Raw genomic sequence first — 54,208 nt, 5'->3', positions numbered from 1 at the left:
CCGCGCTGGCGGCCGGCGCCCGCCGGGTGGTGCGCGCCGCGGGTGCGGGGCGGCGGGGCTCGGGGATCAACGCCGGCTCACCCTCGGCGCCCTCGCGCGACCCCTCCTCCGACTCTGACTCGGGCTCCGGTTCGGGCTGGGGGTCGGCGCCCGGCTCGTCGGCGAGCACGCCGTGCGGGCCCAGGGCGCCGGCGACGAACTCCTTGAACGCCGCCGCCTGCCGCTGGGCGAGGCTGCGCTGGTCGTCCGGGCCGGCGGGGGCGGCACCGAGCTCGAACCCGGCCCGCAGCATCGCCGCGTCCACCGCATCCCGGAACGCGGCGCGGATGGTCATCGTCCCGTCCCGACGGCTGGTGATCAGCAGCTCGTCCCACCTGTCCTCGTCGTCATCCGGCGCGGTGCCGTCGGGATCGAGGCGGGCGAGCAGGTCGTTCGCCAGCTGCTGGAGCCCCCACGGGCCGTGGGTGGTGGCCTCGGTGGCCAGGAACTCCTCGGCCCACACCAGCTGATCCACCGCCAGCTCGGGCACCCGCTCCAGCCGCCGCAGCGTCCGGCGGATGATCGCCACCTGCGCCGCCCCGACCCGACCCTCGCGGTAGACGCGGGCGGTGCTCGGGTAGCGCGCCGGCAGCGGCTCGCCGGCCAGCGAGGTCCGCGCGGTGAGGTCCGCGGCCTCAGCGCACAGCCGGGTCGCCTCGGCCCGCGACACCCGCCCGATCTCCATCACCAACCGCCCGGTCGACCGGTTCCCGGTCTCGGCCGCGACCCCGAGGCGCTCCAGCTCAGCGATGTCGCACAGCAGCCGGTGCTGCTGGGCGTACAGCGCGACGAGGTGCTCACGGGTGCGCTCCAGCGCCTCCCGCGCCGCCGCGCCCACACCATCACCGTCGTCGAACACGTGTTCGAGTGTACCGGGCACCCCCGACACCGACGGGCAGACACCGGCCACCCCTCGGAAGTCTTTGCGATCGCGACAAGGGGCCTGCTCCCTGGCCGAGGTCGGCACCACGGCCGACGTGCACGACGCCACCGCACGGCGCGAGCCGGCGGACAGGTCGTCACTCGACCAGCTCCGCGACGTCCCGGTCCGGCCGCAGACCCCGCCACGACGCGTGGCGCAGCACGCCCTCGTCGGTCCACGACCGGAACCGGGCCTCGGCGACGAGCGTCGGCGCCGTCCACCGTGCGGCGCGCTCCTCGGGCACCGGGCCGTCGAACGGGCTCGCCGACGTCTCGGCCGCGGCCAGCACGGCGTGCAGGCGCTCGCGCTCGGCGTCCCGGAACCCCGTGCCGACGTGGCCGAGGTAGCGCAGCCGGCCGTCGGGCAACGGGCGGCCGAGCAGGACGGCCCCGAGCACGCCGGTGTGCCGCCCGCGGCCACCGGCCCACCCGCCGACGACGGCCTCGACCGTGCGCCAGAGCGGCGTCTTCACCCACGCCGCCGAGCGCCCCGGGCGGTAGGGCCCGTCGCGGCGCTTGGCGACGATCCCCTCCATCCCGTGCCGGTCGGCCACGGCGAGCGCGGTGTCCGGGTCGAGGCCGGTGAGCCGCGGGGACAGCACGACGCCGCGGTGGCCGTCGAGCCCGAGCGCCTCGAGCCGGGCGCGGCGGGCGTCGAGGGGCTCGTCGAGCAGGGACGCCCGGTCGACCCACAGCAGGTCGAACGCCACGAACGTCGCCGGCGCCTCCGCGACGAGCTGCGCTGACGGTCGCTGCACGCCCATGCGGCGCTGCAGCCGGTCGAAGCTGGGCCGGGCCGGCGCGCCTGGCGCCGGGGTGGAGAGCACGACGATCTCGCCGTCGAGCACGACGCGCCGCTCCCCCAGCGCGGTGCCGAGCGCGGCCGTGACGTCGGGGTACGAGCGGTCGACCCGCCGGCCCGCCCGCGAGACCACCACGACGTCCCCGGGCCCCTCGACGTAGGCGACGGCCCGCATCCCGTCCCACTTGAGCTCCAGCGCCCACTCCGGGCCCGCGGGCACGCCCCCGGCCGTGGCCAGCATCGGGGCCGTGCGCGGCAGCGGGTCGGCGGGCACCCCTCCGGTCTACCCGCCGCGGTCAGGCCAGGCGGGTGACGAGGGGGCGGGTCGACGGATCGGGCGTCACACCCTCGGGGTCGTGGCCCGGCACGACCAGGCCGTCCTCCCCGGCGAGCTCGACGAGGCGATCGAACGCGGCGTGGACGTCGGGCACCGCGTGCAGGATCGGCGCCGGCCGGTCGGCGGTGAGGTTCTCGCGGAAGTGCGCGGCGTCGGACGCCAGCACCACCGGCCCGGACGCCGTCGCCACCCGCACCACCTGCATGCCGGCCGTGTGCCCGCCGACGTGGTGCACCTCCAGTCCCGGCACGACCTCCGCCGACCCGTCGACGAGGTCGAGCCGGTCGCGGGCGGGGCCGGTGAGGTGGGCCAGGTCGTCCCGGCTGACCAGCCACTGCTCGCGACGGATCCGCGCGGCGACGGGGCCCGTCCAGTAGTCGAGCTCCGCGCGCTGCACGACGTAGCGGGCCCGGGGGAAGGCCGCGACGGTGCCGGTGTGGTCGTAGTGCAGGTGGGACAGGACGACGAGGTCGACGTCGCCGGGCGCCACGCCGAGGGCGGCCAGCCCGTCGAGCGGGGAGCCGTGGAACTCCAGCCCGTCGATGGGCACGTACCCGTCCGGGTCGATGCCGGCGTCGACCAGGACGGTGTGCTCCCCGCTCGTCACGAGCCACACGTGGTACGCGGTCGGGTGCGGCTCCTGGGCACGGTCGTCGTACCCGAGGAAGTGCTGGCCGCGCACGCCGGCCCGGCTCGCGAACCGGATCGCGTGTACCGCGACGTCGCTCACGAGGTGGCGGCCGCCGTCCGCCGCTCGCCCGTCACCGGCAGGCCCAGGTCCTCGGTCGGGGTGCGGTAGTAGTCGCGCCCGGTGGCGACGGCGATGACGTTGACCAGGCAGACCACCGCGACGAAGCCCGCGACCGCCGGCCAGTTGCCGCCGTCCTCGCCCGCCAGCGCCGCCGCGATCGACGGCGCGAAGCCGGCGACGGCGAACCCGATCTGCGTGCCGATGGCGACGCCGGACAGCCGCACCCGGGCCGGGAACATCTCGCCGTAGAAGGCGGGCCAGACGCCGCCGGTCGCGCTGTTGCCGAGGCCGAACACGAGGATGCCGAAGACGAAGATCCAGACGTAGCTGCCGGCCGAGATCGCGTACAGGTAGCCGACCATCGTCACGGCCATCCCGATCGAGCCCGCGAGGAACACCGGCTTGCGCCCGATGCGGTCGCCCAGCGCCCCGAAGGCCGGGATGACGAGGATGGCGACGAGGTTGGCGACGACGCCGACCCACAGCATCGCGGTGCGCGAGAGCCCGACGTCGTTCACGGCGTAGGACAGCGCGTAGACGGTGAAGATCGTGCTGACGGTGGCGATCATGGCGGCGAAGACCACCCGGACCACCGAGCCCAGGTGCTCGCGCAGCAGCACCGCCACGGGGGCGCGGGCGATCTCCCCGCGCTGCTCCTGGTCGGTGAAGACCGGCGTCTCGTCGAGCGTGCGGCGGATCAGCAGGCCGGCGACGACGACGATCGCGCTGAGCCAGAACGGCAGCCGCCAGCCCCAGGACAGCAGGTCGGCCTCGGGCAGCGCGGCGACGGGCAGGAAGATGGCCGTGGCGAGGACCTGACCGAACTGGGTGCCGCCGAGGGTCCAGCTGGTGAAGTACGCGCGCCGGTGCGGCGGGGCGTGCTCGAGGCTGGTCGAGGACGCCCCGGCCTGCTCGCCGCCCGCCGAGAAGCCCTGCAGGAGGCGCAGCGACACGAGGATGATCGGCGCGGCGACGCCGATCGACGCGTAGGTCGGCAGGCAGCCCACGGCGAAGGTCGCCGCGCCCATGAGCAGCACCGTCGAGACGAGGATGCGCTTGCGGCCGAAGCGGTCGCCGAGGTGGCCGAGCACGAACGCCCCGAGCGGGCGGGCGAGGTAGCCGGCGCCGAAGGTCGCGAGCGCGAGCAGCGTGCCCGTCGCCGGCTCGGAGCCGGGGAAGAACAGCTTGTTGAACACGAGCGCGGCGGCCGTGCCGTAGATGAAGAAGTCGTAGTACTCGAGCGCGCTCCCGATCCACGCCGCCAACGCGGCCTTGCGGGGCTGGGCAGGTGGTGCTGCCTGCGGTGCGGTCACGGCCACTCCCTGAGCACGGCTATGTACCATCTGGTTACGTACCGGATGGTGAGTTGCGCCGTGGGCGTGTGTCAAGCGCCCGTCAGGTCCGGCCGACGTGGGCCGTCAGGTACTCGACGACGAGGTCGCCGACCATCCGGCGGTAGTGCGCCCGCCGGGCGGGGTCGAGCAGGTCGCGGTCGAAGACGGCCGCGAACGTGTGCCGGTTGGCCGTGCGGAAGATGCAGAACGCGCTGATGACCATGTGGACGTCGAGGGCGTCGACGTCGTCGCGGAAGAGCCCGGCCGCCCGCCCGCGCGCGAGGATCCCGCCGAGCACGTCGACGGCCGGGGCCGCGAGGCCAGCCAGCGCGGAGGACTCCCGCAGGTGCTCCGCGCGGTGGATGTTCTCGATCGCGACCAGGCGGATGAAGTCGGGGTGCGACTCGTGGTGGTCGAACGTGAGCTCGGCGAGGGCGCGCATCGCGCGGGCCGGGTCGAGGTGGTCGACCTCCAGCTGCGCCTCGAGGGCCCGGATGCCGGCGTAGGCGTGCTCGAGCACCGCGAGGTACAGCCCGCGCTTGCTGCCGAAGTAGTAGTAGATCATCCGCTTCGTCGTGCGGGTGCGCGCCGCGATCTCGTCGACGCGGGCGCCGGAGAACCCGTGGTCGGCGAACTCGGTGGTGGCGACGGCCAGCAGGTCCGCCCGCGTGCGGGCCGCGTCCCGGCGGCGCTCGGCGACCTCGTCCGTCGCCGGCACCGTCTCCGGCAGCTCGCTCACCGTGCTGACCCTAGGCGATCCCACGATGGCGGTGGCTAGTGAACCATCTGGTACGTACGCTGACGCCCCGTGAGACTCGTCGCCGACCCCGACACGGTGCAGGTGGGCCTGATCGGGACGGGCATCGGCCCGTCCCTCTCCCCCGCGCTGCACGAGCGCGAGGCGGCCGCCCTGGGCCTCGACTACCGCTACACGCGCTTCGACCTCGACGCGCTCGGCGTCCCGCCCGACGACGTCGGCGACCTCCTCGCCCGCCTCCGCGACGCCGGCCTGCGCGGGGTCAACGTCACGCACCCGGTCAAGCAACGCATCCTGGCCCACCTCGACGCCCTCACCGCCGACGCCGCGGCGATCGGCGCCGTCAACACCGTCGTGTTCGACGAGGGGCGCGCGGTCGGGCACAACACCGACTGGTCGGGCTTCGCCGCGGCCCGCCGCGACGGCCTGCCCGGCGCGGGGCTCGCGCAGGTCGCGGTGCTGGGTGCCGGCGGCGCGGGCGCGGCCGCGGCCCACGCCCTGCTCACCGACGGCGCCGCGACGGTGACGGTGCTCGACGTCGACGGCACCCGGGCCGGGGACCTCGCCGCCCGCCTCGCCGCGACGTTCGGCGCCGGGCGGTCCGCCGCGGCGCCGACCACCGAGCTCCCCGACGTCCTGGCCGGCGCCGACGGCCTCGTGCACGCCACCCCGACCGGCATGGCCGAGCACCCGGGCCTGCCCGTCGCGCCCGTGCTCCTGCGGCCCGGGCTCTGGGTGGCGGAGATCGTCTACCGGCCGCTGCGGACCGCGCTGCTCGACGCCGCCGATGCCGCCGGCTGCCCGACGCTCGACGGCGGGCTGATGGCCGTGCACCAGGCCGCCGACGCCCTGGCGCTGTTCACCGGCCGGCGCCCCGACGCCGCCCGCATGCGCCGCCACCTGCAGGAGCTCGTCACCGAACCCGGGGAGGACCACCGTGCCGGCTGACCCGCGCACCGCCGTCGCGACCGTCTGCCTCTCGGGCGCGCTCGAGGACAAGCTCGCGGCCGCCGCCACCGCGGGCTTCGGCGGCGTCGAGATCTTCGAGCCCGACCTGGTCGCCTCGCCGATGTCGCCCGGCGAGATCCGCCTGCGCTGCGCGGACCTGGGCCTGTCGATCGACCTCTACCAGCCGTTCCGCGACTTCGACTCCACCGACGACGACCGCCTCGCGGCGAGCTACCGGCGCGCCGAGCACAAGTTCGGCGTGATGCGGGCGCTCGGCACCGACACCGTGCTCGTGTGCTCCTCGGTGGCCCCCGACGCGGTCGCCGACCCCGACCGCCTGGCAGGCCAGCTGCACGGCCTGGCCGAGCGCGCCGCCGACCACGGCCTGCGGCTGGCCTACGAGGCGCTCGCCTGGGGGCGGCACGTCGACACGTGGGAGGCGTCGTGGGACGTGGTACGCCGCGCCGACCACCCGGCCCTCGGGCTCTGCCTCGACAGCTTCCACGTGCTCTCCCGCACCCCCTCCCACACCACCGAGGTCGACGGCATCGCCGACGTCCCCGGCGACAAGATCTTCTTCCTGCAGCTCGCCGACGCGCCCGTGCTGGCCATGGACGTCCTGCAGTGGAGCCGCCACCACCGGCTCTTCCCCGGCCAGGGCGGCTTCGACCTGCCCCGCTTCCTCGCCGCCGTGCTGCGCGCGGGGTACGGCGGGCCGCTGTCGCTCGAGGTGTTCAACGACGTCTTCCGCCAGGCCGACCCGGTGCGCACCGCGGCCGACGGTCACCGCTCGCTGCTCGCCCTCGCCGAGGCGACGGCCGCCGGGGGCCCGGGCAGGGGTGTCGGCGTCGACCCGGTCGGCGGGCCGGCCCCGGACGTCGCGGGGACGGCGTTCGTCGAGATCGCGACGTCCGGCGACGAGCCCGCGCTCGACGACACGCTCACCGCGCTCGGCTTCGCCCGGACCGGCCGGCACCTGACCAAGCCGGTCGACCGCTGGGAGCAGGGCCGCGCCCGCATCCTGGTCAACCGCTCCGGCGAGCACGCGACGGGCATCGGCGCCCTCGCGGTCGAGTCCGCGGACCCGCCGGCGGCGGCCCGCCGCGCGGCGCGGCTCGGTGCGCCCGCCCTGAGCCGGTCGCGCGGCCCCGCCGAGGCCGACCTGCCCGCCGTCGCCGCCCCCGACGGGACGGCGCTGTTCTTCTGCCGCCCGGGCACGGACGCCGAGTGGACCGGGGACTTCCGGGCCACCGGCGAGACCGCGGAGGGGATCGGGGTGAGCGCCGTCGACCACGTCGGGCTCGCGCAGCCCTTCGACCACTTCGACGAGGCGACGCTGTTCTACCGCGCGGTGCTCGGCCTGCAGCCGGGCGGCGTCGGCGAGTTCGCCGCCCCGTTCGGCCTGGTCCGCAGCCGGGCCCTCGCCGACCCGGCGCGCCGCGTCCGCCTCGCGCTGACGGTGTCGCTGCTGCGCCGCGGCGAGTGGGCCCCGGGGGTGCCCGAGCCGCAGTACGTCGCGCTCGCGGTCGACGACGTCGTGGTCGCGGCCCGCGCCGCCCGGGACGCCGGCGCGCCGCTGCTGGCCGTCCCGGACAACTACTACGACGACCTCGCGGCCCGCGTCGACCTGCCGCCCGACCGGCTCGCCGCGTACCGGGAGCTGGGGGTGCTGCACGAGCAGGGCCCCGACGGCGCCTACCGGCAGGTGTGCACCGAGGTCCTCGCCGGGCGCCTGTTCCTCGCCCTCGTCGAGCGCGTCGGCGGCGAGGACGGGTACGGGTGGGCCGACACCCCGGTGCGCATGGCCGCGCACCGGCGCCGGCGCCTGGCGCGGCGGCGGCTCGCCCCGGCCTGAGACCCGGCCCGAGACCCGGCCCGAGGTTGCCCGCCCCGGTCCGGGCCGGGTGGGATCACCGGCGTGGGCCGCTCCAGCACCGCTCCCGGCCTCGCGATCGCCCTGCTCTCCGGGTTCTCGTTCGGCCTGGCCGGGCCCTTCGCGGCGTCGCTGCTGGCCGCCGGGTGGTCGCCGCCCGCGGTGGCGCTGGGCCGGCTCGCCGGGGCGGCGGTCCTGCTCGCGGTGCCGCTCGGCGTCGTGCTGGCCCGCGGGTGGCGGCCGCGCGCCGGGCACCGGCGCGCCGTCGTGGTCTACGGGCTGGTGCCCCTGGCCGGGGCGCAGGTCTGCTACTTCAGCGCCGTCGGCCACCTCTCGGTGGGCGTCGCGCTGCTCATCGAGTACACCGCGCCGGTGCTGCTGCTGGGCTGGACGTGGGCCCGGACCCGCGCCCGCCCCCGCCCGGCCACGCTGGCGGGCGCAGCGCTGGCCGCAGCCGGCCTCGTGCTCGTCCTCGACGTCGCGCGCGGCGCGGCCGTCGACGTCGTCGGGGTGCTGTGGGGCCTCGGCGCGGCGGTGTGCCTGGCGGCCTACTTCCGGCTCTCCGCGCTCGTCGGCGGCGACGGCCCGCCCGCCCTCGTGCTCACCGCGGGCGGCGCGGTGGTCGGCAGCGCCGTGGTCGCGCTCGTGGGCGTCGCCGGCCTGCTGCCGCTCACGGCGACGACCGCGCCGATCGACCTGGCCGGGTGGACCGCACCGTGGTGGGTCGGCGTCGTGGGAGTCGCCGCGCTGTCGACGGCGCTGGCCTACCTCACCGGCATCGCGGCCGTGCGGCGGCTGGGCTCGCGGCTGGCGTCGTTCGTCGGGCTGTCCGAGGTGCTCTTCGCCGTCCTCGGCGCGTGGTGGCTCGTGGCCCAGCGACCGACGGCGACGCAGGTCGCGGGCGGGGTGCTCGTCGTCGCGGCCATCGCGCTGATCCGGTGGGCGGAGCCGCCGGAGACCGTCGCGTGAGCGCTCACTGCAATACCGCGCGGATCACGAGCAGCGCGGTGTCGTCGAGGGCGGCGCCCGCGGCGTGGGTGTCGACCGCGGCGAGCACCGCGTCGGCGGTGGCGTGCCCGTCGACCTCCGGGCCGAGGCCCGCGAGGACGCCGAGGAGCCCCTCCATCTCGAACTCCGCGCCACCGGCCGGGCGGGCCTCCGTGACGCCGTCGGTGTAGAGGACCAGCCGGTCGCCGAGGTCCAGCGTGATCTGCTCGAGCGCGATCCGCGGCTCGGGGCGGACGCCGAGCGCGCGGCCGCCGGCCTCGAGCACGGTGAGCGACCCGTCGCGGCGCTGCAGCACCGCCTCGGTGTGCCCCGCGCTGGCCAGGCGGACGTCGAGGCCGGGGGCGTCCGCGCGCGGGGAGAGGCCGGCGTAGGCCGCGGTGACGAAGCTGGCGCGCTGGTCGAACCACACGTGCAGCACCCCGTGGAGGGCCGCGAGCACCGAGGCCGGGTCGTCGTCGGTGTGGCCCAACGCCCGCACGGTCGAGCGCGCCAGCGCGGTGGTGCGGGCCGCCTGCGGGCCCTTGCCGCAGACGTCGCCGATCACCGCGCCCCAGCCGGCCGGGGTGGGGAAGAGGTCGTAGAAGTCGCCGAGCACCGATCCGCCGGTGCCGGGCCGGTAACGGGCGGCGACCTCGACGCCGGGGAAGGCCGGGAGGCGCGCGGGCAGCAGGCTCTCGCGCAGCGTCGCCGCCAGCTCCTCCGCCTCGGCGGCGTGCTCCTCGGCGAGCTGCGCCAGCCGCTGGGCGTCGACCGCGAGCTGCTCCGACGTCGCGGCCTGCATGCTCGCCGACCGCGCCTGCTCGCGGTAGTAGCGGGCGGCGGCGCCGGCCTCCTGCGCCTGCTCGCCGGCCTCGCGGGCGAGGCGACCGGCCTCCTGTGCCTCGTGGCCCGACATCGCCGCACGCCGGTCGGCGTCGCGGCGGCCCGCCCGTGAGTCCGCGAGCGCCGAACGCAGCGCGACCTCCCCGGTGGCCGCCTGGGCCAGGGTGGCCAGCACGTCGCGGTCGTGGCTCGACCAGGAGCGGACGTCCACGTCGATGGCCCCGAGCACGCCGATCACGTCGCCGGCCGGATCCAGCACGGGGCACCCGGCCCAGGCCCGGCCCTCCGCGCCAACCGGCTCGGCGGGCAGGCGCACGCGCGGGTCGGCGCGGACGTCGTCGACCCAGATCGGCGCCTCCTCGGCGACGACCACCGCGCACCAGGAGCGCCCGAGCGGGGTGCGTTGCTCGCCGGGACCCGTCCCGCCGACGCCCGCGGAGCCCGGGTCGCCCGCGTCGTCGACGCTACGGCGCACCACGTGGTCGTCCTCGATGAGCCAGACGCCGCCGACGTGCGCGCCGGTGAGGGAGCGGGCGAGGCGCGCCAAGCGGTCGAACGCGCTGTCCGCATCGACGTCGAACAGCCGCGCGCGCGACGCCGACCACACCGACGTCTGCGTGCCCGCCTCGATCCCCATGCACCCGCTCCCCCTCGGTCGCCACCGTTGCGCCCCCATGATGGTGCCCAACCGGAGTTCCCGACATCACCGGTCGTACCGGATCGCGCTGCGCGGAGCGCCGAAGGGGAGGATGGTTGTAGGAACAACCATCCACGACGGAGGAGCACCATGACCGAGGCCGGTCGCCTTCCCCTGCTGCAGATCATCGTCGCGAGCACCCGCCCCGGACGCGTCGGCGAACCGATCGCGCGGTGGTTCGCCGGGTACGCCCGCGAGCACGGGGCGTTCGACGTCGAGATCGTCGACCTCGCGGACGTCGACCTGCCGATGTTCGCCGAGCCCGAGCACCCCCGCTTCGGCCGGTACACGCTCGACTCGACCAAGGCGTTCAGCGCCACGATCGCCCGCGCCGACGCGTTCGTGATCGTCCATCCGGAGTACAACCACAGCTACAGCGCGGCGCTGAAGAACGCCCTGGACCACCTCAACCAGGAATGGGCCGGCAAGCCCGTCGCGCTCGTCGGCTACGGCGGGGTCGCCGCGGGCGCCCGCGCGACCGAGGCCCTCTGGCCGGTGCTGGTGGCCCTGCGGATGGTGCCGGTCGCGGCCAGCGTGCCGATCCCGTTCGCGGGCCAGCGCGTGACCGGGGAGGGCGCCGAGCGGGTCTTCGACGCGGCGCCGGAGACCGAGACCGGGGCGAAGGCCGCCCTCGACGGCATCCGCGAGTGGCTCGGCGACCTGGGACTGCGCGGGACCGGAGCCCGCTAGGGTCGGATCCCCGCGACGGGGAGGGCCGACCACGTGATCTTCATCGTCATCAGCATCGACGTCCGACCGGACAGGCGCGACGACTTCCTCGAGGGCGTCACGCGCTACAGCGCCCAGGTGCGCGACGAGCCGGGGAACCTGCACTTCACCTGCTACGAGAGCGTCGAGCAGCGCGACGAATTCGTCGTGGTGGCCAACTACGTCGACCAGGCCGCGGGCGAGGCCCACGTCGGGTCGGCGCACGCGCAGTGGTTCTTCGGGTGGCTGCCGTCGGTCGTCTCGCGGGTGCCGACGATCGTGTACCAGGAGCTGGGCGAGGGCGTCGGCTGGACCGAGATGGGCGAGGTCGCCGCGCACATGTGATCCCCGGCCGGGAGGATCGCCCCGTGCAGGACCGGCAGCAGCGGGGACGGGTCGGGCGCTGGGCGCGCCGCGCCGGGGTCGCCCTGCTGGTGCTCGTCGGGCTGGTGCTCGCGGCCTCGGGGGCCTATCTCGGGTGGGACCGCCTCGACCCGGTGCGGCTCGACGTCCCCCGGCCCGGGTTCGACGTCGACGCCGCCGGCGTGCGCACCCACGTCGAGCACTGGCCGGCGGCGCGCCCCTCGGGCCGCCCGCCGCTCGTGCTCGTGCCCGGGTTCGCCGAGTCGACCTACGTCTGGTCGCGGGTCGCGCCGCTGCTGGCCGCGGACCGCGACGTCTACGCCTACGACGTGCGCGGCTACGGGTTCACCGACCGCGTCCCGCCCTACGACCTCGCCGCGGACACCGACCAGCTCGCCGGCCTGATCGCGGCGCTGCGGCTCGACCGGCCCGTGGTCGTCGGGCACTCGTCCGGTGTCGCGATCGCCCTGTCCCAGGCGCTGCGGGACCCGGCCTCGGTGGCGGGCGTCGTCGCGGCCAACGGTGACGGCACGCCGTACTTCGGCGACGACCGCACGAGCAGCGGCGGCGGGGCCCGGTGGCTGCTCCTGCCCCCGGTCGCGCCGGCGATCGTCACCGCGGTGGTGCGGCACCGCGCGCCCATCCGCGCGATCGTGGCCCGGCAGTGCGGCCCCGGCTGCCCCACCGACGACGCCGCGATCGACCGGTGGCGCGCGCCGTTCCTCGAGCCCGGCGGCGTCGACGCGCTGGTCGCCATCGGCCGCCGCCCGCTGATCGGCCTCACCGACGCGCAGGAGACGCAGGTCGCCGTGCCCACCGCCGTCCTGTTCAGCAGCGAGGACGGGAGCTTCACCCGGCCGCAGGCGCAGGCCACGGCCGCGCGCCTGCGCACCGACCGCGTCGCCGAGCTCAGCGGCGCCCGCCACCTCGCGCTGCTCGGCGAGCCGGAGCGCTTCGCCGCCGCCCTGGTCCCGCTGCTCGACGGGATCGCCCCCACCGTCCCGTGATCCCCGCGATCCCCGCCACGCAGGGTGTTCGCCGCGGCGTCCGGAGCTGGCAGGCTGGACCGGTGCTGTCGGCGGCCGGGGACCAGGCGCCGGCGGGCCCCCCGGGCGGGGGGCCCGCCGGCGGTGCCCGCGTGCGCCCGGAACCGTCGCCCGACGAGCCCCGGCCCGTGGCGTGGGCCCGCGGCCTCGGGGCCATCCAGGAGGCCGAGCGGCTCGGGTCGTGGCGCGTCGGCAGCGAGCACCTGCTGCTCGCGACGCTGCTCGATCCGGTGGTGCGGCGGCTGCTGTTCGAGGCCGGTGTCGACGTCGGGCTGCAGCGCCGCATCGGCCGCCCCCTGCGCACGGGCATCGGCGCCCCGCCGGGCATCCTGCCGCGCACCGCCGAGATGGCGCTGAGCGACGGCGCCGTGCGCCTGCTCGCGACGCTCGAAGAGCGGACGCGCACCGACGCCGCGCTGGCCGGATGGGTCCGGCCCGACCACACCACCGACCCGCAGGGGCGCAGCATCGTGCGCCGTCACCTGCTGGTGACGCTGCTGGACGACGCGGAGCCCGGCGCGGCCCGGACCCTGCTCGACGAGCACGGCGTCGACACGCACGCGGGCTGGCTGGCCGAGCGTCTCGTGGGGCGGGCCTGATGTCCGACGAGGAGCTGATCGTCGAGTTCGCCCTGACGCGCCTGGACCACCCCGGGCTGGACCTCGAGGAGATCGCGGCGCTCGTGGTCCGGCGGATGGGGCCGGACCGGATGCTGACGTTCGCCGAGCAGAACCTGGCCGACCGCGGCGAGCTGCGCGGCACGGCCTTCGCGTCGGCCGTCGAGCGCGTCGTGCGCGTGGTGCTGGCACTGCGCGACGCGAGCGATTGACCCTTACCGCACCAGCGACCGCAGCTCGGCCAGCACCGCCCGCTGCACCTCGGCCAGCGAGCGCTCCTCGCCCTCGGCGATCCAGGTCGCGAAAGCCACCCGGAACACCGCGACCCCGCTCTCGGCGGCCAGGGCCGCGGCCGTGGGGTCGACGCCGCGCTCGCGCAGGCCGCGCGTCATGGTCACCGCGAGGCCCGAGAGCTTGAGCAGCTCGCGCTCCTGCAAGCCCGGGTCGGCGTCGATGACGCCCTGCCGGGCGCGCGACCAGGCGCGGCGCTCGTCGGGGAAGAACCCGGTGGCCGCCTCGAGCGCGGCGGCGACGATGGCCATGGGGTCGGTCTCCGCCGACCCGGCGATGCCCGTGACGAACAGGCGCTCGAACTCGTCCTGGCCGGAGAAGAGCACCTCGCGCTTGTCGGCGAAGTGCCGGAAGAACGTCCGCTCGGTGAGCCCGGCGGTGGCCGCGATCTCGGCGACGGTGGTGCCGTCGAAGCCCTGCGCCGCGAAGCGCTCCAGCGCGGCGGCCTGCAACCGCTCCCGCGCCCCGGGCTGCCATCGGACCATGCGCACAGCGTACTGATGGCAGTGCCTGACATCAGGAGCTACAGTGATGTCAGTACCTGACATGAGCGCCGGTGAGGGCAGAGGAGGCCACGCGCCATGCGTGTTTTCGTCACCGGAGCCAGCGGCTGGATCGGCTCCGCCACCGTCGACGAGCTGCTCGCCGCGGGTCACGACGTCGTCGGGCTCGCCCGGTCCGACGCGTCGGCGTCCGCGCTCGGGGCCAGGGGCGCCACCGTGCTGCGCGGCGACCTCGACGACCTCGAGAGCCTGCGCCGCGGCGCCGCCGAGGCCGAGGGCGTCGTCCACCTGGCCAACAAGCACGACTGGGCGAACCCGGCCGAGTCGAACCGCGCCGAGCGCGTCGCCGTCGAGACGCTCACCGGCGTGCTCGCGGGGTCCGACCGGCCCTTCGTCCTCGCCGGCGGGGTCGCGGGGCTCGCGGCGGGGCGGCCGGGCACCGAGGCCGACCCGTCGCCGGCGATCGGGCCGCAGTCGCCCCGTGGCGGCACCGAGAACCTGGCGCTGGCCTCGGTCGACCGCGGCGTGCGCGCGGTGACCGTGCGCTTCGCGCCCACCACCCACGGCGACGGCGACCACGGGTTCGTCGCGATCATCACCGCCGCCGCCCGCCGCCACGGCGTCTCGGGCCACGTCGACGACGGGACGACGCGCTGGTCGGCGGTCCACGTGTCCGACGCGGCGCGCCTGGTCCGGCTCGGGCTCGAGCGGGCGCCGGCCGGGTCGCGGCTGCACGCCGTCGCCGAGGAGGCGATCCCGAGCCGCGACATCGCCGCGGCCATCGGCGACGCCCTCGGCGTGCCCGTGACGTCGGTGCCGCGCGCGCAGGCCGTCGAGCACTTCGGCTTCATCGGCACGTTCTTCGGGATGGAGATGGCCGCGTCGAGCGACTGGACCCGCCGGACGTTCGACTGGACGCCCACCGGCCCGGGCCTGCTCGCCGACATCAAGGCCGGCGCCTACCGTCACGCCTGAGGCCGCTCCCGGTCGAGGAAGCGCCGCATCGCGGTGCGCGGCGCGTCGGTGGTGAACGCGTCGGCGAACTCGGCGACGCTGGCCCGCGCGGCGTCGGCGACCGGCACGCCCTCCCACGCGCGCAGCAGCCGCTTCTGCTGCACGAGCACCGCGCGCCCGAGACCGGCGAAGTGCCGGGCGTGCCCCTCAACGCGCTCGTCCAGCGCGCCGAGGGGCACGACGTCGTCGACGAGGCCCCAGGCCAGGGCCGTGCCGGCGTCGACCGGCGTGCCGGTGAGCAGCATCCGCGACGCCCGGCCGTGCCCGACCAGGCGCGGCAGGAGCGCCGCGTGGATCACCGACGGGATGCCGACGGCGACCTCGGGCATCCCGAGGCGCGCGTCGTCGGCGGCGACGCGCAGGTCCGCGCACATCGCGAGCTCCAGCCCGGCGCCCAGGGTCCAGCCGGGCAGGCGGGCGACCACGGGCACCGGGAAGAGCCGCACCGCCTCGCACAGCCGCCGGAGCCGGTCGATGAACACCGCGGCCGTCCCCGGGTCCAGCTCCGCCATCTCGCCGACGTCCGCGCCGGCGACGAACGCCGCGTCGCCGGTGCCGCGCAGCACGAGGGCGCGCAGGTCGTCGCGGTCGGCCCACCGCCGCACCACGTGCAGGAGGTCGGCGACCACCGGCGACGAGAGGACGTTGGCGGACTTCGCCCCGGTGATCGTGAGCGTGGCGACGCCGGCGTCGTCGACGTCGGTCGCGGCGAACGGCCCGAGCCCGCGGGTCATGCGGGACTCGGTCACCGACGGGTCGCTCGGCAACGGCTGGCGCTCGCCGGTGGGCGTGAAGCCGCGGCGCTCGTAGCACCGGCGGGCCCGCGGGTTCCCGTCGACGACCCACAGCGCGATCCGCACCGCACCGTCGTCGCGGGCCCAGCCCAGCACGGCGTCGACCAGGTCGTCCGCGACACCGTGGCCGCGCTCCGCGGGCTCGACCCACATGCCCACGAGGTGGCGGCCCGCCGGGTCGTCCGGCTCCGGGATCCCGCAGGCCAGCCCGACCGCGCGGCCGTCCCGCTCGGCGACGAACCACGCACCGGCCAGCCGCGCCCGCCACGCGTCCTCGTCGAGCTCCTGCTCCCGGGCCGGGGTCGACGCGAACGCGCCCGGCGCGTCGGCCAGCGCGCGCAGCCGCAGCGCGCGCGCCCGCCGCCACTCCCCGGGGCGCAGCCGGCGGACGGTGGTCACGGCATCGATCACGCCGCCGGCGACACGATCTGCACGAGGTTGCCGCAGGTGTCGTCGAAGACGGCCATGACCACCGGGCCGGCGTCGGTCGGGGGCTGCGTGAACACCACGCCCCGCGCGGTCAGCCGCTCGTGCTCGGCCGCGACGTCGTCGACCGCGAACTGCACCAGCGGGATGCCGTCCTCGGCCAGCGCGTCGCGGTAGGGCTTGACCGCCGGGTGGCCGCCCGCCGGCTCGAGCAGCAGCTCGGGCCCGTCGGGCGCCTCCGGGGAGACGACCGTGAGCCACGCGGCCTCGCCGAGGGGGATGTCGTGGCGCTTCGTGAAGCCCAGGACGTCGGTGTAGAACGCCAGCGCGGCGCGCTGGTCGTCGACGAAGATGCTGGTCAGCTCGATCCTCACGAGGTGTCCCTCCCGCTGGCGGGCCAGCGCGCGGTGATGGCGGCGAGCGGCTCGCCGCGGAAGTAGTGGAACTTGGAGCGGCCGCGGCGCTCGGTCACCACCAGCCCGGCGTCCTCCAGCACGGCGAGGTGCTGGGAGATCGCCTGGCGGGTGGAGCCGAGGCCGTGGCGGGTGACGAGCAGGCCGCAGATCTCGAAGAGCGTCTGCCCGTCACGGGCGACCAGCTCGTCGAGGATCCGGCGCCGGGTCTCGTCGTCGAGAGCCCGGAACACGTCGGCCACGGCGGCAGGATAGGCAAGCAACGGCTTGCCTATCAAGCGGCCTCAGCCGGTGACCGGGTGCGACCCGTCAGCGGCCTTCGGCACGAGCACCTCGCCCTCCAGACCGTCCGGGTCGCGGTAGAACATGCTGAACGCCGCCCCGAAGTCGTTCACGGTGCCGTCGGAGGCGCCGTGGGCGACCAGCCGCTCGCGGATCGTCGCGAACGCGGCGTACGACGACGCGTGCAGCCCGACGTGGTCCAGGCGCCCGCGGTGCCACATCGGCGTCTGCCGGTCGGCCTCGTCGCTGCTCGGGACGGTGAACACGTTGAGCTCGGTGTACGGGCCGATGCGCACCACCGTCATCGTCTCCTCGCCCTGCTGGCCGTGCGGGCGGGTCGGGCCGACCTCGGCGTCGAACACCGCCGCGTAGAACGCCCCGAGCCGGGCGGGGTCGCGGGTCAGGACGGCGATGTGGTCCACGCCGGTGAGCAGCACCGGACGACGGTAGCGCGATGCCCTAGCGTCAGGCGGCGTGTACGACCCCACGGGGCTCACCGTCCTCGTCCTGTTCGGCGTCGTGATCCTCGCGCTCGCGATCATCGCCGCCCGCACCGGCGCCAACACCCCGGTGCTGCTCACCCTCGGCGGCGTGGGGCTGGCGTTCGTGCCGGTCACCGCGGGCCTGCGCGTGCCGCCCGAGCTGGTGGTCCTGCTGTTCCTGCCGGCGCTGCTCTACTGGGAGGCGCTGACGACGTCCCTTCAGGAACTGCGCCACGACCTGCGCACGCTCGTGCTCTCGTCGGTGTTCCTCGTGCTCGCGACGGCCGGTGCGGTGGCCGTGGTGGCCCACTACGGGCTGGGGCTGGGCTGGCCGGTCGCGTTCGTGCTCGGGGCGATCGTTGCGCCCACCGACGCCACCGCGGTGACCGCCGTCGCGCGCTCGCTGCCCCGCCGCCCGCTGACGATGCTGCGCGCCGAGAGCCTGGTGAACGACGGGACGGCGCTGGTCGTCTTCTCGGTGGCGGTGGCCGTCGCGATGGGCCAGGAGGAGTTCCGCCCGCTCGACGCCCTCGGGGACTTCGCGATCTCCTACCTCGGCGGCATCGTCGTCGGGCTCGTCGTCGCGGGGCTCGCGATCCTCGCTCGGCGGGCCGCCGACGACTCGCTGCTCTCCAGCGTCATCAGCGTCCTCACGCCGTTCGTGGCGTTCCTGCTCGCCGAGGAGATCCACGCGTCCGGGGTGCTCGCGGTCGTGGTCTGCGGTCTGGCCGTCAGCCGCGTCGGCCCGCGGATCATCAGCGCCCGCACGCGCGTTCAGTCCCACTCGTTCTGGCAGGTCACGACGTTCCTGCTGAACGCCGCGCTGTTCGTGCTCGTCGGGCTGCAGCTGCCGCGGGCGCTGACCGGCGTCTCCTCGCGGTCGCTCGCCGCGGCGCTCGGGGCCGCGGTGCTCGTCGCCGCGGTCGTCGTCGGCACGCGGATGGCGTGGTACTACACGATCCCGTACGTCATCCGGACGCTCGACCGCCGCGTCGCCCAGCGCGCGCGCCGCATGGGGGCGCGGGCGCGCCTGCCGCTGGGCTGGTCGGGGTTCCGCGGGGCGGTGTCGCTGGCGATCGCCCTGGCCGTCCCGCTGACCACCGTCGACGGCGCCCCCTTCCCGGACCGCGACCTGCTCATCGTCGTGGCCTGCGGTGTCATCCTCGTGACGCTCGTCGGGCAGGGCCTCACGCTGCCGTGGGTGATCCGCGTCGCCCGCTACCCGCCCGACACGCGGTTCGACGAGGAGCTGGCCCTGGCCCGGCGCCGCACGCTGGACGCCGCCCTCGAGGTGCTGCCCCGCCTCGCCGCCGAGCAGGACGTCCCGGACGCCCTCGCGCGCCGGGTCCGCGTCGAGCACGAGCACCGCCGCCACGTCCTCGACCCCACCCACGGCGGCGACGACGACGCGCTCGACGACGCGATCGAGGACGTCGCGGTCGAGAACGCGCTGCGCATCGCGATGCTGGACGAGCGGCGCCGCCAGCTGTTGCACCTGCGCGACCAGGCCGTGATCGACGACAGCGTCGTGCTGCGCGTGCAGGCGGAGCTCGACAACGAGGAGCTCGGCCTGCGCGGCGCCCCCGGTCCGGAGTGAGACCGGGCAGGATCACCGGGGCACACACGGGAGGTCTGGCATGGGTCCGTCGATGGTGGTCGTCGGCGCGGTCGACGGCGGGGGCGGCGACGCGGCGGTCGCCGCGGCCCGGATCGGTGTCGACGTCCGGCTCGTCGGCGCCGTCGGCGCGGACGCCGGCGGGCTGCTCGACGGGCTGCGGCGCGAGGGCGTCACCGTCGACGACGTCGTGGTCACCGAGAGCGGGCACCTCGAGGCCCCGCACGTCCGCGCCGTGGTCAACGGCGTCGCCGAGCTCGGCGCGGTGCTCGTGACGTGCGAGGTCCCCGCCGCGGCGATCGCGGCCGGGGTCGGCACGGCGACCGGGCTGCGCGTGCCGGTCGTCCTCGACCCGGCGCCGGTGGTGCACACCGTCGTCGGCCTGTTCGACCTGCACCCGGTGCTGACGCCGAACGCCGGCGAGCTCACCGAGCTGCTGCGCCTCGGCGGCGGCGAGCGCGCCGCGGCGCCGGCGTCGACCGCGGCGGGGGCGGCGACGCTGCACTCCTGGACCGGCGCGCCGGTGGTCGTGACCCTGGGCGCGGAGGGCGCGCTGCTGGCCGCCGAGGGCCGCGTGCGGCGCCTGCCCGCGCACGACGCGCCCGTCCGCGACGCCACCGGTGCCGGCCACACCCTCACCGGGGTGCTCACGGCCGGCCTCGCCGCCGGGCAGGAGGTCGAGGACGCGCTCGTCGTCGCCACCGTCGCGGCGGGGCTCACGGCCGCCGCTCCGGGCGGGCGCGACGCGATGCCGACCGGGGACGCCCTGGCCGCGGCACTCGACGAGTAGTGCAACTCTCTGGTTGCACCAATTCCCCCGATGTGCAACTGTCATGTTGCACACCACGGGACGGGAGAACGCCATGGGCACCGACGTCATCGAGCGCGAGATCGTCATCGCGGCCGCCCCGGAGCGGGTCTGGCCGCTCGTCGCCGAGCCCGGGTTCTGGGCCACCGACGACGAGGACGCCCGCGGCCGGCAGGCGGTGGCGGGCGAGTCGCTGGTGGTCCGCCACTCCGAGCACGGGGGCTTCCCGGTGTCGGTCGAGAAGGTCGACCCGCCCCACTACATCGCCTACCGCTGGGTCAGCGCCTTCCCCGGCGAGCCCCTGCGCGAGGACACCGCGACCCTGGTGGAGTTCACGCTGACCCCCGAGGGCGACGGCACCCGCCTGCGCGTCGTCGAGAGCGGGTTCGGCGCCCTCGCGACCACCGACGAGAACCGGGAGAACGTGATCACCGACCACACGGGAGGGTGGGAGCACTGCCTCACCGTGCTGGCCGAGCGGGCGGCGTGACCACGACGGACCGCCCGGACGCCGACCTCGTCGACGGTGTGCTCGCCGCCCTGGCCGACCCGACCCGCCGCGAGCTGCTCGACGTGCTGTCCGGCCGCGGGCAGGCCACCGCCACCACGATCGCCGCGGAGCTGCCGGTGTCGCGGCAGGCCGTCGTCAAGCACCTCGCCGTGCTGGACACCGCCGGTCTCGTCGAGAGCACCAAGGTCGGGCGCGAGGTCCGCTTCTCGGTGCGCCCCGAGGCGCTCGACACCACCGCGCGCTGGATGGCGGCCCTCGCCGCCGACTGGGACCGCCGCCTCGGCCGCATCAAGCGGCTCGCCGAGGCCGCGGAGGCTGCAGCGCGCGACGCGTGAGGGGGGCGCTCAGACCTGCGAGCCGTCGCCCGTCGTCTCGCTCACGAGCCAGCGGGCGACGTCGACGAGCTTCATGTTGGTGTGCTGCGAGCTCTGCACGAGCCGCTGGAACGCCTCGCCGTCGCCGATGCCGAAGCGCTCGATGAGGATGCCCTTCGCCATGCCGATGACGTCGCGGGACGCGACCGCCCGGTCGAGCTGGGCGACGCGGCGGGCACCGCGCAGCGCGAGGCCGGCCTGGTTGGCGAAGAGCGCCCCCAGGACGCGGTCCTCCTCGCCGAACGCGTGGGCCCGATGGCTGAACAGGTTCAGCGAGCCCGCCCGGGAGCCCTCGGTGAACAGCTGGAACGACAGCGAGCTGTGCACCCCGAGGTCGAGGGCGCGGCGCGCGAAGTGGGGCCAGCGCTCGAGCTCCTCGGCGAAGTCCGCGACGGAGACCATCTCCTCGTCGTAGATCGACTCCACGCACGGGCCCTCGGTGTACTCGGCCTGGACCTGGTCGAGCTCGTTGACCACCTCGTCGGTGGTCGCCGGCGACGTGATCTTCCCCCGCTCCTCGAGCAACAGGACACCGGCCAGGTCGGTCGCCGGGGAGGTGTCGACCGCCGCCGACAGCACCAGCTCCAGCGTCTGCTCGACCGTCGACGAGGCCGCGAAACGGCGTCCCGTGGACAGGAACTCCCGGAGTCGTGCGTCGTCCTCGGCGAACACCATGCTGCGTCCTCTTCCGTCGCGCGGGTCCTCCTCACCATGCCGTCTCGTCGACACGGGCCACCGGCCACAGGCTACGGCGCGGCGCGATCCGGCGGCGCACGTCCACGACGGCGCTCGGCGTCCCCGCGGCGTGACGTCCGCGTGACGACACTGCGGCCACCGGCCACCCGGGTGGCCCATCACGACGCCGTGGGGCCGCTGGGACAGTGACCCGACGTGACGTCCGTCGTGGGCGTGCGGGACACCAGCGCAGGGGGTGCGCCATGACCAGGTTCATCACGTTCTTCAACTACACGGAGGAGACGTGGGCCAAGATGATCGTGAACCCGAGTGACCGGCTGGCCGCCGTGCGGGCCGCCGCGGAGTCGCTCGGCGGGACCGTCGACACGCTGTACTACATGTTCGGCCGCAGTGACGGGTTCGTGATCAGCGAGGTGCCCGACTCGACCTCCGCGGCGGCGTTCTCGATCGCCGTGACGGCCTCGGGCGCGGTCCGCGACATCGAGACGCACGAGCTCATCGCGCCCGACGACCTGCCCGCCGTCCTCGGCAAGGCCGCCACCGCCCAGGGCACGTACCGCCCGCCGGGCAGCTGAGACGCGCGCGACCGCCGACCCCTCAGCGGGGCCGGCGGTCGCGGCTGCAGGCCGTCAGCGCCTCGAGCATCGGGGCGAGACGGTGTCCCTCGGCCGTCAGCACGTACTCCGTGCGCGGCGGCCGGGTGTGGAGGACGCGGCGCTCCATGAGCCCCGCGTCCTCCAGGTCGGCCAGGCGCGCCGCGAGCGTCGCGGGCGGTACCTGGCCGAGGGCCTGCTCGAACTCGGAGAACCGGACCGCACCGAGGTGCGCGGCGTAGAGCACCGAGAGCGACCACCGTCGCTCCAGCAGCGCCGCCAGCGCGCGCACCTCGGGCGGTACCGGCTCCCGCGAGCACATGTCAGGCCGCCACCTCGAGTCCCTGGACCGGCTCCGTCGCCGGCTCCAGGGCCACCTCGAGGACCTCGCCGATGGTCATCGACGGGTGGAACTCCAGCTGCCCGGCGACGTCCGCGGGGACGTCGTCGAGGTCGGCCCGGTTGCGCTCCGGCACGACGATCTGCGTCAGGCCCGCCGCGTGCGCGGCCAGCACCTTCTGCTTCACGCCGCCGATCGGCAGCACCCGGCCCTGCAGCGTCAGCTCCCCGGTCATCGCGACGGTGTGCCGCACCGGGCGGCCGGTCAGCAGCGAGACCAGGGCCGTGGCCATGGTGACGCCGGCCGACGGGCCGTCCTTCGGGATCGCGCCAGCGGGGACGTGCACGTGGAACGACCGTCCCGCGAACGCGTCCTCGGCGATGCCCAGCTCCGCGGCGTGCGAGCGCACCCACGACAGGGCGATCCGGGCCGACTCCTTCATGACGTCACCGAGCTGGCCGGTCAGGACCAGGCCTTCCTCGCCCTTCATGGAGGCGGCCTCGATGAACAGGACGTCGCCGCCCGCGCCGGTCACGGCCATGCCGGTCGCGACGCCGGGCACCGCGGTGCGCTCGACGGCCTCGGTGAACACCCGCTGCCGGCCGAGGTGCTTGCGCACGACCTCGGTGTCGACGACCACACCGGCGGATCCGGACGCGATCTCCGTGGCGATCTTGCGGGTCAGCTTGCCCAGCTCGCGGTCGAGCTGGCGGACGCCGGACTCGCGGGTGTACTCGGACACCACGAGGCGCAGCGCCGACTCGTCGGCCGTCACGTCGTCGACGGTCAGGCCGGCCGACGTGATCTGCCGCGGCAGCAGGTGGTCCCGGGCGATGGCGACCTTCTCCTCGACGGTGTAGCCGTCGAAGGAGATGACCTCCATGCGGTCGAGCAGCGGGCCCGGGATCGTGTCCAGCTGGTTGGCCGTCGCCAGGAACACCACCTGCGAGAGGTCGATCTCGACGTCGAGGTAGTGGTCGCGGAACGCGTGGTTCTGCGCCGGGTCCAGCACCTCCAGCAACGCGGCCGACGGGTCGCCGCGCCAGTCGGCGCCGACCTTGTCCACCTCGTCCAGCAGGATCACCGGGTTCATCGTGCCCGCGTCGCGCAGCGCCCGCACCAGGCGGCCGGGCAGGGCGCCGACGTAGGTGCGCCGGTGACCACGGATCTCGGCCTCGTCGCGGACACCGCCGAGCGACATCCGGACGAACTCGCGACCCATCGCCCGCGCGACCGACTCGCCGATCGACGTCTTGCCGGTGCCCGGGGGCCCGACCAGCGTCAGGATCGTCCCCGACTTCTTGTCCTCCTCCACGCCGCGGTCGCGGCGCAGCTTGCGGACCGCCAGGTACTCGACGATGCGGTCCTTGACGTCCTCGAGGCCGGTGTGGTCGGCGTCCAGGACGCCGCGGGCGGCCGTCGGGTCCAGCTGCTCCTCGGAGCGCTGCGCCCACGGCAGGGCCAGCAGCCAGTCGAGGTAGGTCCGGATCATCGACGACTCGCCGGACTGCTCGCCGCTGCGCTCGAGGCGGGCGAGCTCGCGCTCGGCCTGCTCGCGCACGTGGTCGGGCATGCCGGCCTCGGCGATCTTCGCGCGGTAGTCGTCGCCGGAGCCGGCGTCGTCACCGCCCTCGCCGAGCTCCTTGCGGATCGCCTCCAGCTGGCGGCGCAGCACGTACTCGCGCTGCTGCTTGGCCGCGCCGGACTCGACGTCCTCGCGCAGCGACTTGCGCACCTGCAGCTCGGCGAGCCGCTCGCGCTGCAGGCGCAGGGCCAGCTCGAGGCGCTCGCGCACGTCGAGCGTCTCCAGCACCGACACCTTGTCGTCGTAGGCGATCTCCGGCGCCCAGCCGGCGGTGTCCGCCAGCGCGCCGGGCTCGTCGATGCCGCGCAGGAAGGCGGCACCGCGTCCCTCGTCACCGCGCAGCTCGAGGACCTCCTCGACCACCGCGCGGTACGTGCTCTCCAGCTCACGGATCCGGCCGTCGCGCTCCGTGCTGTCGGGCAGGGGCGTCACGTCGACGCGCAGGTGGCCTGCGCCGTCGGCACTGCCCGTGCCGGCCTTCCCGCGCTGCACTCCGGTGAGCTGCACGGCGGTGACGCCGTTCGGCAGCCGGGTGCGCCCGGCGACGTCGGCGATCGTGCCGACGGAGGCGAAGCGGCCCTCGTGGCGCGGGACGAGCAGCACCTGCTCGTCCTGATCGACACCGACCTCGGCGGCCGGCACCACGACGGTCATGCCCGGGAAGATCACGTTGTCGTCGACGGGGACCAGCAACAGCTCGGTCATCTCGTCACCCCATCACTCGTGCTCGGTAGCAGCTACAAGTGTTGAAGTGGCTACGATATTCCGGGCCGGCGCGACCGGCGGGCGGCCACGTCGGCGGCGGCGCGGTCGGCGAGGCGGTCGAGGTCGAGCGGCACCGTCCGCCCCGCCGCGCGGGCGTGCGCGACGGCGCCGTCGACGAGCCGGGCGAGGCGGTCGGCCACCTCGTGGTCGACCACCCGCACGCGTCCGGGCGCGACGACGGCCGAGCGCTCGTCGCCCGGGTCGAGGCGCAGCGACACCGCGACGAGGTCCGCGCCCGTGTGCTCGGAGCGCCGCAGCTGCACCACGGACGGCAGTGTCGCGACCTCCGGGACCCGGCAGGACCCGCCGCGCAGGTCGTCGCCGAGTGTTCGCCGGCACGTCACCGACGTCGCAGCTCGACCGCGCCCTCACGGTCGATGTCGATCTCTCCGGTGACCGTGAGGGCGGGGTGACCACGTCCGTGGCCTTCCCGCGCCGCCGCCCCGAGCGCCATGCTCGCCCCCGTGGACGGGTCGGTGCGGTGGAGCGACGACGACCTCGCGCGGTTGACCGTCGAGGAGCGCGCGGAGCTCGTGCGGCGGGTGGTGGCCGTCGGGGCCCCGGCGCCCCCGCCGCCGCACCGTCGTCGCCGGTTCCTGCTCCTGGCGTCGATCGGCTCGCTGGTGCTCGTGCCGTGGATCGGGTTCCTCGCGGCGACGCTCCCCCACCGCTACGAGGCGCGGCACTGGACCCTGGCCTGGGTCGGCTTCGACGTCGTCCTCCTGGTGGGGCTCGCGACCACCGCCTTCATGGCGTGGCGCGGCCGCCCGGCGGTGGTCTTCCCGGCCCTGGTGACGGCGACGCTGCTCGTGTGCGACGCGTGGTTCGACACCACCACCGCGCAGCGCACCGACGTGGTCGTCAGCGCCCTCTCGGCGCTGCTGCTCGAGCTGCCGATGGCCGCGGTGCTCGTCGCCGCGGTGGTGCTGGTGCACCGGCAGAACACGGTGACGCCGCGCCCCGCGTCGGAGCCCGGGCGTCGGCGTCGGTGGCGCCGCCGGTAACGACGAGCACAGCGAGGCGATGGCTTGGTCATGGGGGCGCGCCGACGACGAGACCGATACGACGAGCTGATCGCGGCCGGACGATTCGAGGAAGCCACCGCGTGGAGGCATCGCCAGATCGACGCCCAGGTCTACCGCCATCGCCGAGGCTTGCTCGAGTCGCTCATGATCGGTCAGCGCCGATCTCGCTCCGCTCCGGGCGCCGGTGAGATGGCGGCGATGCGGGACCTCCAACGAGAGCTGCAGCGAGACCTGGAGAAGCACCCCGAGTTCGCGAACGAGGAGCTCCTGCGACAGCTCGCTCCGACCCGTTGGGAGACGTTCGTGGACTGGCTGCGCGGCCGGTCGGCCGAGAGGCTGGAGGAGTGACCACCGCGACGCTGGACTGGTACGGGTGCGCGACGTTCCGCCTGCGCACCGCGGAGGGCCTGACGGTCTTCCTCGACGCCTACCTCGACCGCGTCCCGGACGCCGAGCAGAGCGGTGTCGGGGTCGACGACGTCACCGCGGCCGACTGGATCCTCGTCGGTCACAGCCACTTCGACCACCTCTGGGGCGCCGAGCGCATCGCGCGGCGCACGGGCGCGACGGTGGTGGGGTCCTACGAGTCGGTGCGGGTGCTCGCCGGGGCCGGGGTGCCCGAGGAGCAGCTGGTCGCGGTCGCCGGCGGGGAGCGGGTTCGGCTCGACGACGCCACGACCGTGCGGGTGCTGCCGAGCCTGCACTCGTGCGTGTGGTCCGCGCAGCCGATGCCGCCCGCGGACGAGGTGTGCCTCGGCGAGGTGGGGCTGACGCTGCAGGACCGCACCGAGCGGATGCGCGCGCTGTGGGCCGGGTTCGACGCGATGGGCGACGACGTGAAGGCCCACCTCGCGGCCGCCGCGCTCGGCGAGCGCGGCGACGGCGGCGCGCTGGTGTTCGTGCTCGAGACCTCGGAGGGGACGCTGCTGTTCCAGGACAGCATCGGCGCCTGGAGCGGCGTGCTCGCCCGCGAGAGCCCGGACGTCGCGATCCTCGCCGTGGCCGGGCGCGCCAACCGCGACGGCGAGCCCGTGCAGGGCACGACGGCCGGCTTCGTCGCCGAGGAGGCCGCGGCGCTGGGCGCCCGGACGGTGATCCCGTGCCACCACGACGACTGGCTGCCGGGCTTCTCGCGGCGCATCGACACCGCGCCGATCCGCGCGGCCATCGGGGAGGCGGCACCGGGGACGACGCTCGTGGACCTCGGCTACGCCGACGGCCACCGTCTGTTCTCCCCGCCGTAGTCAACGTATAGCGGGCCCCCGGTCTTGCGGCAAGACCCGGGTGGGGGCGCACCCTGTCCCGCCGTCGGGGAGATCGGGCGGGACGGGGGACGCGCGTGCGGGTGGACGTGGACGGGGACCTGGGCACGGAGCAGCGGTACCTGGCGGGGCTGTACGCGCGGCTCGACGCCGAGCGCGCGCGGGCGGGGGCCGAGCACACCGCCGCGCTGGCCGGCGACGGCGAGCGGGCGATGGACCGCGACGTGCGGGTGCGCGCGACGGCGCGGCGGATGAGGCAGCTCGACGTCGCCGACCACGGCCTGTGCTTCGGGCGGCTGGACGCGCAGGACGGCGAGCGCCGCTACGTCGGGCGGATCGGGCTGCGCGACGAGCACGACGAGCCGGTGCTGATCGACTGGCGCGCGCCCGCGGCGCGGCCCTTCTACACCGCCACCGGCGCCCACCCCGAGGGCATGCGGCGGCGCCGGCAGTTCCACACCCGGGCGCGGCGGCTCGTGGGGATCACCGACGAGGTGCTCGGGCGGCCCGGGGAGCCCGGCACGGACGATCACGGCGACGCGGCCCTGCTCGCGGCCGTGAACGCCCCGCGCGGCGAGGGCATGCGCGACATCGTCGCGACGATCCAGGCCGAGCAGGACGAGATCATCCGGCTGGACCACCCGGGCGTGACGGTCATCGAGGGCGGCCCGGGGACCGGCAAGACGGTCGTCGCGCTGCACCGCGTCGCCTACCTGCTCTACACGCAGCGCGAGCGCATGGAGCGCCACGGCGTGCTCGTGGTCGGGCCCAACCCGGCGTTCCTGCGGCACATCGGGCGCGTGCTGCCGTCGCTGGGCGAGTCCGACGTGGTGGTCACGACCCCCGGCGACCTCGTGCCCGGGCGCCACGTCACCGCCGAGGACCCGCCGGCGGCGGCCGTCGCGAAGGGCTCGCTCGCGATCCTCGACGTGCTCGCCGCGGCGGTCGCCGACCACCAGCGGCTGCCCGCGGAGCCCGTGGCCCTCGAGCTGTCCGACGTCGTGGTGCGCCTCGACGCCGCGACCGCGGGATGGGCGCGCGAGGAGGCGCGGGCGAGCGGGCGGCCGCACAACGAGGCCCGGGCGGTCTTCACCGAGATCGTCACCTACGTGCTCACCGAGCGGGCGGCGTCGCGGGTCGCGCGCGGGTGGGTGACCCGCGACGACCGGGACGCGTGGGCCGACCTCACCCGCGACCTGGCCGACGAGCTCCACGCCGACGCGGCGTTCACCGCCGCGCTCGACGCGCTCTGGCCGGTGCTCACGCCGGAGGGGCTGCTGGCCGGGCTCTACGCCGACCCCGACCGCCTGCGCGCCGCCGGCGCACTCCCGGCGCTCTTCCGGTCGACCGGGGACGCGTGGACCGTCGCGGACGTCCCGCTGCTCGACGAGCTGGTCGACCTGCTGGGCCGCGACCCGGCCGTCACGCGGGAGCAGGAGCGGGCGGCCCAGGCCGCCGAGGCGCGGGAGGCGGCGTACGCCGCCGGGGTCATGGAGATCCTCACCCTCGACCGCGAGGAGCTCGACGAGGACCTCGGCGTCACCGTCGACGACCTGACCCACGCCGGTGTGCTGGCCGAGCGGTTCGACGAGCGCGACACCCGCGACCTCGTCGAGCGCGCCGCGGCCGACCGCGACTGGACCTACCGCCACGTCGTGGTCGACGAGGCCCAGGAGCTCTCGGAGATGGACTGGCGGGTGCTGATGCGGCGCTGCCCGAGCCGGTCGTTCACCGTCGTGGGGGACCTCGCGCAGCGCCGCTCGCCCGCGGGCGCGCGCTCGTGGGACGCGGTCCTCGACCGGTACGTGCCGGAGCGCTGGGCGTACCGGTCGCTGACGATCAACTACCGGACCCCCGCGGAGATCATGGCGGTGGCCGCCGCGGTGCTCGCGGGCTTCGCCCGCGAGGTCACACCGCCGGAGTCGGTGCGCGCGAGCGGCGTGCGGCCGTGGGCGCTCCGGGTCACCGACGACGAGCTGCCCGCGGCGATCGCGGCGTTCGTCCGCGACGAGGACGGTCGCGAGGGGACGAGCGTGGTGATCGGGCCGCCCGGGACGCCCGGCGCGGTGCCCCCGTCGGGCACCAAGGGGCTCGAGTTCGACGCCGTGCTGGTGGTCGACCCGGACCGCATCCTGGCCGAGGGCCCGCGCGGTGCCGCCGAGCTCTACGTCGCGCTCACCCGCGCCACGCAGCGCCTCGGCGTCCTGCACCGCGGCCCGCTGCCGGCTGCCCTCGCCGGGCTCGCGCCCGCCCCGGAGCCGCTCAGGTCGTGCGCAGGCGGGCACCGCCGCGCGGGCGCAGGGTGACACCGGAGTCGAGCAGGAGCTTGCGGACGTGCCCGAAGCTGCGTCCGGTGTCCGCGCTGAGCCCCATCAGGCTCTCCCCGGCCGCGTAGCGCTCGACCAGGTAGCGGGCCAAGGCCGCGCGATCCCGCCCGCGTGCTGCCCGTGAGTGTGCTCCCCGTGACACCGTCGTCTCCGGCACCCGGTTCTCCTCCCGCCGACTGCGGGCGACGATAGGCACGCCGGGGCGCGCGGTTCACGAACTGTTCGGGATTGAGACATGCTCTCGCCGGTGAGTGCCCTGTGGCCCGAGCCCCCGCCGCCCACCGACGCCGACGTCGCCGCGCGCCTCGCGGTCGAGCGCCACGGCCACGTGCTGCTGATGCGGATGCAGCGCACCGACAAGCGCAACGCGATCGACCGGCCGATGACCGCCGCGCTCGACGCCGCCCTCGATCTGCTCGAGGACGACCCCGACCTGCGCTGCGGCGTCCTCACCGGTGGTCCCGACGTCTTCTGCGCCGGCACGGACGTCGCCGTGGGTCCGGGGGCGCCGACGCCGCGCGGCGGGAACTACGGCGTCGTGGCCCGGCGGCGGACGACGCCGCTGGTGGCGGCGGTCGAGGGCATCGCGTTCGGGGGCGGGTTCGAGATCGTGCTGGCCTGCGACGTCGTCGTGGCGTCCACCGCCGCGCGGTTCGGGCTGCCCGAGGTCGCGCTGGGTCTCGTGCCCAACTGCGGGGCACTCTTCCGCGGGCCCCGGGCGCTGCCGCCCGTGGTGGCCCGGCAGCTCCTGCTGACCGGCGACCCGATCGACGCCGGGCGCGCCCACGGGCTCGGCCTCGTCGGCGAGCTCGTCGAGCCGGGCCGGGCGCAGGAGCGCGGCCTGGAGGTCGCCGAGCGGGTGGCGCAGCGCTCCCCCGTGGCGGTGCGCGCGACGCTGGCCGCGCTGGGGCGCCTCGAGGGCGACGCCGACGCCGCGGGCTGGGCGGCCACCGACGACGCCGTCGCGCGCGTGGTGGACAGCGAGGACCGCGCCGAGGGCATCGCGGCGTTCTTCGCCAAGCGACCGCCGGTGTGGCCCGGCCGGTGACTCAGCAGCCGGGCGGGGCCCCGCCCGACCCGTCGGTGAACGCCGGCGCGCACGGGGCCCGCCGCGGCGTCCCGAGCGCCCCGCCGCCGGGGGTGTCGGGCCCGTTGTTGGTGACCACCGCGAGCCGGCCCATGAGGTCGCGCATCTCGCCGCTGTCGATGTCGGGGAACTCGCGCACCGCCGTCGACTGCACGTCGATCGAGCCCTCCGGCGAGCCGCCGCTCTCGTCGACGACGTAGCCGCCGTAGGTCTGCAGCGCCTGCGCGACCGCGCGGACGTCCGGGCTGGTGATGCCCGAGAGGTCGACGTCGGGCGGCAGCGCGAGCAGCGTCCCCATGTTCACGTCGGGGTCGCTGCCGCCGTACTTGCGCTCGTAGCCGGAGTCGGCCTTCACCGCGGGCCACCGGTGGCCGCCGTTCTCCGGGGAGCAGCTCGTGTCGCAGGGCAGGCTGAACTTCAGCGCGTGGCGGATCGGCGCCGAGCCGGTCAGCTCGCCCTCGCGGATCGTGCCGCCGATGCCCGACAGACCCGAGCCGCCGTGGCAGCCCTCGGTGCCGCGGCCGGTCAGCGACATCGGCGGCCAGCCGTGGTCCCAGCTCGGGTCGCCGCCGCGGTCGAGCTGCAACGGCTGGCCCTGCACGACCGTCGTGCGGTCCGGGGTGTCGAGCAGCAGCGTGGAGCAGTTGTTGTAGCTGCCGTCGGCGTGCAGGTCCGGGTCGACGAGGACGGTGCCGCCGGGGTCGCCGTCGAGCGGGCGGGCGGGCGCGTCGGGGTCGACGGAGATGTTCTCGACGTCGGGGTAGAGCGAGCCGATCTGCAGGTCGACGGAGCGGTACTGCGCGCCCGTCGCCAGCGGCAGGTTCCAGATCGAGTCCCAGGCGAACGGCCGCGCGTACACGTCGCGGACGTCCTCGGGACCGGCCTGCGCGGCGGACACCGGCCCGGTCGCCCGCGCGCCGCCCCCGCCGGTCGAGCACGCGGCGGCCACGAGCACGACGACCAGGAGGGGGATCACGAGCAGCGGGCCAGGCGCCCGCCGGCGGATCACGACCGAGATCACCTGCGCAGCATGTCCCCTCCGTCGTGAGACCGCTGTTCCGGGGCCGGTCGTTGACGCCGGGCCGACCCTGCGTGCATCGTCTCGTACAACGTACGAGCCCGTGTCACCCGCCGTCACCACCCCGGAGCCCGCCGTGACCACTCCCCCGCCGTCCGTCGAGTACCTGGTCGTCGGCGCCGGCACGGCGGGGTGCGTCCTCGCCCGCCGGCTGCTGGACCACACCGACGGCCAGGTCCTGCTCCTCGAGGCCGGCGGCTCGCCCGACGACGTCCCCGCCACGCGCACACCGAGCCGCTGGGTGGAGAACATCGGCGCCCCGCACGACTGGGGCTACTCCTACGCCCCCGAGGAGGCGCTCGGCGGGCGCACGCTGTTCCTGTCCAGGGGCAAGGCGCTGGGCGGCTCGGGCAGCACCAACGCGCTGGTCTGGGTCCGCGGCCACCGCGACGTCTACGACGGCTGGGCCGCAGGCGGCGCGGACGGGTGGGGCTTCGACGACGTCCTGCCGGCCTTCCGCCGCAGCGAGGACTGGCAGGACGGCGCGTCGGCGCACCGCGGCGCGGGCGGGCCCGTGCGCGTCGAGCGGACGACCGACCTGCACCCCGTCGGCGAGGCGCTGGTCGAGGCGGGCGTCGCGTACGGCATGCCCCACCTCGACGACATCAACGTCCCCGAGCCCCTCGGCGCGGGGCCGATCAACATGGACGCGCGCGGCGACGAGCGCTCCAGCACCTGGACCGGGCACCTGCGCCCCGTCCTCGACCACGAGCGGCTCACGGTGGTCACCGGCGCCGAGGTGACCGGCCTGCGCCTGGAGGGCGGGCGCGCCACCGGCGTCACGTACGTCCGCGACGGCGTCGCGACGACGGTGCGGGCGAGCCGCGAGACGATCCTGTGCGCGGGCGCGATCAACACCCCGCGCCTGCTGCTGCGGTCGGGGATCGGGCCCGCCGCGCACCTGCGCGAGGTCGGCGTCGAGCCCGTCGTCGACCTCCCCGGCGTCGGGGAGGAGCTGCAGGAGCACCCGATCATCGCCGGGCTGTGCTTCGAGGCCGACGGGGCGCTGCCGCCGCCGCGGCACAACCTCGAGGGCAGCATGGCGTTCTGGCGCAGCAGCCCGGACGCCACGGTCCCCGACCTGACCTTCGTGTCGGTGCAGATCCCCTACGTCTCCGCCGAGGTCGCGCAGGCCTTCCCGCCGCCCGCGAACGCGTTCTGCCTGGCCCCCGGGGTGATGACGGTCCGCAGCCGCGGCCGCCTGCGCCTCACGGGCCCCGGTCCCGACGACGCGCTCGACATCCGCTCCGGGATGCTGTCGGACCCCGCCGACCTCGAGGCCGCCGTGCGCGGCGTGGAGATCGGGCTCGAGCTCGCCGACCAGCCGGCGTTCCGCAAGCTCATCGCGCGCCGGGTCGCGCCGGGCCCGGACCTGCGGCGCGAGGCCCTCACCGACTTCGTGCGGCGAGCCGCGATGCCGTACTTCCACCCGGCGGGCACCTGCGCGATGGGCCGGCACGAGCGCGCCGTCGTGGACCCCGAGCTGCGGGTCCACGGCGTCGAGGGCCTGCGCGTCGCCGACGCGTCGGTGATGCCGACGATCCCGTCCGCCAACACCAACGCCCCCACCGCGATGATCGCCGAGCGGGCCGCCGAGCTGCTGCGGTAGGGCCAGGATGGCCGCCGTGACCGGGGACGACGGCTACCTGCTCGCCAACGCCGCGAGCGAGGCGGGACGGCGCTTCGCGGCGCTGGGCGCGCTGTTCGACGACGCGACGCTGCGCCACCTCACGGGGCGGGGCCTCGCGCGCGGCCGGCGGTGCTGGGAGGTCGGCGCCGGGGGCCGCGGCGTCCCGGACCGGCTGGCCTCCGTGGTGGGCCCGGAGGGGCTCGTGCTCGCGACGGACATCGACACGTCATGGCTCACCGATCCCGCGCCGCGGGTGCCGTTGCGGGTGCTGCGGCACGACGTCGGCGCCGACCCACCGCCGGCGCACGACCTGGACCTCGTGCACGCCCGGCTCGTGCTCACCCACGTCCCGGCCCGCGACCGGGCGCTGGCCGCGATGGTCGCGGCCCTGCGCCCCGGCGGGTGGCTGGTCGTCGAGGAGGCCGACCCCGGCCTGCAGCCCCTGCTCTGCCCCGACGAGTACGGCCCCGAGCAGGTGCTCGCGAACCGGTTGCGCCACGGCTTCCGCACGCTCATGGCCGGCCGGGGCGCCGACCTGGCGCTCGGCCGCACGCTGCCCCGCCGGCTGCGCGGGCTGGGGCTGGCCGGCGTCGGGGCCGACGCCTACTTCCCGATCACCGACCCGGCGGCGGTCGCACTGGAGGTCGCCACGGTCGAGCAGATCCGCGACCGGCTGGTCGGCGGCGGGATCGCGACGGCCGCCGAGGTCGACGAGCACCTCGCGAACGTCGCCGCCGGGCGCGTGCCCGACCTGGCGACGTCGCCGATGGTCACGGCCTGGGGTCAGCGCTCCCCGGGCAGCCCGGGGTGGTAGTCGTTCGCGACCTGCTCCGCGGCGAGCGCCGCCGCGACGTCCGGATCGTGCTCGGCCACGACCGCGGCGGGCTCGACGTCGACCGGGTCGGCGGGCAGGGACGGGTGCACGGGCTCCATGCCCCCATCGTGCGGCAGCGTCAGTGGCAGGGGAAGCCGAGGAAGTGCCGGGCGTCGTGCACGAGCTCGTGGATCACCGAGGTGTTGCCGAACACCGACGTCGCGCCCTCGTCGATCCCGAGGAAGTAGTAGATCAGCAGCCCGACGACCAGGGCACTGAGCAGCCACGGCAGCGTCGCGGACGCGGGCAGGGCGACGGCGGACGCGCGGGTCTTCGCGGTGGCGACAGCAGAGCTCACGGGGCTCTCCTCGAGGACGGCCGGGCCGGGACGGTGCCGGCCGAGCACACCGCACCGGACGCCGACGCGTCAACAGGTGCCGACAGAACGCCTGGTGATAACGTCGGGCCATGGACGGGCGCGAGGACGACGCCTTCGACGCGCTGTCCGACCGCGTCCGCCGCCGGATCCTCGCGGTGCTCGGCGAGGACGGCGAGCTGTCGGTCACCGACATCGCCGCGCGCGTCAGCAGCGTGGGGCGCACGACCGTGTCGACCCACCTGCGGGTGCTGCGCATGACAGGGCTCGTCCGCGAGCGCCGCGAGGGCCGCAACCGCTACTACTCGCTCGACACCGAGGGCGCCGTCCGCGACGCCTTCGTCTACCTGCAGACGATCCTCGACCGGGCGGTCGGGGACCTGCACACCGGCGACGGCGTCGGCGCCTCGTCCCCCGACGGCCCGGCCCGCGAGGGCGGTCGCCGGACCGGCTGACCTCCCGGCGGGTGGACGCGCATGCACACGACTGCCAGCACCACGACGGTGGCCGCCGAGCGGACGGTGGAGCTCGCCCCGGACGAGGCGTTCGCGCTGTTCGGGACGCCGCGCGCGGGGAGCTGGCTGTTCGGGGCGCGGTGCGACGGTGTGTGCCCCGGCGCCACGGTCAGCCTGCGGCTGCCGCTGGACCCGGACGGCACCGGCCCCGGCGTCGACGTCCTCGGCCGGCTCGCGCGCGTCGTCCCGGGCGCGCTGCTCGAGGTGGAGCACACCCAGCCGTGGCGGGGCCGCCTGGCCGTCCGGTTCGTACCCGCGGGCCGGCGCCGGACCCGCGTGCGGGTGCGGGCCGACGTCCCGCGCGAGGGCGTCGACTGGCTGCTGCACCGCCGCGGCCTGCCGCTGCCCGAGCCGCCCGACGACGGCGCGCTGCGCCTCGGGGCGATCACCACGGCGTCCGGTACCGGGGCGGTCTACTCGGTGTCGGCCGAGCTCATGGCCGAGCTGGCCGTCGACGAGGTCAACGCGGCCGGCGGCGTCGCGGGGCGGCGGGTCCGGCTGCTCACCGCCGACGACGCCACCGACGCCGAGCAGGCCGCGCACGAGGCGGCCCGGATGGCGCGGCTCGGCTGCCGCGCGGTGTTCGTCAACAGCACCTCGGCGAGCTTCGACGCGGTCCGGCGGCGCCTCGAGCACACCGGCGTCCTCGTCGTCCACACCGTGATCAACGAGGGCGGGCGCTCGTCGCCCACCGCCGTCCGGTTCGGCGAGCGCCCGCACGCCCAGCTCGACGCCCTGATCGGGCCCGAGCCGCCCGCCCGGTGGTTCCTCGTCGGCCAGGCCTACGTGTGGTCGTTCGGCGCCCACGCCGCCGCCCGCCGGGCCGTGGAGCGCGCGGGGGGCCACGTGGCCGGCGAGGCGCTGGTGCCGCTGGGGACGACCGACTTCGACGCGACCGTCGAGCGCGTCCTGGCCTCCGGCGCGGACCGCATCCTGTCCACGCTCGTCGGCGCCGACGAGGTCGCGTTCGAGCGCCGCTGCGCGACCGCCGGCGTGCGCGAGCGCGCCCGCACGATCTCCCTCGTGCTCGACGAGTCGACGCTCGCGCACATCGGGCCCGACGCCGCGACGGGCCTGCGCACCGCGCTCGGCTACTTCCAGGACACCGCGCTGCCGGGCAACGCCGCGCTGCTCGCGCGCTACCGCGACGCCTTCGGCCCGTGGGCGCCGCCGGTGACCGCCCTGTCGGAGGGCATGTACGAGGCGATCCACCAGTACGCCCGCGTGCTGCACGCCGACCCCGACGCGGACGCCGCCGCCCACGGGCGGGCACTCGTGCAGGGGCGCTCCGGCACGGCCGTCGGGGCCCGTGACCTGCTGCGTCCCGCGCTCTACGTCGCCGAGGCCGGGCGGGACGGGCTCGAGATCGTCCAGCAGGTCACCGCTCGTTCACAGGACCGGAACACGTGGATGCGTCAGTGATCATTGACGGGTGCGGTGGTCGTTCCTAGGGTTCGGTGCGACCCACGCCACACCGGAGGAGGAGCACCCATGGCGTCTCTGCCGCTGCCCGACCACGACGCCCTCACGTCCGTCGCGTCCGGGTACGGGCTCGGCCTGTCCGCCGACGAGGTCGCGGAGTACGCCCCGGCGGTGGAGGGCCTGCTGGGCTCGTGGCACGTGGTCGAGGAGCTCTACGCGGCCGAGGCGCCGGAGGTCCCGCAGCGTGCGTGGACGCGTCCCGACCGCGCGGACAACCCCTACAACGCCTGGTACGTCCAGACCTCGATCACCGAGTCGTCCACCGGGCCGCTGGCCGGGCGCACCGTGGCGGTGAAGGACAACACCGCCGTCGCCGGCGTGCCGATGACCAACGGCTCGGCGACGCTGGAGGGCTTCGTCCCCAGCACGGACGCGACGATCGTGCGCCGCCTGCTCGACGCGGGCGCGACCATCACCGGCAAGGCCGTCTGCGAGGACCTCTGCTTCTCAGGCGCCTCGATCACGGCGAACACCGGCGACGTCGAGAACCCGTGGGACCCGAGCCGCACCGCGGGCGGCTCGTCCAGCGGCAGCGCCGCGCTCGTCGCGGGCGGTCGGGTCGACATGGCGACGGGCGGCGACCAGGGCGGCTCGATCCGCATCCCGGCCGCGAACAGCGGGCTCGTGGGGCACAAGCCCACCTGGGGCCTCGTGCCCTACACCGGGGCGTTCCCCATCGAGTTCACGATCGACCACGTCGGCCCGATCACCCGCACCGTGGGCGACGCCGCGCTCATGCTGTCGGTGATCGCCGGCCGTGACGGCCACGACCCGCGCCAGCCCGCCGACCTGCGTCCGGAGGACTACCTGGGCGCCCTGGAGCAGGGCGCCCGGGGCCTGCGGGTCGGGGTGCTGCGCGAGGGGTTCGGGCTCCCGGAGTCCGAGACCGAGGTCGACGACACCGTCCGCGCGGCCACCCGCACCCTCGCCGAGGCGGGCCTCGACGTCCGCGAGGTGTCGGTGCCCTGGCACCTGCACGGCCCGAAGATCTGGGACGTCATCGCCACCGAGGGCGCCACCGCCCAGATGATCGAGACGTTCGGGTACGGCCTGAACTGGAAGGGCCGCTACGACCCCGAGCTGATGGACCACTACGGCCGGCGGTGGAACGACGACCCCACCGCGTTCTCCCGCACCGTGAAGTTCGTGCTGCTGGCCGGGCGGCACGCCCTCGACAGCACCCACGGCCGGCACTACGCGATGGCGCAGAACCTCGCGCCGAAGCTCGCCGCCGCCTACGACGACGCGCTCGCCGACGTCGACGTGCTCGTGATGCCGACGCTGCCGCAGCGCGCCACCGTCCGGCCCGACCGCGACGGCCCCGTCCTCGACACCCTCGGCCGCGCGCTGGAGATGCTGGCCAACACCGCCCCGTTCGACGTCACCGGCCACCCCGCGTGCTCGGTGCCCGCGGGCCTGGCCGACGGGCTGCCCGTCGGGATGATGATCGTCGGCCGCCAGTTCGACGACGCCACCGTGCTGCGCGTCGCCCACGCCTTCGAGCAGGCCGTCGGCGGCTTCCCCGCCCCGGCCAGCACCCCCGCCGCGATGGCCTGACCTCTTCACACCCGACGGAGGCACTCAGTGAACGGCATCCACGACCTCGGCGGCCGCGACGGCATCGGCGCCATCAACCCCACGCCCGAGGAACCCGTGTGGAAGGCGGAGTGGGAGAAGCACGCCCACACGTTCTTCCCGCTGGCCTTCCGCGCCGGGTTCTTCGGCGTCGACCAGTTCCGCTTCGGCATGGAGCTCATCGAGCCGGTCCACTACCTCACCTCGCCGTACTACGAGCACTGGCTCGAGTCGGTCATCTACCACGGGGAGCGGGTCGGCCAGCTCGACCGCGCCGAGGTGGAGGAGCGCTACCGCTACTACCTCGAGAACCCCGACGCCCCGCTGCCCGAGGGCAAGGACCCCGACGGCGAGCTGGTCGCCTTCCTGGAGGCCGCGATCCCGGCCGGCGTCCCGGCCGGTCGCGACACCGGCAAGGCCCCGAAGTTCGCCGTCGGCGACCGCGTCACCGTCGTCGACGACGCCCCGAAGGGCCACACGCGCAAGGCGGGCTACATCCGCGGCAAGACGGGCGTCATCGAGCTCGCCCACGGCGAGATGATCTACCCCGACACCGCGGGGAACAACCTGGGCGAGGCGCCCGAGCACGTCTACACCGTCCGCTTCACCAACGAGGAGCTCTGGGGCGCCGAGGAGGCCGAGCCGAACGGCTCGGTGACCTTCGACGTCTGGGAGCCCTACATCGTCCCCGCGAGCTGAGAGGCGCCGACACCGTGAGCGCACCCCAGAAGGTCACTGCCGATCACCAGGCGGAGATCGCCGCCCGGGTCAAGGCCGTCGAAGCCATCATGATCGAGAAGGGTCTGATGACCACGGAGGCGGTCGACCGCCTCGCCGAGATCTACGAGAACGAGGTCGGGCCGCAGCTCGGCGCCAAGGTCGTCGCCAAGGCCTGGACCGACCCGGAGTTCAAGGAGCGCCTCCTGGCCGACGCCAGCAAGGCCTGCTCCGAGCTGGGCATCGGCGGGCTGCAGGGCGAGGACATGGTCGCCGTCGAGGACACCGACGACATCCACCACGTCATCGTCTGCACGCTGTGCTCCTGCTACCCGTGGCCGGTCCTGGGCCTCCCGCCGAACTGGTACAAGATGCCGCAGTACCGCGCCGCCATGGTGCGAGCGCCGCGGCGGGTGCTGCGCGAGGAATTCGGCTACGACGTGCCCGAGTCGGTGGAGATCCGCGTCTGGGACTCCAGCTCGGAGCTGCGCTACTGGGTGCTGCCGCAGCGCCCCGCGGGCACCGAGGGTCTGTCCGAGGAGCAGCTCGCGGCGCTGGTCACGCGCGACTCGATGATCGGCGTCGGGGCCCCGAAGGCCGCCGCGTGAGCAGCCCGGGCCCGCTGGTCCGGGACGAGACCGAGCTCGGCGAGGCGCGCCGGCGCGTCCAGGACCTCGTCTACGGGCTGCCCGGGGGTGACGGCCAGGCGTCGTTCCGCGAGCCGTGGGAGCTGCGCGCGTTCGCCCTGGCCGTCGCGGCCCACAACGCCGGGCAGTACGAGTGGTCGGAGTTCCAGCTCTCGCTGATCGCGTCCATCCAGCAGTGGGAGCGCGACGGCGCCCGCGAGGGCAGCGAGCCGTGGAGCTACTACGAGCACTGGCTGACCGCGCTCGAGACGGTGCTCGCCGGCAACGGTCTGCTCTCCGAGGCCGACCTGGACGAACGCACCCGCACCGTCCTGGCCACCCCGCGGAACGCGAACCACCACGAGGCGCACCGCGAGCCCGTGGCCATCGACCCGGCGGTCAGGTAGCGAGGCGCACGGGCAGCGACGCCCACCCGCGCATCGTGTTGTTGAGGTGACGCCGCGGCGTGCCGGCGGGCTCGAGACGCTCGACCCGCCGGGCCAGCGCCGTGAGCAGGGCCTCGGCCTCGAGGCGCGCGACGTGCTGTCCGACGCACTGGTGCAGGCCCATGCCGAAGCCCACGTGCCCGGACGGGTCGCGATCGAGGTCGAACGCGTCCGGGGCGGCCCAGCGCCGCGGATCGCGGTTGGCCGACCCGAGGAACATGAGGATCTTCTCGCCCTCGGGCACGACGGTGTCGCCGATCGCGACGTCGACGTCGGCGACGCGGAAGAACGTCTGCACCGGCGACTCCCAGCGCACCGCCTCGTCGAACGCGACCCGGGACAGGGCCGGGTCGGCGCGCAGCCGGGCCCACGCGTCGGGGTGCGTCGCGAAGGCCGAGAGGCAGGCCCCGAGGCCGTGCACCGTCGTGTCGACCCCCGCCGAGAGCAGGGAGCGCACCACCAGCGGGGCCTGCTCGGGCGTGATGTCGCCGCGGTCGGCCGCCGCCCAGATCTGCGCGCCGAACCCGCCCTCGGCGAGCCGGTCGCGGGCGCACTGCTCGGCGACCCACCCGGCGTGCTCGGCCAGCGTCGGCGTGCCCTTGGCCACCAGCTCGTTCGGCGGGCCGAAGGCGTTGAACAGGTGGTCGCCGTAGGGCAGCAGGTGCTCGCGGCCCTCCCGGGCCAGCCCCACCGCGTCGGGGAACACGCGCAGCGGGAACGCCTCGGCGAGCGCGGACATCGCGTCGATCTCGGGCCCGTCCGCGAGGACCCGGTCCACCAGCTCCTCCGCCGCCGCGCTCCACTGCCCGCGCAGCCGGCGCAGCGCGCGCGGCGACAGGATCGGGGCGAGCACCGCGCGGGGCGCGTCGTGACGCGGCGGGTCGGTCTCGAGCAGCAGGCTCGGCGGGCGCCACGGCTCCTCGTGGCGCCAGTTGGCGAGGCCGACCCCGTCGCCCGACGGGAAGCGCTGCCAGTCGACGAGGGCGGCGCGGACGTCGGCGTATCGCCCGAGGGCGTAGACGCCGTGAGCGGTGAGGTGCACGACCGGGCCCGCCTCGCGCAGGGCGGCCTGGAACGGCAACGGGTCGGCCAGGACCTCGGGCGAGAACGGGTCGACGTCGGTGATCGGGGGTGCCGTCGCGGTCATCGGGTGCTCCTAGAGGTCCAGCACGAGGCGGTCGGTGCACGAGCGCGAGACGCACGGGAACATGCAGTCCCCGGCGGCGCGCTCGTGGTCGGCGAGGATCGAGTCGCGGTGGTCGGGCACGCCGGCGAGCACCCCGGTCTCGCAGGTGCCGCACAGGCCCTGCTCGCACGAGGACAGCGCCGTGGCGCCGGCCTGGCGGGCGACGTCGAGGACGGTGCGCTGCGGCGGCACGGTCACCGTCGTGCCGGTGCGGGCCAGCTCGACCTCGAACGGCGCGTCGCGGGCCGGGGCGTCCAGCTCGGCGGCGACGAAGCGCTCGGTGCGCACGCGGTGCGGCGCCCACCCGGCCGTCGCCGCGCCGAGGGCGTCGAGCAGGGGCGCGGGGCCGCAGCAGTAGACGACGGTGTCGTCACGCTCGGCGCCGAGCCAGGACCGCAGCGGCAGCAGGCCGTGCTCGTCCTCGGGGCGGAGGGCGACGCGGTCACCGTGGCGGGCGAGGTCGTCGACGAACGCCATCGAGGCGCGGGTGCGGCCGCCGTAGAGCAGCGCCCAGTCCGCGCCGAGCAGGTCGGCCTGTCCGATCATCGGGAGCAGCGGCGTGATCCCGATGCCACCGGCGACGAACAGGTAGCGCGTAACGGGCACCATCGCGAAGTTGTTGCGGGGGCCGCCGAAGGCGACGACGTCGCCGACCGCGAGCCCGTCGTGCACGTAGGCGGAGCCGCCGCGACCGCCGGGTTCGCGCAGCACGGCGACCCGGTAGGTGTGGGCGTCCCAGCGGTCGCCGCACAGCGAGTACTGGCGGGTGGCACCGGTCGGCAGCACCACGTCGATGTGGGCGCCGGGGGCCCAGTCGGGCAGCCGCCCGCCGTCGGGCCGGGCCAGGACCAGCGACACCACGCCCTGCGCCTCGACCTGCTTGCCGGCCACCACGAGCTCGTCCACCCCGCGACGGTGACGCGCCGGGTGGGTCGCCGGGAACGGTCTTCTCACCCAATGAGACGGCGTTCGGCGCGGCGGGCGGCCGCGGTGAGCGTCGCGAGGTGGCCGCGGGCGCGGGCGTCGTTGGGCACCACCACCGAGAGGGCGGCGACCACCTGCTGGTCGGCGGTGCGCAGGGGCACGGCGATGCCGGTGGCGTCGGGATGGATGTGGCCGGGGCACAGCGCGAACCCCTGCTTGCGGACGTCGGCGAGCAGCACCCGCAGCCGGCCGGGGTCGGTGACCGTCGCCGCCGTGTACCGGTGGCGCGGGGTCGCGAGGACGCGCTCCTGCAGCACGCCGGACCCGTAGGCGAGCAGCACGAGCCCCGACGACGACGCGTGCAGCGGCAGCCGCGCCGCGATGCGGGTGTAGTTGATGACCGCCCGCTCGGCGGAGAGGCGCTCGACGAACAGCACCTCCTCGCCGTCGAGCACGCCGAGCTGGGTGTGGTGGCCGACGGCGGCCTGCAGCTGCTCCATCACCGGCATCGCCGTCTCGCGCAGCGACAGCGTCGGCGAGGCGCGCAGGCCGAGCTCCCAGAGCCGGGTGCCGACGCGGACGCGACGGTCGGCGTCACGGGCGAGCAGACCGTGCTCGACGAGCTCGGCGACGAGCCGCGACGCCGTCGCCACCGGCAGCCCGGCCCGGCGCGCGACCTCCGAGACCTGCAGCGCCGGCGTCTCGGGCGTGAACGCCTCGAGCACGCGCACGACGCGCTCGAGGACGGACTCACCCGAGCTCGACCGCGCCACGCTCCGCACCCCGGGGGCTCACCGACACCCAGTCCGGGTGCTTCGGGCTGACGCCGTCGCCGGACGAGCGCCCGCGCACGTGCCGGCCCACCCAGGGCAGGACGTGCTCGCGGTAGTAGTCCACCTGCTCGCGCCGCCCGCGGACCGGTGCCGGGGCGGGGTCGAGCGCGAGGACCGGCGGGGCGCCGTCGCCGAGCACGCCGGCGAGGATCAGCCCGGCCGCGCGGCGGTGGCCGTCCGCGTTGAGGTGCAGGCGGTCCGGCGACCAGTAGGCCGGCCGGTGCAGCTCGACGTCGTGGAAGACGTCCACGAAGTCGAGGTCGCGCTCGGCGGCCAGCCGGGCGACGTGGGCGGTGAGCTCCTCGGCGCGGCGGTGGACGACGCGGCCGAGCGGCAGCCCGCCGGAGGGGTCGGCGCCGCTGATGAGCACGAGCCGCACGCCGGCCGCGGCGCAGCGGTCGACCACCCGCTCGCTCTGCCGGGCCAGGGCGGCGACGTCGGTGCGGGGGCGCAGCATGTCGTTGCCGCCGCCGTTGAGCGTGACCAGCGTGGGGGCCGGGTCCAGCGCCAGGGCGGCGTCGAGCTGGGGGCCGGTGATGTCGGCGAGCAGGCGGCCGCGCACCGCGAGGTTCGCGTACGAGATCGGCTCGCCGGCCGCCACGGCCAGGCCCGCCGCCACGAGGTCGGCCCACCCGCGCGGGGGGCCGTCCTCGCGCTCGTCGCCGACGCCTTCGGTGAAGCTGTCCCCGATCGCCACGTAGCGCACGGACACCAGATCTACCAAACCGCGGCGGCGGGCAACGACGCCCGCAGCGCCGCGAGCTCGAGGCCGAGGACGCCCTCCCCGGTGTCGTGCCCGTCGGGCGGCGGCCCGGTCCCGTCCCCGACCCACCCGGCCAGGGCCTCGAGCTCGGCGGCAAGGCCCGGGGCCGGCACCGGCTCGGCGACGCCGGTGTCGAGCGCCCAGCACGCCGCGAGGACCTGCTGGCCCAGGCGATGGGCCGCGTCGAGGGCGGGCCACCACGCCGTGGTGTGCGGGTGCGGCCCCAGCGGCGCGGCGAGCTCGCCGACGTCGTGGGCGTCGGCGACGGCGAGCAGGCGGGTGGTGAGGTCGCGGCGCGCGCCACGGGCCTCCGGGGTCGCGGTGCGGCCGGCGGCGAGGAACGGCACGACGCGGGCGGCCTCCCGCAGGGTGGCCGCCACGAGCGCGCGCGGGTCGGGCAGCGCGGCCCGCGGCCGGACGGCGAGGAACACCAGCACGCCGATCGCGCACCCCACCGCGGTGTCGAGGCCCCGGGCCAGCAGCAGCGCGCCGGGGTCGGGGGTGTGCGCCCCGGTCCCGATGGCCAGTGCGAGCGGGGTGACGGCGACGACCCCGACCCCGTAGTTGCGCGGCAGCAGCCACTGGGCGAGGGACTGCAGGACCGCGATGGTCAGTGCCAGCGCGACACCGGTCGGGGCGGCGGCGAACATCGCGGCCGCGACGAGCAGGCCGAGCAGCGTGCCGGCCAGGCGCAGCACCGCCCGCTCGAGCGTGCCCGACCACCCGAGGCCCTGGCAGAGCACCAGCACCGCGGCGGCGACGGCCCAGTAGGCGTGCTCCAGGCCGACGACGACACCGAGCGTGCCGGCGAGGACGGCGGCGACCCCCACGCGCACGAGGACCGCCCGCCACGGGGAACCCGGCACCAGCAGCGCCCGGGCGGTCCGCCGCACCCCCGGCCCGCCGAGCGGGACGTCGTCCGGGCCGACCCGGTGCGGCACGGGCGGCGGGTCCGCGACCGCCCCGGCCAGCGTGCGCACCCGGCGGGTTGCGTCCGGGTCGACGGGACGGCCCTCGTCCTGCGCCCGCACCGCGGCGGCCAGCTCCCCGTGCAGCGCGAACGCCAGCGCCCGCAGCCGCTCGAGCGTCCCGCCCCGGCGCGGCGTCCCCTGCTGCTCGGCGAGCACCACCCAGCACCGGTGCATCGCCCGGGCCGCCCGGTCGCGGGCGACGGGGTAGCGGTCGGTGCCCACCGCCGCGACGAGCCCGGCCACGGCCTCGCCGCCGGCCGCGACCGTCGCCTCCTCCGGGCGGCGGAACCCGGCGAGCGCGCCCGCGAGGTGCACCAGCCAGGAGAAGACCGCGCCCGCGAGCACGAGGAGCCCCAGGCGCCAGGCCTCGGTGTCGGCGTGCGGGATGCCCGAGGCCGTCGCGGCGGCGAGCACGACCATGTACGGGCCGGGCGGGCCGGTGTCGGCGGCCTGGCAGCGCCACGTCGCGAGCACGGCGATCGCCGCCACCGTGACCACCGTGAGCACCGGCGAGACCGCCGAGAGCGCCCCGGCCACGACGACGGCGGGGATCCCGAGCGCGAGCACCCCCAGCACGCGCGCCCGCGACCGGTAGGGCCGGCCGGCGCCGTAGAGGGCCACGAACGCCCCGATGCTGGCCGTGAGCCCCGCGGTCACGTCGCCCGCCCACCACCCGACGAGGACCGGCGCGCCGGCGCACACGCCGGCACGGACCACGTCCACCGCGTCGAACCCGGTCCCCCGCAGCCGGACCAGGTCGCGCGCCCAGGCCCGCCAGGCGGCGGCACGGCGGTCGTCCACGGACGACAGTGTGCCGAGTGACCTGCCCCGCCGGCCCTACGACCGCATCACCGTCGCCCCGTCCGCGGTGCGCACCTCGAGTCCCCGTACCCGGTCCGGGGTGAGGTCGGTGGCCGCCGCGACCACGACGTCCTGGCCGGGCGGCGGGCTCCAGCGCGCGACCTGCTCCTCGCGGCCGTCGGGGCCGCGCACCACCAGCACGTAGGTGGTGCGGGCGGCGTCCGGGGCCGCCGGCGGGCGCTCCGCGCCGTGGTAGAGGCAGCTCAGCGAGATCGCCGTGCCCCAGGGCTTGGCGGTCAGCCCCGCGAGACCCGACGTCTCCGACGCCCCGACCGGCGGCAGCGCCACCTCGCGCACGGCCGGGGCCGTGGCGTCGGGCGGCACCGTCCACCCGATCGCACCCCCGCCCAGCAGCGCGACGACCACGGCCACGGCGGCGAGCGCCCACCCCGTCCGCCGGCGCCGCCGCACGCGGTGCAGCACGCCGTCGAGGAGGTCCGGCGGTTCCGGGTGCGCCGCGCGCTCCGGGTCGGGCACGCGCGCGAGCAGCCCGGGCAGGCCCGCGACCTCACCCAGCGACCGGCGGCAGTCGGCGCACCCGGGCAGGTGCGACTCGAACCCCTCGCGCTCGGCGGGCTCCAGCGCGCCGAGCACGTACACACCGACGTCGAATCGGTGCGGGCACGTCATGACCCGACCCCCATCTCCTCGAGCACCAGGCGCAGCGCGCGCAGCGCGTAGTGGGTCCGCGACTTCACCGTGCCCGGCGGGACGCCGAGCACGGCCGCGGCCTCCGCGACCGTCCGGCCGCGGTAGTAGCACTCGGCCAGCACCGCCCGGTGCTCCGGCGTGAGCCGGGCCAGGGCGGCGCCGACGACCCACGCCTGCACGGCCGCGTCCGCGTGGTCCGCGACCGACGGTTCCCCGGCCTCCCCGACGTCCTCGGAGAGCACCTCCGGCCGCACCGAGCGGGAGCGCCACTCGTCGATGAGCACGTTGCGCAGGGTGCGCAGCAGCCAGGGACGCGGGTCGCCGCGGCTCTCGTCGAGCGCGTCGGGGTGGCGCCACGCGCGCAGCAGCGTCTCCTGCACGGCGTCCTGGGCGCGTCCGGGATCGGCCGTGGTCCGCAGGGCGACGGCCCACAGCACGGCGCCGTGCTGCTCGTGCAGCAGGCGGATCAGGTCGGTGCCCTCGCTCACCCCACCTCCCGCCGGGCCGTCCCCCGGGCCCCGAACGACCAGGCGGCCACCCACACCGTGCCGAGGGTGAGCAGCATGGCGCACGGGACGTGCAGCGCCAGGTTGCCGTGCTCCCCGGCGTAGGCCTGCAGGAACGACAGGACGAACACCACCGCCGACACCACCGCCGGCCACCACGGGCCCCGCGCCGACCGCGCCCACAGCACCGTCGCGATCGTCAGCAGGCCGAGCACGACGTGCAGCACGATCGCGCCGGCGGCGTGCGCCCCGAGCGGCCCGCCGCGCGGCAGCAGCGCGCCGGCGGTGACGAACTGCCAGGCCAGGACGACCACGGACAGGACCGCGGCGACCTGCACCCCGCGGAGCGGCCCGCCGGCGCTCCGGCGCGACGCGGTCGGGGCGGGGGTGTCGGCGGTGTGGGCGGGCATGGGCGTGTCCTCTCCCGGGGCGAGGGTGGTCACCCGGGGACACGGAGCACGCGGCCGGACGGTTCAGGGCACGGTTCAGGGCCGGCGTCAGGTCCCGTGCACCAGCACCACGCCGAGCACCACCAGCGCCAGGCCGGCGAGGTGGACGCGGGCCAGGCGGTCGCGGAACACCAGCGCGCCGGTGGCCGCGGCGAGGGCGATGCCCGCCCCGCTCCACACGCCGTACCCGACGGCCAGCGGCATCCCGGCGTCCAGCGCCCGCGACATCAGCAGCACCGAGGCGCCCATCGCGACCAGCGCCGTCGCCGTCCACCGGTGGCGGCGCAGGCCGCGCGACGCCCGCATCGCCGCCAGCGACACGCCCTGCGCCGCGATCGCCCCGAGCAGCAGGAGCGTGGCGGTCACGGTCCCGGTCACGCCGCCACCCGCCGCTGGAGCAGCAGCGCCCCGCCGAGCACCAGCACGAGTCCGCCCGCGCGCAGCGGGGTCAGCGGCTCGCCGAGGACGACCGCGCCGAGGACGGTCGCGGCGACCAGCCCGCAGCCGGTCACCGTGCCGTAGGCGATCCCGAGCGGCAGGCCGTGGTGCAGGGCGCGGGAGAACAGCAGGACCGCCAGCCCGTAGCCGGCGAGGACCCCGGCCACCACGGACGCAGCCAGGGACACGGTGCCGAGGACCTCGCAGACGACGGTCCCGGCGAGCAGCAGCACTCCTCTCATGCCCCCGATCGTGGGCCCGACCGGCCGTCAGCGGCAGTGACTTCTCCTGCGGCCCTGCGTCAGCATGAGTGAATGCCGATCGACCCGCACCGGCTCCTGGTGCTGCGTGCCGTGCACCGCACCGGCAGCGTCGCGGCCGCCGCCGCGGCCCTGCACCTCACCGCGTCCGGCGTCTCCCAGCACCTCACGCGCCTCGAGTCCGAGACCCGGCTCGCCCTGCTCGACCGCAGCCGCCGCGGCGGCGGGCGCGCGGTGACGCTGACGACCGCCGGGCGCGCCCTGGCCGAGCACGCCGACGAGGTCGCCCTCGCCCTGGCCCGCGCGGGCCGGGAGGCCGACCGGCTGCGCGAGGGCACCCAGGGCACGGTGCGCATCGGCGGCTTCGCGACGGCGCTGGCCGCGTTCGTCGTGCCGGCGCTGCAGGAGATCGCGGTGAGCGACCCCGGCCTGCACGTCCAGGTCCTGGAGGTCCCCGCCGACACCGGCGTCGACCTGCTGCGCGCCGGCGAGCTCGACCTGCTGCTCGCCGAGCGCTACTCCGAGGCCACCGCGCCCACCACCGGCCCGCACCCCGGCCTCGTCGAGGACGACCTGTGCCGCGACGCCTTCCGCGTCGTCGTGCCCCGGGTGTGGGCCGCGCCGGACACCCTCGCGGAGCTGCTCCCCGGGCCGTGGGTCACCTCGCCCCTGCGCCACGGGGCCCACCGCATCCTCGAGCAGCTCTCGGCCCGTCACGGCGTCGCCGTCGGCCACCAGCACGTGTGCACGGAGTCGCGCACGATGATCGCGCTGGTCGCCGCCGGGCTGGGCGCGACGATCGTCCCGGACCTGACGCTCGGGCAGGTCCCCGGCGACGGGGTGCGGGTCTTCGCCACCGCCGAGGACGTCGGGTCGCGGGTGCTCACCGTGGTCGGCCCGGCCGGGGCCCACCGCTCCCCCGCGACCCGCCGCTTCCACCGGCTGGTCCGCGAGATCGCCGGGGGGCGCGACGACGGCGTCCGCGGGGCAGGATGAGCCCCGTGCCCGACACCGCCGAGCCCCTCGACGCCGTCGTCGTCGGCGCCGGCTGGACCGGGCTCGCGGTGCTGCACCTGCTGCGCGGGCGGGGCCTGCGGGTGCGGGCCTACGACACCGCGGGCAACGTCGGCGGCACCTGGTGGTGGCACGCCTTCCCCGGCTCGCACCTCGACGTCGACAGCGCGCTCTACCAGTACTTCTTCGACGAGGACCTCTACCGCGAGTGGGGCTGGAGCGAGCGCTACCCCGCCGGGTACGAGGTGCAGCGCTGGTTCCGGTTCGCCGCCGACCGCCTCGGCCTGCGCCGCGACGTCCGGCTGTCCACGACCGTCACCGACGCCACCCGCGACGCCGACGGGTGGACCCTGCGCACCGACCGCGGCGAGGTGGTGCGCACCCGCGCGCTCGTCGCGTGCACGGGACGCGGATCGGTCGAGCCCGACGTGGACGTCTCCGCCTTCGGTGGGCTCGTGCTGCGCACCGCGTCCTGGCGCGAGGACCGCCACGACCTGCGCGGGCGCCGCGTCGGGGTGCTCGGGTCGGGGACGTCGGCGATCCAGCTGGTGCCCGCCGTCGTCGACGCGGTGGCCGCGCTGACCGTCGTCGCCGACCGGCCGCGCGACGTCGTCCCGCGGGTCAACCCGCTCTACGGCTGGCCCGAGCGCGAGGCCTACCGGGCGCGCTTCGCCGAGCTCCGCGACGCCCCGCACGACCCGCCGCCCGCCCCCGACCGCGACGGCATGCGTGCCCGCCTGCCCGCCGAGCCGCGCCTGGCCACGCTGCTGGTCCCCGACGGCGAGCCCGACGGTGTCGTCCGCGACGGGGGCTGGCTCGAGGCGTTCACCTGCCCGCACGTGGAGCTGCTCGCCGCCGGCGACCTGGCCCGCGTCGGCCCGGACGGCCTCGAGCTCGCCGACGGCTCCGCCCGCCCCCTCGACATGCTCGTGGTCGCCGACCAGCCCGACGCGGGCCCGCCCGCGTCCGGCCGGTTCGGCCCGGACGTGCTCACCCCCACCCGGACCCCACCCGGCACGGCCCCGTGCGTGCACCTGTACCGCGAGGCGCACCGGCTCGCGGACGAGGTGGCGGCGGCCCTCCCCGACGACCGCCCGACGACAGGAGCCCCCACGTGCGCGTCGCCACGCTGACCCGCTACCCCGTCAAGTCGATGCTCGGCCAGCCCGTCGAGCAGGCCGAGGTCACCGCCGCGGGCCTGGCGCTCGACCGGCGCTACGGGCTGCTCGACGCCGCGACCGGCTACGTCGCCACCGCCAAGCACCCGCGGCTGTGGCGTCGTCTGCTGCAGTACTCGGCGGCCGCCGACGGCGACCGCGTGCGCGTCACCGCCCCCGACGGCCACGTCCGCGACGTCGACGACCCGGCCCTGCCCGCCGAGCTCGCCGCCGACCTCGGACGCGAGGTCACCGTCGCCGACGCCCGGCCCGCGGGCGCCGAGGTCGAGCGGCCCGACCCCGAGGACGTGCTGGCCCACGGGGTGGAGTCCGAGGTCGCGGCCCCCACGCTGGAGATCTCGATGGGCAGCGCCGCCGACACGTTCGTCGACTACGCGCCGGTGCACCTCATCACCACCGCGACGCTCGAGCGCCTGGGCGTCGACCCGGTGCGCTACCGCCCGAACCTGGTCATCGAGAGCGACACCGCTCCCTACGAGGAGACGTCCTGGGTCGGCCGAGAGCTCACCGTCGGCGAGGTGGTGCTGCGCGTCGTGCTGCCCACGCCCCGCTGCTCGGTGCCGACGCTCGAGCACGGGGACCGGCCCCGCGCCCCCGAGGCCCTGCGCCCGCTGCTCACCGACAACCGCGTCGACGTGCCGGGCTTCGGCGTGCTGCCGTGCGCGGGCGTCTACGCCGAGGTGGTGCGCGGCGGCACGGTGCGCCGCGGGGACACCGTCGAGCTGGGCTGACCGGTCAGGGCGTCCAGGTGCGCAGCCACACGGTGTGCGGCGAGCGGCGCAGGTCGCCCAGGGCCGACTCCGGGATGGGCGCCTCGGTGTCGGTGAGCACGTAGCCGCGCTCGCCGCGCGTCGACAGCGCCTGGCTGACGACGTTGACGCCGCTGTCGAGCAGCAGCTGGTTGATCCCGGCCAGCACCCCGGGGGTGTTGGTGTGCAGGTAGCCCATGCGGAACGACGTCGGCGTGGCGGGCAGGGCGACCTCCGGCATGTTCACCGACAGCGCGGTGACGCCGGTGTCGGTGAAGCCGATCAGCTTGGTGGAGACGAAGTGCCCGATCTCCTCCTGGGCCTCCTGCGTGGAGCCGCCGACGTGGGGGGTGAGGATGACGTTGTCCAGGCCCCGCAGCGGCGACTCGAAGGTGTCGCCCTGCGCCTTCGGCTCGATCGGGAAGACGTCGATCGCGGCCCCGGCGATGTGGCCGGAGAGGATGTTCTCCCGGAGCGCGTGGTCGTCGATGACCATCCCGCGCGAGGCGTTGATGAAGATCGAGCGCGGCTTCATCTGCGCGAACTGCTCGGCGCCGAAGAGTCCCGCGTTCCCGGGGCGGCCGTCGACGTGCAGGCTCACGACGTCGGCCTCGGCCAGCAGCTCGGGCAGGGACCCGACACGGCGGGCGTTGCCGTGGGCGAGGCGGTCGGCGGTGTCGTAGAAGATCACCCGCAGGCCGACGGCCTCGGCCATGTTCGACAGCTGGGTGCCGATGTTGCCGTAGCCGACGATCCCGAGCGTGCGCCCGCGGAACTCGTGGCTGCCGCGGGCCGACTTGTCCCAGACGCCCTCGTGCATCCGCTGCGTCTTCTCCGGCAGCCGGCGCACCAGCGCGATGATCTCGCCGAGCACCAGCTCGACCACGCTGCGGGTGTTCGAGAACGGGGCGTTGAACACGGCGACGCCGCGCTCGACGGCGGCGGCGAGGTCGACCTGGTTGGTGCCGATGCAGAAGCAGCCCACCGCGAGGAGGTCCTTGCCGGCGTCGAGCACCTCGGGCGTGATCGTGGTGTTCGACCGGATGCCCAGCAGGTCGACCCCGGGCAGCGCGTCGACCAGCTCCGCGCTGGTCAGGGCGCCGGAGCGCACGTCGACCTCGACACCCCGGGCGCGCAGGTTCTCCGCGGCGACGGGGTGGATGTTCTCCAGGAGCAGCGCCTTCACACGTCGAGGGTAGGCCCGTCGGGGCCGGACGTGACGTGTCCCCCGAGCGGTTGACTGCCGCGTCACAGCCCGCGAGGGTCGCCGCCATGGGTGTGCGGAGGGTGCTGACGTGGCGACGCCACGTCGACCTGCTGCGGACGGCGAGCGCCGGCTGTCGCTGACCGTCGCGCCGGTCACCAGCCCTCTCCGCCCGCCACCCCTCGGGAGCCCGCGTGTCCACGACCGCCCCGGTCAGCACGTCCGACAGCATCCACACGCCCCGCCGCGTCGCCCTCGCGAGCGCCGTCGGGACGACCATCGAGTGGTACGACTTCTACCTCTACGCCACGGCCACCGCGCTGGTGTTCAACCAGCTGTTCTTCCCCTCGGTCGACCCCACGACGGGCACGCTGGCGGCGTTCGCCACCTACGCGGCCGGCTTCGGTGCCCGCCCGATCGGCGCGGTGATCTCCGGGCACCTCGGCGACCGGCTGGGACGCAAGGTCGTGCTGGTCGCGGCGCTGGTGACCATGGGCCTCGCGACCACGGCCATCGGCCTCCTGCCCACCTACGCCACCATCGGCGTCTGGGCCCCGATCCTGCTCGTCGTGCTGCGGATCGTGCAGGGGCTCGCGGTCGGGGGCGAGTGGGCCGGGGCGGCCATCCTCGGCGTCGAGCACGCCCCGGCGCGCCGCCGGGGCTTCTTCGGCAGCTTCACCCAGCTCGGCTCGCCGGCCGGGATGCTGCTGGCCACGGGCTCGCTGTTCCTCGTGCGGGTGATCGGCGGCAACGAGGCGTTCCTGTCCTGGGCCTGGCGCCTGCCGTTCCTCGCCAGCATCCTGCTGGTCGGCGTCGGGCTGTTCATCCGCCTGCGCATCTCCGACGGCGCGGCCTTCCGGAGGCTGCGCGACGCCGGCGAGGTCGCCCTGCTGCCGGTCGTCGAGGTGTTCCGCGAGGCGCCGCGCAACGTGCTGGTGACCACCGGCCTGCGGCTCTCGCAGATCGCGCTGTTCGTGCTGCTCACGACGTACGGGCTGACCTACATCACCGGCGAGCTGGGCAAGGCCAACAGCGCCGGACTGCTCGCGGTGGTGATCACCTCGGCGCTCGGGCTGCTGACCACCCCGCTGTGGGCCGTGCTCTCCGACCGCATCGGACGCCGGACGCCGTACCTCATCGGCTCGATCGGCGGCACGATCACCCTCGCGCTGTTCTTCCTCGCCGTCGGCACCGGGTCGACGCCGCTGATCGTGCTGGCCATGGTGCTCGGCATCAACGTCACCCACGACGCCATGTACGGCCCGCAGGCCGCCTGGTTCGCCGAGCTGTTCTCGACGCGGCTGCGCTACAGCGGCGCCTCCCTGGGCTACGGCATCGGTTCCGTGGTCGCGGGCGGGTTCGCCCCGCTCGTCGCGGCCGCGCTCGTCGGCGCCACCGGCTCGTTCTGGCTCGTCGTCGCGTTCCTCGGCGTCCTGTCGGTGCTGACCACCGTCGCCGCCCTCGCCGGGCGGGAGACCGCGCACGAACCGCTCGCGAGCTAGGAGGACGCTCCCGCCCGTGTCACGCCGCATCCACCTCAACGCGTTCGCCATGAACTGCGCGGGCCACCAGTCCGCCGGTCTGTGGCGCCACCCGGACGACCAGGGGTACCGCTACACCGACGTCGAGCACTGGGTGGGCCTCGCGCGCGTGCTCGAGGACGCGGGGTTCGACGCGCTGTTCCTCGCCGACGTGCTCGGGATCTACGACGTCTACGGCGGCTCCCGCGACGCGGCCCTGCGCGCGGGCACGCAGGTGCCCCTCGGCGACCCGATGCTCCCGGTGCCGGCGATGGCCGCGGCGACGTCGCGGCTCGGGTTCGGGATCACGGTGTCGGTGAGCTACGAGCACCCCTACGCCCTGGCCCGCCGCTTCGCGACGCTCGACCACCTGACGAAGGGCCGTGTCGGCTGGAACGTCGTCACCGGCTACCTGGCCAGCGCGGCGGCCAACCTCGGGCTCGGCGAGCAGCTCCCCCACGACCAGCGCTACGAGATGGCCGAGGAGTACCTCGAGGTCTGCTACAAGCTCTGGGAGGGCTCCTGGGAGGACGGCGCCGTGGTGCGCGACGCCGAGCGCGGCGTCTACACCGACCCGGCCAAGGTGCACGACGTCGGCCACCACGGCACGTGGTTCGACGTGCCCGGCCCCTTCCTCTGCGAGCCCTCGCCGCAGCGCACGCCGACGATCTTCCAGGCCGGGGCCTCGTCGCGAGGCCAGGCGTTCGCGGGCCGGCACGCCGAGGCGGTGTTCGTCTCCGGGCCGAGCACCACCGTCGTCGCGAAGTCGGTGGCCGGCATCCGCGAGGCGGCCGCGCAGGCCGGGCGCGACCCGGAGTCGGTGACGGTGTTCGTGCAGCTCGCGCCCGTGGTCGCGCCGACGTCGCCGCAGGCGCACGAACGCTACGAGGAGTACCTGGCGGTCGCGTCGCAGGAGGGGGCGCTCGCGCTCTTCGGCGGGTGGACGGGACTCGACCTCGCCGGGCTGGACCCGCACGAGCCCCTCCGCCACGTCGAGACCGACGCCGGGCGCTCGGCGCTGGCCTCGTTCACCACCGACGATCCGGACCGCGAGTGGACGCTCGCCGAGGTCACCGCACACCTGGCCGTCGGGGGCCGCGGGCCGGTCGCGGTCGGCTCGCCGGCCGAGGTGGCCGACGCGATGGAGCAGTGGGTCGACGAGACCGGCGCCGACGGCTTCAACCTCGCCTACGCGGTCACGCCGGGCACGTTCGTCGACGTCGCCG

62 protein-coding genes (1 of these 62 only partly in view) are annotated in these 54,208 nt (G+C 75.9%); 32 read left to right on the top strand and 30 right to left on the bottom strand.

The genetic code is table 11. The features are described from left to right. The 5 genes from ABD994_RS05975 to ABD994_RS05955 form a co-directional block, all read right to left on the bottom strand. A partial coding sequence (locus ABD994_RS05975) for a DUF222 domain-containing protein (protein ID WP_345411727.1) occupies nt 1-898 on the bottom strand: 898 nt, incomplete at its 3' end. A gap of 160 nt (nt 899-1,058) precedes the next feature. Then, nucleotides 1,059-2,036 carry a non-homologous end-joining DNA ligase gene (gene ligD / locus ABD994_RS05970; RefSeq protein ID WP_345411725.1) on the bottom strand — a complete coding sequence of 326 codons (978 nt, stop codon included), beginning with the start codon at nt 2,034-2,036 and terminating at the stop codon, nt 1,059-1,061. Between the two features lie 22 nt (nt 2,037-2,058). Then, nucleotides 2,059-2,829, bottom strand: coding sequence for an N-acyl homoserine lactonase family protein (locus ABD994_RS05965; RefSeq protein ID WP_345411723.1), 771 nt, complete (start codon nt 2,827-2,829; stop codon nt 2,059-2,061). Beyond that, on the bottom strand, nt 2,826-4,193 hold the full coding sequence (locus ABD994_RS05960; RefSeq protein WP_425550023.1) for an MFS transporter: 1,368 nt from the start codon (nt 4,191-4,193) through the stop codon (nt 2,826-2,828). The genes ABD994_RS05965 and ABD994_RS05960 overlap by 4 nt, the downstream gene beginning before the upstream one ends. A gap of 52 nt (nt 4,194-4,245) precedes the next feature. Next, entirely contained in the window at nt 4,246-4,923 is a 678-nt protein-coding gene (locus ABD994_RS05955; protein WP_345411719.1) for a TetR/AcrR family transcriptional regulator, read from the bottom strand. A gap of 69 nt (nt 4,924-4,992) precedes the next feature. Between ABD994_RS05955 and ABD994_RS05950 the strand changes: the two genes are divergently transcribed. From ABD994_RS05950 to ABD994_RS05940, 3 genes are all read left to right on the top strand, one after another. After that, nucleotides 4,993-5,889, top strand: coding sequence for a shikimate dehydrogenase (locus ABD994_RS05950; protein WP_345411717.1), 897 nt, complete (start codon nt 4,993-4,995; stop codon nt 5,887-5,889). Continuing rightward, nucleotides 5,879-7,744 carry a sugar phosphate isomerase/epimerase and 4-hydroxyphenylpyruvate domain-containing protein gene (locus ABD994_RS05945; protein WP_345411715.1) on the top strand — a complete coding sequence of 622 codons (1,866 nt, stop codon included), beginning with the start codon at nt 5,879-5,881 and terminating at the stop codon, nt 7,742-7,744. Before ABD994_RS05950 ends, ABD994_RS05945 begins: the two co-directional genes overlap by 11 nt. Nucleotides 7,745-7,807: 63 nt before the next feature. Further along, nucleotides 7,808-8,731 carry an EamA family transporter gene (locus ABD994_RS05940; protein WP_345411713.1) on the top strand — a complete coding sequence of 308 codons (924 nt, stop codon included), beginning with the start codon at nt 7,808-7,810 and terminating at the stop codon, nt 8,729-8,731. A gap of 4 nt (nt 8,732-8,735) precedes the next feature. On the opposite strand, the gene ABD994_RS05935 is transcribed toward ABD994_RS05940, so the two are convergent. Continuing rightward, the gene (locus ABD994_RS05935) at nt 8,736-10,229 is read right to left on the bottom strand and encodes a SpoIIE family protein phosphatase (RefSeq protein WP_345411710.1); all 1,494 of its coding nucleotides are present in this window, start codon (nt 10,227-10,229) and stop codon (nt 8,736-8,738) included. Nucleotides 10,230-10,379: 150 nt separating this feature from the next. Between ABD994_RS05935 and ABD994_RS05930 the strand changes: the two genes are divergently transcribed. The 5 genes from ABD994_RS05930 to ABD994_RS05910 all read left to right on the top strand — a co-directional run bounded on the left by ABD994_RS05930 (nt 10,380) and on the right by ABD994_RS05910 (nt 13,235). Continuing rightward, nucleotides 10,380-10,979 carry an NADPH-dependent FMN reductase gene (locus tag ABD994_RS05930; protein WP_345411708.1) on the top strand — a complete coding sequence of 200 codons (600 nt, stop codon included), beginning with the start codon at nt 10,380-10,382 and terminating at the stop codon, nt 10,977-10,979. A 33-nt stretch (nt 10,980-11,012) separates the two neighbouring features. After that, nucleotides 11,013-11,342 (top strand): putative quinol monooxygenase, encoded by a 330-nt coding sequence (locus ABD994_RS05925; protein WP_345411706.1) that lies wholly within the window; start codon nt 11,013-11,015, stop codon nt 11,340-11,342. 23 nt (nt 11,343-11,365) lie between these two features. Then, a complete protein-coding gene (locus ABD994_RS05920; RefSeq protein ID WP_345411704.1) occupies nt 11,366-12,367 on the top strand; it encodes an alpha/beta fold hydrolase in 1,002 nt (333 codons plus the stop codon). 131 nt (nt 12,368-12,498) lie between these two features. Then, the gene (locus ABD994_RS05915) at nt 12,499-13,005 is read left to right on the top strand and encodes a Clp protease N-terminal domain-containing protein (protein WP_345411702.1); all 507 of its coding nucleotides are present in this window, start codon (nt 12,499-12,501) and stop codon (nt 13,003-13,005) included. Further along, on the top strand, nt 13,005-13,235 hold the full coding sequence (locus tag ABD994_RS05910) for a hypothetical protein (protein ID WP_345411700.1): 231 nt from the start codon (nt 13,005-13,007) through the stop codon (nt 13,233-13,235). The genes ABD994_RS05915 and ABD994_RS05910 overlap by 1 nt, the downstream gene beginning before the upstream one ends. A gap of 3 nt (nt 13,236-13,238) precedes the next feature. Here ABD994_RS05910 and ABD994_RS05905 read toward each other — a convergent pair whose 3' ends face one another. Next, the gene (locus ABD994_RS05905; RefSeq protein WP_345411698.1) at nt 13,239-13,799 is read right to left on the bottom strand and encodes a TetR family transcriptional regulator; all 561 of its coding nucleotides are present in this window, start codon (nt 13,797-13,799) and stop codon (nt 13,239-13,241) included. A 96-nt stretch (nt 13,800-13,895) separates the two neighbouring features. Between ABD994_RS05905 and ABD994_RS05900 the strand changes: the two genes are divergently transcribed. After that, a complete protein-coding gene (locus ABD994_RS05900; protein WP_345411696.1) occupies nt 13,896-14,792 on the top strand; it encodes an SDR family oxidoreductase in 897 nt (298 codons plus the stop codon). Here ABD994_RS05900 and ABD994_RS05895 read toward each other — a convergent pair. The 4 genes from ABD994_RS05895 to ABD994_RS05880 are packed head-to-tail and all read right to left on the bottom strand — an operon-like array spanning nt 14,783 to nt 17,183. Continuing rightward, entirely contained in the window at nt 14,783-16,024 is a 1,242-nt protein-coding gene (locus tag ABD994_RS05895; RefSeq protein WP_345411694.1) for an enoyl-CoA hydratase, read from the bottom strand. The two genes, ABD994_RS05900 and ABD994_RS05895, sit on opposite strands and share 10 nt — an antisense overlap. Before the next feature lie 8 nt (nt 16,025-16,032). Beyond that, nucleotides 16,033-16,425: a VOC family protein gene (locus tag ABD994_RS05890; RefSeq protein WP_345411691.1), complete on the bottom strand. Its 393-nt coding sequence runs from the start codon at nt 16,423-16,425 to the stop codon at nt 16,033-16,035. Then, nucleotides 16,422-16,706, bottom strand: a complete 285-nt coding sequence (locus ABD994_RS05885) for an ArsR/SmtB family transcription factor (protein ID WP_345411689.1) — start codon at nt 16,704-16,706, stop codon at nt 16,422-16,424. The genes ABD994_RS05890 and ABD994_RS05885 overlap by 4 nt, the downstream gene beginning before the upstream one ends. 42 nt (nt 16,707-16,748) lie before the next feature. Next, nucleotides 16,749-17,183, bottom strand: coding sequence for a VOC family protein (locus tag ABD994_RS05880; protein ID WP_345411687.1), 435 nt, complete (start codon nt 17,181-17,183; stop codon nt 16,749-16,751). Nucleotides 17,184-17,220: 37 nt separating this feature from the next. Here ABD994_RS05880 and ABD994_RS05875 point away from each other — a divergent pair, with 37 nt between their 5' ends. The 4 genes from ABD994_RS05875 to ABD994_RS05860 are packed head-to-tail and all read left to right on the top strand — an operon-like array spanning nt 17,221 to nt 20,497. Continuing rightward, a complete protein-coding gene (locus ABD994_RS05875) occupies nt 17,221-18,825 on the top strand; it encodes a Na+/H+ antiporter (RefSeq protein WP_345411686.1) in 1,605 nt (534 codons plus the stop codon). 40 nt (nt 18,826-18,865) lie between these two features. After that, nucleotides 18,866-19,633 (top strand): PfkB family carbohydrate kinase, encoded by a 768-nt coding sequence (locus tag ABD994_RS05870; RefSeq protein ID WP_345411685.1) that lies wholly within the window; start codon nt 18,866-18,868, stop codon nt 19,631-19,633. Nucleotides 19,634-19,676: 43 nt separating this feature from the next. Further along, the gene (locus ABD994_RS05865) at nt 19,677-20,141 is read left to right on the top strand and encodes an SRPBCC domain-containing protein (RefSeq protein ID WP_345411683.1); all 465 of its coding nucleotides are present in this window, start codon (nt 19,677-19,679) and stop codon (nt 20,139-20,141) included. Continuing rightward, on the top strand, nt 20,138-20,497 hold the full coding sequence (locus tag ABD994_RS05860; RefSeq protein ID WP_345411681.1) for an ArsR/SmtB family transcription factor: 360 nt from the start codon (nt 20,138-20,140) through the stop codon (nt 20,495-20,497). The genes ABD994_RS05865 and ABD994_RS05860 overlap by 4 nt, the downstream gene beginning before the upstream one ends. A gap of 9 nt (nt 20,498-20,506) precedes the next feature. Here the strand turns inward: ABD994_RS05860 and ABD994_RS05855 are convergent, their stop codons facing one another. Next, a complete protein-coding gene (locus tag ABD994_RS05855; protein WP_345411679.1) occupies nt 20,507-21,211 on the bottom strand; it encodes a GAF and ANTAR domain-containing protein in 705 nt (234 codons plus the stop codon). Between the two features lie 263 nt (nt 21,212-21,474). On the opposite strand from ABD994_RS05855, the gene ABD994_RS05850 reads away from it, so the two are divergent. Beyond that, nucleotides 21,475-21,807 carry a GYD domain-containing protein gene (locus ABD994_RS05850; RefSeq protein ID WP_345411677.1) on the top strand — a complete coding sequence of 111 codons (333 nt, stop codon included), beginning with the start codon at nt 21,475-21,477 and terminating at the stop codon, nt 21,805-21,807. 22 nt (nt 21,808-21,829) lie between these two features. On the opposite strand, the gene ABD994_RS05845 is transcribed toward ABD994_RS05850, so the two are convergent. The 3 genes from ABD994_RS05845 to ABD994_RS05835 are packed head-to-tail and all read right to left on the bottom strand — an operon-like array spanning nt 21,830 to nt 24,781. After that, complete coding sequence (locus ABD994_RS05845; RefSeq protein ID WP_345411675.1) at nt 21,830-22,147, bottom strand: winged helix-turn-helix transcriptional regulator; 318 nt, start codon at nt 22,145-22,147, stop codon at nt 21,830-21,832. Nucleotide 22,148: 1 nt separating this feature from the next. Beyond that, the gene (gene lon, locus ABD994_RS05840) at nt 22,149-24,455 is read right to left on the bottom strand and encodes an endopeptidase La (RefSeq protein ID WP_345411673.1); all 2,307 of its coding nucleotides are present in this window, start codon (nt 24,453-24,455) and stop codon (nt 22,149-22,151) included. Between the two features lie 50 nt (nt 24,456-24,505). Continuing rightward, entirely contained in the window at nt 24,506-24,781 is a 276-nt protein-coding gene (locus ABD994_RS05835; protein ID WP_345411671.1) for a hypothetical protein, read from the bottom strand. A gap of 198 nt (nt 24,782-24,979) precedes the next feature. Here ABD994_RS05835 and ABD994_RS05830 point away from each other — a divergent pair, with 198 nt between their 5' ends. The 4 genes from ABD994_RS05830 (at nt 24,980) to helR (ending at nt 29,108) form a co-directional block, all read left to right on the top strand. Further along, on the top strand, nt 24,980-25,519 hold the full coding sequence (locus ABD994_RS05830; protein ID WP_345411669.1) for a hypothetical protein: 540 nt from the start codon (nt 24,980-24,982) through the stop codon (nt 25,517-25,519). 24 nt (nt 25,520-25,543) lie between these two features. Beyond that, a complete protein-coding gene (locus ABD994_RS05825) occupies nt 25,544-25,888 on the top strand; it encodes a hypothetical protein (protein ID WP_345411667.1) in 345 nt (114 codons plus the stop codon). Continuing rightward, a complete protein-coding gene (locus tag ABD994_RS05820; RefSeq protein ID WP_345411666.1) occupies nt 25,885-26,784 on the top strand; it encodes an MBL fold metallo-hydrolase in 900 nt (299 codons plus the stop codon). Before ABD994_RS05825 ends, ABD994_RS05820 begins: the two co-directional genes overlap by 4 nt. Nucleotides 26,785-26,885: 101 nt before the next feature. Next, the gene (gene helR, locus ABD994_RS05815) at nt 26,886-29,108 is read left to right on the top strand and encodes an RNA polymerase recycling motor ATPase HelR (RefSeq protein ID WP_345411663.1); all 2,223 of its coding nucleotides are present in this window, start codon (nt 26,886-26,888) and stop codon (nt 29,106-29,108) included. Here helR and ABD994_RS05810 read toward each other — a convergent pair. Further along, on the bottom strand, nt 29,065-29,220 hold the full coding sequence (locus tag ABD994_RS05810) for a helix-turn-helix domain-containing protein (RefSeq protein ID WP_425550022.1): 156 nt from the start codon (nt 29,218-29,220) through the stop codon (nt 29,065-29,067). The genes helR and ABD994_RS05810 overlap by 44 nt on opposite strands. Before the next feature lie 156 nt (nt 29,221-29,376). Between ABD994_RS05810 and ABD994_RS05805 the strand changes: the two genes are divergently transcribed. After that, entirely contained in the window at nt 29,377-30,177 is an 801-nt protein-coding gene (locus ABD994_RS05805; RefSeq protein WP_345411661.1) for an enoyl-CoA hydratase-related protein, read from the top strand. A 1-nt stretch (nt 30,178) separates the two neighbouring features. Here ABD994_RS05805 and ABD994_RS05800 read toward each other — a convergent pair whose 3' ends face one another. Further along, complete coding sequence (locus ABD994_RS05800; RefSeq protein ID WP_345411659.1) at nt 30,179-31,237, bottom strand: hypothetical protein; 1,059 nt, start codon at nt 31,235-31,237, stop codon at nt 30,179-30,181. A 133-nt stretch (nt 31,238-31,370) separates the two neighbouring features. Here ABD994_RS05800 and ABD994_RS05795 point away from each other — a divergent pair, with 133 nt between their 5' ends. Next, nucleotides 31,371-32,903: a GMC family oxidoreductase gene (locus tag ABD994_RS05795; RefSeq protein WP_345411657.1), complete on the top strand. Its 1,533-nt coding sequence runs from the start codon at nt 31,371-31,373 to the stop codon at nt 32,901-32,903. A 16-nt stretch (nt 32,904-32,919) separates the two neighbouring features. Next, nucleotides 32,920-33,738, top strand: coding sequence for a methyltransferase domain-containing protein (locus ABD994_RS05790; protein ID WP_345411655.1), 819 nt, complete (start codon nt 32,920-32,922; stop codon nt 33,736-33,738). On the opposite strand, the gene ABD994_RS05785 is transcribed toward ABD994_RS05790, so the two are convergent. Both ABD994_RS05785 and ABD994_RS05780 read right to left on the bottom strand, forming a co-directional pair. Next, a complete protein-coding gene (locus ABD994_RS05785) occupies nt 33,708-33,857 on the bottom strand; it encodes a hypothetical protein (protein ID WP_345411653.1) in 150 nt (49 codons plus the stop codon). The genes ABD994_RS05790 and ABD994_RS05785 overlap by 31 nt on opposite strands. 20 nt (nt 33,858-33,877) lie before the next feature. Next, the gene (locus ABD994_RS05780) at nt 33,878-34,096 is read right to left on the bottom strand and encodes a CbtB domain-containing protein (protein WP_345411651.1); all 219 of its coding nucleotides are present in this window, start codon (nt 34,094-34,096) and stop codon (nt 33,878-33,880) included. A 110-nt stretch (nt 34,097-34,206) separates the two neighbouring features. Between ABD994_RS05780 and ABD994_RS05775 the strand changes: the two genes are divergently transcribed. The 6 genes from ABD994_RS05775 (at nt 34,207) to ABD994_RS05750 (ending at nt 39,436) form a co-directional block, all read left to right on the top strand. Next, nucleotides 34,207-34,569 (top strand): ArsR/SmtB family transcription factor, encoded by a 363-nt coding sequence (locus tag ABD994_RS05775; protein WP_345411649.1) that lies wholly within the window; start codon nt 34,207-34,209, stop codon nt 34,567-34,569. A 21-nt stretch (nt 34,570-34,590) separates the two neighbouring features. Further along, entirely contained in the window at nt 34,591-36,051 is a 1,461-nt protein-coding gene (locus ABD994_RS05770; RefSeq protein WP_345411647.1) for an ABC transporter substrate-binding protein, read from the top strand. 69 nt (nt 36,052-36,120) lie between these two features. After that, nucleotides 36,121-37,668 carry an amidase gene (locus ABD994_RS05765; protein WP_345411645.1) on the top strand — a complete coding sequence of 516 codons (1,548 nt, stop codon included), beginning with the start codon at nt 36,121-36,123 and terminating at the stop codon, nt 37,666-37,668. A gap of 27 nt (nt 37,669-37,695) precedes the next feature. Continuing rightward, nucleotides 37,696-38,385 (top strand): nitrile hydratase subunit beta, encoded by a 690-nt coding sequence (gene nthB, locus ABD994_RS05760; protein WP_345411643.1) that lies wholly within the window; start codon nt 37,696-37,698, stop codon nt 38,383-38,385. A 14-nt stretch (nt 38,386-38,399) separates the two neighbouring features. Beyond that, nucleotides 38,400-39,011, top strand: coding sequence for a nitrile hydratase subunit alpha (nthA, locus tag ABD994_RS05755; protein WP_345411641.1), 612 nt, complete (start codon nt 38,400-38,402; stop codon nt 39,009-39,011). Then, on the top strand, nt 39,008-39,436 hold the full coding sequence (locus ABD994_RS05750; protein ID WP_345411639.1) for a nitrile hydratase accessory protein: 429 nt from the start codon (nt 39,008-39,010) through the stop codon (nt 39,434-39,436). Before nthA ends, ABD994_RS05750 begins: the two co-directional genes overlap by 4 nt. On the opposite strand, the gene ABD994_RS05745 is transcribed toward ABD994_RS05750, so the two are convergent. The 10 genes from ABD994_RS05745 to ABD994_RS05700 all read right to left on the bottom strand — a co-directional run bounded on the left by ABD994_RS05745 (nt 39,429) and on the right by ABD994_RS05700 (nt 47,299). Further along, on the bottom strand, nt 39,429-40,622 hold the full coding sequence (locus ABD994_RS05745) for a cytochrome P450 (RefSeq protein WP_345411636.1): 1,194 nt from the start codon (nt 40,620-40,622) through the stop codon (nt 39,429-39,431). The two genes, ABD994_RS05750 and ABD994_RS05745, sit on opposite strands and share 8 nt — an antisense overlap. Nucleotides 40,623-40,631: 9 nt before the next feature. Further along, nucleotides 40,632-41,567 carry a PDR/VanB family oxidoreductase gene (locus ABD994_RS05740; RefSeq protein ID WP_345411634.1) on the bottom strand — a complete coding sequence of 312 codons (936 nt, stop codon included), beginning with the start codon at nt 41,565-41,567 and terminating at the stop codon, nt 40,632-40,634. A 44-nt stretch (nt 41,568-41,611) separates the two neighbouring features. Beyond that, nucleotides 41,612-42,358 (bottom strand): IclR family transcriptional regulator, encoded by a 747-nt coding sequence (locus ABD994_RS05735; protein ID WP_345411632.1) that lies wholly within the window; start codon nt 42,356-42,358, stop codon nt 41,612-41,614. Continuing rightward, nucleotides 42,336-43,130, bottom strand: a complete 795-nt coding sequence (locus ABD994_RS05730) for an SGNH/GDSL hydrolase family protein (protein WP_345411630.1) — start codon at nt 43,128-43,130, stop codon at nt 42,336-42,338. Before ABD994_RS05730 ends, ABD994_RS05735 begins: the two co-directional genes overlap by 23 nt. 5 nt (nt 43,131-43,135) lie before the next feature. Then, nucleotides 43,136-44,953, bottom strand: a complete 1,818-nt coding sequence (locus ABD994_RS05725) for an FUSC family protein (protein ID WP_345411628.1) — start codon at nt 44,951-44,953, stop codon at nt 43,136-43,138. Between the two features lie 36 nt (nt 44,954-44,989). Further along, nucleotides 44,990-45,643, bottom strand: a complete 654-nt coding sequence (locus ABD994_RS05720; RefSeq protein ID WP_345411625.1) for an anti-sigma factor family protein — start codon at nt 45,641-45,643, stop codon at nt 44,990-44,992. Then, entirely contained in the window at nt 45,640-46,152 is a 513-nt protein-coding gene (locus tag ABD994_RS05715) for a sigma-70 family RNA polymerase sigma factor (protein WP_345411623.1), read from the bottom strand. Before ABD994_RS05715 ends, ABD994_RS05720 begins: the two co-directional genes overlap by 4 nt. Beyond that, nucleotides 46,149-46,580 carry a hypothetical protein gene (locus ABD994_RS05710; RefSeq protein ID WP_345411621.1) on the bottom strand — a complete coding sequence of 144 codons (432 nt, stop codon included), beginning with the start codon at nt 46,578-46,580 and terminating at the stop codon, nt 46,149-46,151. Before ABD994_RS05710 ends, ABD994_RS05715 begins: the two co-directional genes overlap by 4 nt. An 87-nt stretch (nt 46,581-46,667) precedes the next feature. Further along, nucleotides 46,668-46,997 (bottom strand): DMT family transporter, encoded by a 330-nt coding sequence (locus ABD994_RS05705; RefSeq protein ID WP_345411619.1) that lies wholly within the window; start codon nt 46,995-46,997, stop codon nt 46,668-46,670. Next, complete coding sequence (locus tag ABD994_RS05700) at nt 46,994-47,299, bottom strand: DMT family transporter (protein WP_345411617.1); 306 nt, start codon at nt 47,297-47,299, stop codon at nt 46,994-46,996. The genes ABD994_RS05705 and ABD994_RS05700 overlap by 4 nt, the downstream gene beginning before the upstream one ends. Nucleotides 47,300-47,371: 72 nt before the next feature. On the opposite strand from ABD994_RS05700, the gene ABD994_RS05695 reads away from it, so the two are divergent. Genes ABD994_RS05695 through ABD994_RS05685 form a run of 3 tightly spaced genes read left to right on the top strand, consistent with a single transcriptional unit; the run spans nt 47,372 to nt 50,240 of the window. Beyond that, the gene (locus ABD994_RS05695) at nt 47,372-48,313 is read left to right on the top strand and encodes a LysR family transcriptional regulator (protein WP_345411615.1); all 942 of its coding nucleotides are present in this window, start codon (nt 47,372-47,374) and stop codon (nt 48,311-48,313) included. Nucleotides 48,314-48,318: 5 nt separating this feature from the next. After that, nucleotides 48,319-49,464 carry a flavin-containing monooxygenase gene (locus ABD994_RS05690; RefSeq protein WP_345411613.1) on the top strand — a complete coding sequence of 382 codons (1,146 nt, stop codon included), beginning with the start codon at nt 48,319-48,321 and terminating at the stop codon, nt 49,462-49,464. Continuing rightward, nucleotides 49,446-50,240 carry an MOSC domain-containing protein gene (locus tag ABD994_RS05685; RefSeq protein WP_345411611.1) on the top strand — a complete coding sequence of 265 codons (795 nt, stop codon included), beginning with the start codon at nt 49,446-49,448 and terminating at the stop codon, nt 50,238-50,240. Before ABD994_RS05690 ends, ABD994_RS05685 begins: the two co-directional genes overlap by 19 nt. A 4-nt stretch (nt 50,241-50,244) precedes the next feature. Here the strand turns inward: ABD994_RS05685 and serA are convergent, their stop codons facing one another. After that, the gene (gene serA / locus ABD994_RS05680) at nt 50,245-51,444 is read right to left on the bottom strand and encodes a phosphoglycerate dehydrogenase (RefSeq protein ID WP_345411609.1); all 1,200 of its coding nucleotides are present in this window, start codon (nt 51,442-51,444) and stop codon (nt 50,245-50,247) included. Nucleotides 51,445-51,656: 212 nt separating this feature from the next. Here serA and ABD994_RS05675 point away from each other — a divergent pair, with 212 nt between their 5' ends. Continuing rightward, on the top strand, nt 51,657-52,964 hold the full coding sequence (locus ABD994_RS05675) for an MFS transporter (RefSeq protein ID WP_345411605.1): 1,308 nt from the start codon (nt 51,657-51,659) through the stop codon (nt 52,962-52,964). A 16-nt stretch (nt 52,965-52,980) separates the two neighbouring features. Further along, on the top strand, nt 52,981-54,208 hold the 5' portion of the coding sequence (locus ABD994_RS05670; RefSeq protein ID WP_345411603.1) for an LLM class flavin-dependent oxidoreductase. The gene runs 134 nt beyond the window's last position; only the first 1,228 of its 1,362 coding nucleotides appear in the window; the start codon lies at nt 52,981-52,983; its stop codon lies beyond the right edge, outside the window.

The organism is Actinomycetospora chlora (assembly GCF_039542135.1).
In the GTDB taxonomy this organism is placed as follows: domain Bacteria; phylum Actinomycetota; class Actinomycetes; order Mycobacteriales; family Pseudonocardiaceae; genus Actinomycetospora; species Actinomycetospora chlora.
This window is presented reverse-complemented; position numbering and strand designations above follow the sequence as displayed.

Bases quoted from the DNA above. Each gene is read 5' to 3' on its own strand.
- ABD994_RS05720 (WP_345411625.1), bottom strand. From the start codon at position 45,643: ATGACGTGCCCGCACCGATTCGACGTCGGTGTGTACGTGCTCGGCGCG.
- ABD994_RS05910 (WP_345411700.1), top strand. From the start codon at position 13,005: ATGTCCGACGAGGAGCTGATCGTCGAGTTCGCCCTGACGCGCCTGGAC.
- ABD994_RS05855 (WP_345411679.1), bottom strand. From the start codon at position 21,211: ATGGTGTTCGCCGAGGACGACGCACGACTCCGGGAGTTCCTGTCCACG.
- ABD994_RS05960 (WP_425550023.1), bottom strand. From the start codon at position 4,193: ATGGTACATAGCCGTGCTCAGGGAGTGGCCGTGACCGCACCGCAGGCA.
- ABD994_RS05700 (WP_345411617.1), bottom strand. From the start codon at position 47,299: ATGAGAGGAGTGCTGCTGCTCGCCGGGACCGTCGTCTGCGAGGTCCTC.
- ABD994_RS05930 (WP_345411708.1), top strand. From the start codon at position 10,380: ATGACCGAGGCCGGTCGCCTTCCCCTGCTGCAGATCATCGTCGCGAGC.
- ABD994_RS05745 (WP_345411636.1), bottom strand. From the start codon at position 40,622: ATGACCGCGACGGCACCCCCGATCACCGACGTCGACCCGTTCTCGCCC.
- ABD994_RS05845 (WP_345411675.1), bottom strand. From the start codon at position 22,147: ATGTGCTCGCGGGAGCCGGTACCGCCCGAGGTGCGCGCGCTGGCGGCG.
- ABD994_RS05870 (WP_345411685.1), top strand. From the start codon at position 18,866: ATGGGTCCGTCGATGGTGGTCGTCGGCGCGGTCGACGGCGGGGGCGGC.
- ABD994_RS05850 (WP_345411677.1), top strand. From the start codon at position 21,475: ATGACCAGGTTCATCACGTTCTTCAACTACACGGAGGAGACGTGGGCC.
- ABD994_RS05695 (WP_345411615.1), top strand. From the start codon at position 47,372: ATGCCGATCGACCCGCACCGGCTCCTGGTGCTGCGTGCCGTGCACCGC.
- ABD994_RS05775 (WP_345411649.1), top strand. From the start codon at position 34,207: ATGGACGGGCGCGAGGACGACGCCTTCGACGCGCTGTCCGACCGCGTC.
- ABD994_RS05865 (WP_345411683.1), top strand. From the start codon at position 19,677: ATGTTGCACACCACGGGACGGGAGAACGCCATGGGCACCGACGTCATC.
- ABD994_RS05935 (WP_345411710.1), bottom strand. From the start codon at position 10,229: ATGGGGATCGAGGCGGGCACGCAGACGTCGGTGTGGTCGGCGTCGCGC.
- ABD994_RS05900 (WP_345411696.1), top strand. From the start codon at position 13,896: ATGCGTGTTTTCGTCACCGGAGCCAGCGGCTGGATCGGCTCCGCCACC.
- ABD994_RS05765 (WP_345411645.1), top strand. From the start codon at position 36,121: ATGGCGTCTCTGCCGCTGCCCGACCACGACGCCCTCACGTCCGTCGCG.
- lon (WP_345411673.1), bottom strand. From the start codon at position 24,455: ATGACCGAGCTGTTGCTGGTCCCCGTCGACGACAACGTGATCTTCCCG.
- ABD994_RS05785 (WP_345411653.1), bottom strand. From the start codon at position 33,857: ATGGAGCCCGTGCACCCGTCCCTGCCCGCCGACCCGGTCGACGTCGAG.
- ABD994_RS05770 (WP_345411647.1), top strand. From the start codon at position 34,591: ATGCACACGACTGCCAGCACCACGACGGTGGCCGCCGAGCGGACGGTG.
- ABD994_RS05905 (WP_345411698.1), bottom strand. From the start codon at position 13,799: ATGGTCCGATGGCAGCCCGGGGCGCGGGAGCGGTTGCAGGCCGCCGCG.
- ABD994_RS05710 (WP_345411621.1), bottom strand. From the start codon at position 46,580: ATGCCCGCCCACACCGCCGACACCCCCGCCCCGACCGCGTCGCGCCGG.